This is a genomic window from Streptomyces sp. NPDC001744 (genome assembly GCF_042892575.1).
Lineage (GTDB): Bacteria > Actinomycetota > Actinomycetes > Streptomycetales > Streptomycetaceae > Streptomyces.
On record NZ_JBIAUG010000007.1, the window covers coordinates 1 to 56,073 of the forward strand.

The 56,073-nt window shown below is 74.3% G+C and carries 51 protein-coding genes (1 of these 51 only partly in view); 25 read left to right on the forward strand and 26 right to left on the reverse strand.

Annotated features, from left to right (window positions below; genetic code table 11):
- The 3 genes from ACFYZY_RS10615 to ACFYZY_RS10625 form a co-directional block, all read left to right on the forward strand.
- Positions 1-4,571 (forward strand): RHS repeat-associated core domain-containing protein (locus tag ACFYZY_RS10615; protein ID WP_388691975.1); only part of this gene is annotated, 4,571 nt, incomplete at its 5' end.
- A 129-nt stretch (positions 4,572-4,700) separates the two neighbouring features.
- Entirely contained in the window at positions 4,701-4,985 is a 285-nt protein-coding gene (locus ACFYZY_RS10620) for a hypothetical protein (RefSeq protein WP_388691978.1), read from the forward strand.
- A 325-nt stretch (positions 4,986-5,310) separates the two neighbouring features.
- The gene (locus tag ACFYZY_RS10625; protein WP_388691981.1) at positions 5,311-6,066 is read left to right on the forward strand and encodes a maleylpyruvate isomerase family mycothiol-dependent enzyme; all 756 of its coding nucleotides are present in this window, start codon (positions 5,311-5,313) and stop codon (positions 6,064-6,066) included.
- A gap of 70 nt (positions 6,067-6,136) precedes the next feature.
- On the opposite strand, the gene ACFYZY_RS10630 is transcribed toward ACFYZY_RS10625, so the two are convergent.
- From ACFYZY_RS10630 to ACFYZY_RS10640, 3 genes are all read right to left on the reverse strand, one after another.
- Positions 6,137-6,799 carry a response regulator gene (locus ACFYZY_RS10630; protein WP_388692457.1) on the reverse strand — a complete coding sequence of 221 codons (663 nt, stop codon included), beginning with the start codon at positions 6,797-6,799 and terminating at the stop codon, positions 6,137-6,139.
- Between the two features lie 59 nt (positions 6,800-6,858).
- Positions 6,859-8,154, reverse strand: coding sequence for a sensor histidine kinase (locus ACFYZY_RS10635; protein WP_388691983.1), 1,296 nt, complete (start codon positions 8,152-8,154; stop codon positions 6,859-6,861).
- 95 nt (positions 8,155-8,249) lie between these two features.
- On the reverse strand, positions 8,250-8,945 hold the full coding sequence (locus tag ACFYZY_RS10640; protein WP_388691986.1) for a TetR/AcrR family transcriptional regulator: 696 nt from the start codon (positions 8,943-8,945) through the stop codon (positions 8,250-8,252).
- Between the two features lie 241 nt (positions 8,946-9,186).
- Between ACFYZY_RS10640 and ACFYZY_RS10645 the strand changes: the two genes are divergently transcribed.
- On the forward strand, positions 9,187-9,702 hold the full coding sequence (locus ACFYZY_RS10645) for a nitroreductase family deazaflavin-dependent oxidoreductase (RefSeq protein WP_388692458.1): 516 nt from the start codon (positions 9,187-9,189) through the stop codon (positions 9,700-9,702).
- 52 nt (positions 9,703-9,754) lie between these two features.
- Here the strand turns inward: ACFYZY_RS10645 and ACFYZY_RS10650 are convergent, their stop codons facing one another.
- Complete coding sequence (locus ACFYZY_RS10650; protein ID WP_388692459.1) at positions 9,755-11,056, reverse strand: geranylgeranyl reductase family protein; 1,302 nt, start codon at positions 11,054-11,056, stop codon at positions 9,755-9,757.
- 433 nt (positions 11,057-11,489) lie between these two features.
- Between ACFYZY_RS10650 and ACFYZY_RS10655 the strand changes: the two genes are divergently transcribed.
- Positions 11,490-12,854, forward strand: a complete 1,365-nt coding sequence (locus ACFYZY_RS10655; protein WP_388691988.1) for a dipeptidase — start codon at positions 11,490-11,492, stop codon at positions 12,852-12,854.
- A 131-nt stretch (positions 12,855-12,985) separates the two neighbouring features.
- Positions 12,986-13,666 (forward strand): MBL fold metallo-hydrolase, encoded by a 681-nt coding sequence (locus tag ACFYZY_RS10660; protein WP_388691991.1) that lies wholly within the window; start codon positions 12,986-12,988, stop codon positions 13,664-13,666.
- 14 nt (positions 13,667-13,680) lie between these two features.
- On the opposite strand, the gene ACFYZY_RS10665 is transcribed toward ACFYZY_RS10660, so the two are convergent.
- Positions 13,681-14,715, reverse strand: a complete 1,035-nt coding sequence (locus ACFYZY_RS10665) for an NUDIX domain-containing protein (protein ID WP_388691993.1) — start codon at positions 14,713-14,715, stop codon at positions 13,681-13,683.
- A gap of 147 nt (positions 14,716-14,862) precedes the next feature.
- Between ACFYZY_RS10665 and ACFYZY_RS10670 the strand changes: the two genes are divergently transcribed.
- Together ACFYZY_RS10670 and ACFYZY_RS10675 are read left to right on the forward strand one after the other, a co-directional pair.
- Entirely contained in the window at positions 14,863-15,135 is a 273-nt protein-coding gene (locus ACFYZY_RS10670; RefSeq protein WP_388692482.1) for a hypothetical protein, read from the forward strand.
- Positions 15,136-15,271: 136 nt separating this feature from the next.
- On the forward strand, positions 15,272-16,306 hold the full coding sequence (locus ACFYZY_RS10675; protein ID WP_388691996.1) for a LacI family DNA-binding transcriptional regulator: 1,035 nt from the start codon (positions 15,272-15,274) through the stop codon (positions 16,304-16,306).
- A gap of 86 nt (positions 16,307-16,392) precedes the next feature.
- Here the strand turns inward: ACFYZY_RS10675 and ACFYZY_RS10680 are convergent, their stop codons facing one another.
- The 5 genes from ACFYZY_RS10680 to ACFYZY_RS10700 form a co-directional block, all read right to left on the reverse strand.
- The gene (locus ACFYZY_RS10680) at positions 16,393-17,682 is read right to left on the reverse strand and encodes a DUF6986 family protein (protein ID WP_388691998.1); all 1,290 of its coding nucleotides are present in this window, start codon (positions 17,680-17,682) and stop codon (positions 16,393-16,395) included.
- Positions 17,683-17,833: 151 nt separating this feature from the next.
- Positions 17,834-18,796: an electron transfer flavoprotein subunit alpha/FixB family protein gene (locus tag ACFYZY_RS10685; protein ID WP_388692000.1), complete on the reverse strand. Its 963-nt coding sequence runs from the start codon at positions 18,794-18,796 to the stop codon at positions 17,834-17,836.
- Between the two features lie 98 nt (positions 18,797-18,894).
- Positions 18,895-19,680 (reverse strand): electron transfer flavoprotein subunit beta/FixA family protein, encoded by a 786-nt coding sequence (locus ACFYZY_RS10690; RefSeq protein WP_388692002.1) that lies wholly within the window; start codon positions 19,678-19,680, stop codon positions 18,895-18,897.
- Positions 19,681-19,880: 200 nt separating this feature from the next.
- On the reverse strand, positions 19,881-20,405 hold the full coding sequence (locus ACFYZY_RS10695; RefSeq protein ID WP_388692004.1) for a flavin reductase family protein: 525 nt from the start codon (positions 20,403-20,405) through the stop codon (positions 19,881-19,883).
- 198 nt (positions 20,406-20,603) lie between these two features.
- Complete coding sequence (locus tag ACFYZY_RS10700; RefSeq protein ID WP_388692006.1) at positions 20,604-20,915, reverse strand: TlpA family protein disulfide reductase; 312 nt, start codon at positions 20,913-20,915, stop codon at positions 20,604-20,606.
- 247 nt (positions 20,916-21,162) lie between these two features.
- Here ACFYZY_RS10700 and ACFYZY_RS10705 point away from each other — a divergent pair, with 247 nt between their 5' ends.
- The gene (locus ACFYZY_RS10705) at positions 21,163-21,882 is read left to right on the forward strand and encodes a lysophospholipid acyltransferase family protein (RefSeq protein ID WP_388692007.1); all 720 of its coding nucleotides are present in this window, start codon (positions 21,163-21,165) and stop codon (positions 21,880-21,882) included.
- A 161-nt stretch (positions 21,883-22,043) separates the two neighbouring features.
- Here the strand turns inward: ACFYZY_RS10705 and ACFYZY_RS10710 are convergent, their stop codons facing one another.
- The 5 genes from ACFYZY_RS10710 to ACFYZY_RS10730 form a co-directional block, all read right to left on the reverse strand.
- Positions 22,044-22,523 carry a hypothetical protein gene (locus ACFYZY_RS10710; RefSeq protein ID WP_388692009.1) on the reverse strand — a complete coding sequence of 160 codons (480 nt, stop codon included), beginning with the start codon at positions 22,521-22,523 and terminating at the stop codon, positions 22,044-22,046.
- Positions 22,524-22,558: 35 nt separating this feature from the next.
- Positions 22,559-23,647, reverse strand: coding sequence for a threonine aldolase family protein (locus tag ACFYZY_RS10715; RefSeq protein WP_388692011.1), 1,089 nt, complete (start codon positions 23,645-23,647; stop codon positions 22,559-22,561).
- Positions 23,644-24,405 (reverse strand): SDR family NAD(P)-dependent oxidoreductase, encoded by a 762-nt coding sequence (locus ACFYZY_RS10720; RefSeq protein ID WP_388692013.1) that lies wholly within the window; start codon positions 24,403-24,405, stop codon positions 23,644-23,646. Before ACFYZY_RS10720 ends, ACFYZY_RS10715 begins: the two co-directional genes overlap by 4 nt.
- Before the next feature lie 53 nt (positions 24,406-24,458).
- Positions 24,459-25,865, reverse strand: a complete 1,407-nt coding sequence (locus tag ACFYZY_RS10725; protein ID WP_388692016.1) for a DUF6421 family protein — start codon at positions 25,863-25,865, stop codon at positions 24,459-24,461.
- A gap of 168 nt (positions 25,866-26,033) precedes the next feature.
- Positions 26,034-26,585 carry a GNAT family N-acetyltransferase gene (locus ACFYZY_RS10730; protein WP_388692019.1) on the reverse strand — a complete coding sequence of 184 codons (552 nt, stop codon included), beginning with the start codon at positions 26,583-26,585 and terminating at the stop codon, positions 26,034-26,036.
- A 166-nt stretch (positions 26,586-26,751) separates the two neighbouring features.
- Between ACFYZY_RS10730 and ACFYZY_RS10735 the strand changes: the two genes are divergently transcribed.
- The 4 genes from ACFYZY_RS10735 to ACFYZY_RS10750 all read left to right on the forward strand — a co-directional run bounded on the left by ACFYZY_RS10735 (position 26,752) and on the right by ACFYZY_RS10750 (position 30,077).
- Complete coding sequence (locus tag ACFYZY_RS10735; protein ID WP_388692022.1) at positions 26,752-27,315, forward strand: DUF5134 domain-containing protein; 564 nt, start codon at positions 26,752-26,754, stop codon at positions 27,313-27,315.
- A gap of 206 nt (positions 27,316-27,521) precedes the next feature.
- Positions 27,522-28,457, forward strand: a complete 936-nt coding sequence (locus tag ACFYZY_RS10740) for a M56 family metallopeptidase (RefSeq protein ID WP_388692024.1) — start codon at positions 27,522-27,524, stop codon at positions 28,455-28,457.
- A 129-nt stretch (positions 28,458-28,586) separates the two neighbouring features.
- Entirely contained in the window at positions 28,587-29,270 is a 684-nt protein-coding gene (locus ACFYZY_RS10745; protein ID WP_388692027.1) for a phosphatase PAP2 family protein, read from the forward strand.
- 129 nt (positions 29,271-29,399) lie between these two features.
- Positions 29,400-30,077: a TetR/AcrR family transcriptional regulator gene (locus ACFYZY_RS10750; protein ID WP_388692030.1), complete on the forward strand. Its 678-nt coding sequence runs from the start codon at positions 29,400-29,402 to the stop codon at positions 30,075-30,077.
- On the opposite strand, the gene ACFYZY_RS10755 is transcribed toward ACFYZY_RS10750, so the two are convergent.
- Positions 30,043-31,569, reverse strand: coding sequence for an LVIVD repeat-containing protein (locus ACFYZY_RS10755; RefSeq protein WP_388692031.1), 1,527 nt, complete (start codon positions 31,567-31,569; stop codon positions 30,043-30,045). The two genes, ACFYZY_RS10750 and ACFYZY_RS10755, sit on opposite strands and share 35 nt — an antisense overlap.
- Positions 31,570-31,741: 172 nt before the next feature.
- Between ACFYZY_RS10755 and ACFYZY_RS10760 the strand changes: the two genes are divergently transcribed.
- Complete coding sequence (locus ACFYZY_RS10760) at positions 31,742-32,395, forward strand: DUF305 domain-containing protein (RefSeq protein ID WP_388692460.1); 654 nt, start codon at positions 31,742-31,744, stop codon at positions 32,393-32,395.
- A 63-nt stretch (positions 32,396-32,458) separates the two neighbouring features.
- Here ACFYZY_RS10760 and ACFYZY_RS10765 read toward each other — a convergent pair whose 3' ends face one another.
- Entirely contained in the window at positions 32,459-32,812 is a 354-nt protein-coding gene (locus ACFYZY_RS10765) for an ArsR/SmtB family transcription factor (protein WP_388692033.1), read from the reverse strand.
- A gap of 120 nt (positions 32,813-32,932) precedes the next feature.
- On the opposite strand from ACFYZY_RS10765, the gene ACFYZY_RS10770 reads away from it, so the two are divergent.
- Positions 32,933-34,015, forward strand: a complete 1,083-nt coding sequence (locus tag ACFYZY_RS10770) for an NADH:flavin oxidoreductase/NADH oxidase (RefSeq protein ID WP_388692034.1) — start codon at positions 32,933-32,935, stop codon at positions 34,013-34,015.
- A gap of 109 nt (positions 34,016-34,124) precedes the next feature.
- Positions 34,125-35,207 (forward strand): WD40/YVTN/BNR-like repeat-containing protein, encoded by a 1,083-nt coding sequence (locus tag ACFYZY_RS10775; protein WP_388692037.1) that lies wholly within the window; start codon positions 34,125-34,127, stop codon positions 35,205-35,207.
- 25 nt (positions 35,208-35,232) lie between these two features.
- Here the strand turns inward: ACFYZY_RS10775 and ACFYZY_RS10780 are convergent, their stop codons facing one another.
- Positions 35,233-35,910 (reverse strand): uracil-DNA glycosylase, encoded by a 678-nt coding sequence (locus ACFYZY_RS10780; protein WP_388692040.1) that lies wholly within the window; start codon positions 35,908-35,910, stop codon positions 35,233-35,235.
- 165 nt (positions 35,911-36,075) lie between these two features.
- Between ACFYZY_RS10780 and ACFYZY_RS10785 the strand changes: the two genes are divergently transcribed.
- Positions 36,076-37,110, forward strand: a complete 1,035-nt coding sequence (locus tag ACFYZY_RS10785) for an N-acetylglucosamine kinase (RefSeq protein ID WP_388692462.1) — start codon at positions 36,076-36,078, stop codon at positions 37,108-37,110.
- Positions 37,111-37,252: 142 nt separating this feature from the next.
- On the forward strand, positions 37,253-38,176 hold the full coding sequence (locus ACFYZY_RS10790) for a sirohydrochlorin chelatase (RefSeq protein WP_388692042.1): 924 nt from the start codon (positions 37,253-37,255) through the stop codon (positions 38,174-38,176).
- Positions 38,177-38,255: 79 nt separating this feature from the next.
- On the opposite strand, the gene ACFYZY_RS10795 is transcribed toward ACFYZY_RS10790, so the two are convergent.
- Positions 38,256-39,263 carry a lactonase family protein gene (locus tag ACFYZY_RS10795; RefSeq protein WP_388692463.1) on the reverse strand — a complete coding sequence of 336 codons (1,008 nt, stop codon included), beginning with the start codon at positions 39,261-39,263 and terminating at the stop codon, positions 38,256-38,258.
- A gap of 231 nt (positions 39,264-39,494) precedes the next feature.
- Complete coding sequence (locus ACFYZY_RS10800) at positions 39,495-40,994, reverse strand: FUSC family protein (RefSeq protein ID WP_388692465.1); 1,500 nt, start codon at positions 40,992-40,994, stop codon at positions 39,495-39,497.
- A gap of 450 nt (positions 40,995-41,444) precedes the next feature.
- On the opposite strand from ACFYZY_RS10800, the gene ACFYZY_RS10805 reads away from it, so the two are divergent.
- The 3 genes from ACFYZY_RS10805 (at position 41,445) to ACFYZY_RS10815 (ending at position 42,857) form a co-directional block, all read left to right on the forward strand.
- A complete protein-coding gene (locus tag ACFYZY_RS10805) occupies positions 41,445-41,846 on the forward strand; it encodes a hypothetical protein (protein ID WP_388692044.1) in 402 nt (133 codons plus the stop codon).
- Between the two features lie 51 nt (positions 41,847-41,897).
- On the forward strand, positions 41,898-42,377 hold the full coding sequence (locus ACFYZY_RS10810) for an Lrp/AsnC family transcriptional regulator (RefSeq protein ID WP_388692047.1): 480 nt from the start codon (positions 41,898-41,900) through the stop codon (positions 42,375-42,377).
- Between the two features lie 84 nt (positions 42,378-42,461).
- Positions 42,462-42,857, forward strand: a complete 396-nt coding sequence (locus ACFYZY_RS10815; protein WP_388692050.1) for a molybdopterin-binding protein — start codon at positions 42,462-42,464, stop codon at positions 42,855-42,857.
- A 185-nt stretch (positions 42,858-43,042) separates the two neighbouring features.
- Here ACFYZY_RS10815 and ACFYZY_RS10820 read toward each other — a convergent pair whose 3' ends face one another.
- Positions 43,043-45,052, reverse strand: a complete 2,010-nt coding sequence (locus ACFYZY_RS10820) for a SpoIIE family protein phosphatase (protein WP_388692052.1) — start codon at positions 45,050-45,052, stop codon at positions 43,043-43,045.
- Between the two features lie 364 nt (positions 45,053-45,416).
- On the opposite strand from ACFYZY_RS10820, the gene ACFYZY_RS10825 reads away from it, so the two are divergent.
- Positions 45,417-47,123, forward strand: a complete 1,707-nt coding sequence (locus tag ACFYZY_RS10825; protein ID WP_388692055.1) for a protein kinase — start codon at positions 45,417-45,419, stop codon at positions 47,121-47,123.
- 89 nt (positions 47,124-47,212) lie between these two features.
- Here ACFYZY_RS10825 and ACFYZY_RS10830 read toward each other — a convergent pair whose 3' ends face one another.
- The 3 genes from ACFYZY_RS10830 to ACFYZY_RS10840 all read right to left on the reverse strand — a co-directional run bounded on the left by ACFYZY_RS10830 (position 47,213) and on the right by ACFYZY_RS10840 (position 49,901).
- On the reverse strand, positions 47,213-47,770 hold the full coding sequence (locus tag ACFYZY_RS10830) for an isochorismatase family protein (RefSeq protein WP_388692056.1): 558 nt from the start codon (positions 47,768-47,770) through the stop codon (positions 47,213-47,215).
- Positions 47,771-47,889: 119 nt separating this feature from the next.
- Positions 47,890-48,300: a nuclear transport factor 2 family protein gene (locus ACFYZY_RS10835; RefSeq protein WP_388692058.1), complete on the reverse strand. Its 411-nt coding sequence runs from the start codon at positions 48,298-48,300 to the stop codon at positions 47,890-47,892.
- 188 nt (positions 48,301-48,488) lie between these two features.
- Complete coding sequence (locus ACFYZY_RS10840; protein ID WP_388692060.1) at positions 48,489-49,901, reverse strand: aminopeptidase P family protein; 1,413 nt, start codon at positions 49,899-49,901, stop codon at positions 48,489-48,491.
- 166 nt (positions 49,902-50,067) lie between these two features.
- Between ACFYZY_RS10840 and ACFYZY_RS10845 the strand changes: the two genes are divergently transcribed.
- On the forward strand, positions 50,068-51,051 hold the full coding sequence (locus ACFYZY_RS10845) for a LuxR family transcriptional regulator (RefSeq protein WP_388692063.1): 984 nt from the start codon (positions 50,068-50,070) through the stop codon (positions 51,049-51,051).
- Here the strand turns inward: ACFYZY_RS10845 and ACFYZY_RS10850 are convergent.
- Entirely contained in the window at positions 50,945-53,077 is a 2,133-nt protein-coding gene (locus ACFYZY_RS10850; RefSeq protein WP_388692066.1) for a prolyl oligopeptidase family protein, read from the reverse strand. The genes ACFYZY_RS10845 and ACFYZY_RS10850 overlap by 107 nt on opposite strands.
- A gap of 185 nt (positions 53,078-53,262) precedes the next feature.
- On the opposite strand from ACFYZY_RS10850, the gene ACFYZY_RS10855 reads away from it, so the two are divergent.
- Together ACFYZY_RS10855 and ACFYZY_RS10860 are read left to right on the forward strand one after the other, a co-directional pair.
- The gene (locus ACFYZY_RS10855; RefSeq protein WP_388692069.1) at positions 53,263-54,231 is read left to right on the forward strand and encodes a dimethylarginine dimethylaminohydrolase family protein; all 969 of its coding nucleotides are present in this window, start codon (positions 53,263-53,265) and stop codon (positions 54,229-54,231) included.
- Between the two features lie 78 nt (positions 54,232-54,309).
- A complete protein-coding gene (locus ACFYZY_RS10860) occupies positions 54,310-55,437 on the forward strand; it encodes an NAD(P)-binding domain-containing protein (RefSeq protein ID WP_388692072.1) in 1,128 nt (375 codons plus the stop codon).
- Positions 55,438-55,576: 139 nt separating this feature from the next.
- Here ACFYZY_RS10860 and mltG read toward each other — a convergent pair whose 3' ends face one another.
- Positions 55,577-56,073 carry the 3' portion of an endolytic transglycosylase MltG gene (gene mltG, locus ACFYZY_RS10865; RefSeq protein ID WP_388692074.1) on the reverse strand. Its footprint extends 385 nt past the window's final position, so the window shows 497 of its 882 coding nt (coding positions 386-882); its start codon lies off the right edge, out of view — the gene reads right to left on this strand; it ends in the stop codon at positions 55,577-55,579.

Below are 56,073 nucleotides of genomic sequence, written 5' to 3' on the forward strand. Positions count from 1 at the left end.
GCGGCAAGACCTACAAGTTCCGCACCAGCCCCTACGACGGCACCCACTACAACCTGGGCTGGTCGGCGTGGAAGACCTTCACCGTCGACACCACCAACCCCTCCGCGCCGACGAGCATCGCCTCGACCGACTACCCGGCGAACACGTGGGTCAAGGGCGCGGGCCAGACCGGCACCTTCACCGTCACCCCCAACGGCACCGACCACAACTGGCTGGAGTGGTCCCTCGACGGCGTGACCTGGACCAAGGCCGCCACCGGCGGCTCCACCGCCGCCAAGGCCCTCCCCGTCGCCCCGCCCAAGGACGGCACCCACACCCTCCAGGTCCGGCAGGTCGACAAGGCCGACAACAAGTCCGAGCCGGTCTCCTACACCTTCCACGCCGGCCCCGGCGGCTTCGTCCAGCCCGCCGACGGTGAGCGCACCGCGCGCCGTCTGCCCCTCGTCGCCGAGGCCGACGCGGGTAAGTACAACCAGGTGTCCTTCTCCTGGCGGCGTTCCGAGGCCGACCCCTGGGTGCAGATTCCCGCCGGGCAAGTGACGTCCGGTGGTACTCCGCTGACCGCCTGGCCGGTGCCGCTGGTGAACGGCAGGAACGCGCCGCTGGTCTGGAACGCCACCGACACCGTCGACCCCGACGGCACGGTTCAGATCAAGGCCGACTTCACCGGTGCGAACAGCGCCACCGGTGCCACGCAGCCGCTGACCGTCGTGGTGGACCACAACGCTGACAGCGCCGCGACCTCCGAGGTCGGGCCCGGTTCGGTCAACCTGCTGACCGGTGACTACACGCTGTCCGGCACCGATGTCTCCGTGTTCGACATGAACGTGACGCGCAGTGCTTCCTCGCGCACGCCCACTGCGGGCGCGGGCCGGGAGGGCCAGGCGGCGATCTTCGGCAAGGAGTGGGTGGCGGGCACGGCCGCTCAGGCCGTGCAGTCCGACTACTCCGAGATCCGCAAGACCTCGGCCACGTCACTGGACGCCGTCACCGCCGAGGGAGGCACGATCTCCTTCACGTCCAACGCGACCAAGACGGCTTGGATCCCCGAACCCGGCGCGGAGAACCTGACGCTCAAGGGCAGCCTCACCAGCGGTGACCTCACGCTGTCGGACACCGACGGCACCATCACCACGTTCAGCCGGGTCGGCACCGCCGGCACCGCCTGGACCGTCAGCCGCTCCTTGCTGGACGGCCACGCCAACTCCACCACCGATGTCGTCTCCGAGTCTGTGACCGTGAACGGCAAAGTGCTTGCCCGCCCCAAGCGGATCATCGCGGCCACCAGTGCCGTGACCGTGGGCACGTGCGAGGCCAGCCCGTCCACCAGGGGATGCCGGGTCCTGGAGTTCGTCTACGCACCTTCGACCACCGCGACCTCCTCGGTCTTCGGGGACGTCAAGGACCAGGTCTCCGAGATCCGCGTCTGGGCGACCTCGCCCGGCGCGGCGTCCTCGACCTCGACCACCGTCGCCACGTACACCTACGACGAATCCGGACGGCTCAGGGAGACCTGGGACCCGCGGATCTCCCCGGCGCTGAAGACCACCTACGCGTACGACTCGGCGGGCCGCGTCACTCGGATGACCCCGCCCGGCCAGCTGCCGTGGACCTTCTCCTACGGCAAGGTGGGCAGCGATCCGGTGACGGGTGACGGCATGCTCCTCAACGTCAGCCGGCCCACGCTGAAGCCGGGCTCCGCCGCCGAGACCGACGGCAACACCGCCCAGACGACCGTGGTCTACGGCGTGCCCCTGACGGGCGGTGGCGCTCCTCAGGCCATGGGTGCCGCCGACGTCAAGGCATGGGGCCAACTCGACGCGCCCACCGACGCCACCGCGGTCTTCCCCACGGACGCACGCCCGTCGTCCAGCGACGGCAGCGCGCTGACGGCCGCCGACTACCGGCGTGCCATGGTGCACTACCTCAACGCGTCCGGCCGCGAGGTCAACACCCTCGACCCGGCGAAGAACGTCACCACGACCGAGTACGACCAGTTCGGCAACAGCGTCCGCGAGCTTTCCGCGGCCAATCGCGCCCTCGCCCTCGGCACCACCGCCGCGGAGAGGGCCACGCTCGCGGATCTCGGCATCGCCACGTTGCCGGCCGCCGAGCGCGCGGAGCTCCTGTCGAACCGCGGCATCTACAACGCCGACGGCTCGCGCGAGCTGGAGACTCTGGGGCCCCTGCACCGAGCGGTGCTCGAAGCGGACCTGAAGGACGGTACGACCACCGTGGCCGCGGCCGGCGAACAGCTGGTGGTCCGGCACCGCACGGTCAAGGAATACGACGGTGGCCGTCCCACCGACGGAAGCGCCACCGTGTCCGACAAGGTCACCAAGTCCACCGAAGGCGGCCAGCCGCGCAACTGGCCGACGCTGACCGCGGACCCCCGGGTGACCCAGACCGTGTTCGACTGGGGCAACGGACAGCCCACCAGCACCATCCAGGACCCGGGCGGCCTCGCCCTCACCGAGAAGGCGACGTACGACGCGACTGGCCGGCAGATCAGCCGCAGCCTGCCGGCCTCCACGGGTTCGGACGCCGGAACCCTGATCACCGAGTACTACACCGGTGACGGAACCGGCGTGTGCGGAGGACGTCCCGAGTGGGCCGACGAGGTGTGCCGTACCCGGCCCGCCGCGGCCGTCACCGGCGGCGGCGGCAACCCGGCCGAACTGGTCACCACGCTCGCCGAGTACGACCGCTGGGGCGAGACCGCCAAGCTGACGGAGACCGCCAACGGCGGCACGCGCGTCAAGACGACGGCGTACGACCCCGCCGGCCGGGCCTCCACGGTGACCGTCACCGGTGGTCTCGGCACGGCCGTCCCCGCGGTCACGACGGCGTACGACCCGGCCAGCGGCAAGGTGGCCACGATCACTTCCACCGACGGCGGCACGATCAGGAAGTCCTACGACAAGCTGGGCCGCCTGATCTCCTACACCGACGCCGACGGAGGTGTGACCACCAGCACGTACGACGCCGAGGGCCAGCCGGTCCAGGTCAGCGACAGCGTGCCGTCGAGCACCACGTACGGGTACGACACCACGAACGACCCGCGCGGCCTGGTGTCCTCCCTCACCGACTCGGTGGCCGGCACCTTCACCGTCAGCTACGACGCCGACGGCCAGGTGCTGAGCAGGAAGCTGCCCGGCGGCTTCACCATGCGTCAGAGCACCAACCCCGCCGGACAGCCGACGGAACGCACGTACACTCGCGACAGCGACGGCGCGATCCTCTTCTCCGAGAACCTGCTGCCCACCGTCCACGGTCAGCGGGCCACCTACACCGGTTCCGCCGGGCAGACCTCCAACCAGACCTACAGCTACGACAAGGCAGGACGACTCACCAAGGCCCAGGACGACACGGTCGACGCCGTCTGCGTCACCCGTAGCTACACCTTCGACAAGAACTCCAACCGGAAGACGCGCTCCGTCGCGGCCGCGGCCCCGGGCCTGGACTGCACCACCAGTGGCGCGACCACCACCACGCACGCCCACGACAGCGGCGACCGCCTCGTCGACACCGGCTACGCCTACGACGCGTTCGGACGCACCACCGCGGTCCCGGGCACCACGCTCGCGTACTACGCCAACGACCTGGTACGCCAGCAGACGGCCGGTTCCCAGCGGCAGACCTGGTCCCTCGACTCCCAGCTCCGCTTCCGCGGCTGGACGATCGAGTCGAACGCTTCCGGCACCTGGACGCAGACCCAGTCCAAGCTGAACCATTACGGCTCCGACGCGGACTCTCCGCGTTGGATTGTCGAAGACACCGCCACCGGGGCGCTGACCCGCAACGTCAACGGGTTCGACGGCGGGCTGGCGGCCACGACCGGCAAGACCGGTGACACGGTGCTCCAGCTGGTCAACCTGCACGGCGACGTCGTGATGCAGCTGCCCACCGCGACCGGCCAGTCCGCCACGGTCCTCGGCACGGACGAGTTCGGCAACCGCACCGACGACGCCGGTACCGTCCGCTACGGCTGGCACGGTGGTCAGCACCGCTCCTCCGAGACGCGGACGAACCTCCTGCTCATGGGTGTACGCCTGTACAACCCGGCCACCGGCCGGTTCCTGTCGGCCGACCCCGTGCCGGGGGGCAGCTGCAACGCGTACGACTACGCGTGCGCCGACCCGGTGAACAGCGAAGACGTCACCGGGTGCGCCACCTGCCGGGTGCCGAAGCACGCGTGGACCGGCCGCACCTTCACCACGGTCCTGCGTACGACCGCGTGGAGCTACGGCAGCTGGCAGAACTACAACTACCACTGGTTCTGGGACGTCGTCAGCGGTGACTGGGGCCCCCTGCCGATCACCTCGTGGAAGCGCCAGTACCGCTACCGCAAGCAGTACGTCTTCAAGTGCCGTGTCGCAGCCTGGTACGGATGGGGCCGACAGAAGATCGTGGCTTCGTACGAGACCCGCTACCAGTACTCCTACCGTGACCGGACCACCTACCGGATAGCCTGGTCGGGCATCAAGTGGACCCGGACCGGCGGTTGGAGCTGGGCCCGAACATCACGGACGTACGTGTCCAGCTATCGGATCGTCTACACCAACGGCTGATGCCGGTGCGCTGATCCGATGAGGGGTGGGTGTGCCCACGTGTGAGCGTGGGACACACCCACCCCGCCTATGATCGATCACCTGCGGTCCCCGTCCTCCCGCGACCGCCCGGAACGAAAGTCCGTCCCCATGCTGTTTGCCGTCGCCGCCATCGGCATCGCCGTCTTCGCCTTCACCCTGTGGTGTTCCGTCACCGTGGCCCGGATCAAGGATCTGCCCCGGTGGCGCCGGTACCTCCCGCTCGCCCTCTTCCTCGCCTCCGCCCTCACCAGCGCGCTTCGCGCCTTCGACATACCTGACGTGGCCAACGCCGTGGCCTTCCCGTTGAACGCCGGGGCCGTTGCCGTGGCTCTTGCGGAGATGCGTGCCGCCCGGCAGCGCCACAAGACGTCCGAACCCCGATCCGCCGCGTGAATCCCGGTCACGGGTGATCGAGGCCGAGCGGGCGGTGGACCTGAAGCCGGCGGGTACCGACCCGCTGACCGCCGAGGAGCGCACCTGCGTGGCCGAACGGTTCGTGGGACGTACCCTCGCCTGTCGCGTCCCGGACGTACCCGACGCCGGTGCACGGCTTCCCCTTCGGGCAAGGCCACCCCACCGTCGAGAATGATCGCGTGAGACGGCCCCGGAGGTTATTGCGGCCTCGCCCGCGCGTTCCGTTCCGGCGCGACCTCGGGCCCGTACCGGGGCCCCCGCCTCTGCCAGAATCCGTCGCACGGACACGACCGACGGGGGAACGATGGAGATCGCGGAGTACGTCGAGGCACTGGACGAGGCCGGCCGGGGCCTCGCGGAGGCGGCGGCCGGGGCCGGACCGGACGCGGAGGTGCCGACCTGTCCGGGGTGGCGAGTCCGCGACCTCCTCCGGCACGTGACGACGGTGCACCGCTGGGCCACCGCGTTCGTGGCCGAGGGGCACACCGCGTACCGTCCGGGCGGCGGCGAACCGGCGCTCGACGGCGACGAGTTGCTCGCCCACTACCGCGAGGGCCACGCGGGCCTGGTGGCCGCCCTGCGCGCCGCGCCGGAGACGCTGGAGTGCTGGACGTTCCTCCCGGCGCCCTCGCCCCTCGCCTTCTGGGCCCGGCGGCAGGCGCACGAGACGGCCGTCCACCGCGCGGACGCGGAGTCGGCGCTCGCGGCCGGTCCCGGACCGGTGGACCCCGGGGTGGCCGCCGACGGGATCGACGAGCTGCTGAGCCTCTTCCACACCCGGGACCGCAGCCGGGTGCGCACGCCCGCGCCCCGGACCCTGCGGGTGCGGACGACGGACACCGGGGACGTCTGGACCGTACGGCTCTCGGCGGACGCCCCGCGCACGGAGCGCGCGACCGGCTCCCCCGGCTCCGGCCCCGTGGACACGGAGCTGAGCGGACCCGCCGGGCGGCTGTACCTGGCGTTGTGGAACCGGCTGCCCGAGGAGGCGGTCACCGTCACCGGGGACGCCTCGCTCGTACGCCTGTGGCGGGAGGGTTCGGCGATCACCTGGGACTGAGGCCCTCCGCGCCGGGCCTCCCGTACGTCACCGCCCCGTCGCGCGGCGCGCGGTGCCGCGCCCCCGGGGATCAGCCCAGCCAGCCCGGCCGCACGAGGCCCGACTCGTACGCGAGCACCACGAGTTGGGCGCGGTCGCGGACGCCGAGCTTCACCATGGCACGGCTCACGTGGGTCTTGGCGGTGAGCGGGCTGACGACCAGCCGGCGGGCGATCTCCGCGTTCGACAGACCGATGCCCACGAGGGCCATCACCTCCCGCTCCCGTTCGGTGAGGGCGCCGAGCGCGGCCGTGGCCGCCGGTGCCCTGGAGCGGGCCGCGAACTCCTCGATCAGGCGGCGGGTGACGCCCGGGGAGAGCAGGGCGTCCCCGTGGACGACGGCACGCACCGCCCGCAGCAGTTCGTCCGGCTCGGTGTCCTTGACGAGGAACCCGGAGGCGCCGGCACGGATCGCCTCGAAGACGTATTCGTCGAGCTCGAAGGTGGTCAGCATGACGACCCGCACCCCGGCGAGTCCCGGGTCGGCCGTGACGCGCCGGGTCGCCTCCAGGCCGTCGAGGCGGGGCATCCGGATGTCCATGAGGACGACGTCGGGGCGCAGGGCGCGCACCCGTTCCACGGCCTCGTCGCCGTCGGCGGCCTCCCCCACGACCTCGATGTCCGTCTGGGCGTCGAGCAGGGCGCGGAAACCGGCCCGTACCAGCGCCTGGTCGTCGGCGAGCAGGACGCGGATCGCGGAGGCTCCACCGGGAACGGGGGCGTCTCCGGGGCCCGGGGCGGGGGCGTCTTCGGTCACGGGGTCTCCTCGGGGGCGAGCGGGAGTACGGCGTGGACGCGGAAGCCGCCGTCCGGGCGGGTGCCCGCGTCGATGGTGCCGCCGAGGGCCGCGGCGCGTTCCCGCATGCCGGCGAGGCCGTTGCCGCTGCCGCCCGCCTCGGTGCCGGTGGCGGGGCCGTCGTCGTCGACCGTCAGGTCCAGGCGTCCGGGACCGCGTGCGATCCGCACCCGGGCGGTGCGGGAACCGGAGTGGCGCACCACGTTGGTGAGCGCCTCCTGCACGATCCGGAAGGCGGCGAGGCCGGCTCCGGGCGGCAGGCCCCCGGACGGGCCGCTCGTCGTGACGGTGACGGTCAGGCCCGCGGCCCCCGCCTGTTCGACGAGTTCGGGGAGCCGGTCGAGCCCGGGGGCCGGTGCCCGGGGGGCGTCGCCGGGGGTACGGAGGGAGCCGAGGACCTGGCGCACCTCGCCGAGCGCCTCCTTGCTGGCCGCCTTGATGGTGGTCAGGGCGGTGCGGGCCTGTTCGGGGTCGGAGTCCAGGAGGGCCAGGCCGACGCCCGCCTGCACGTTGATCACGGAGATCGAGTGGGCGAGCACGTCGTGGAGTTCACGGGCGATGCGGAGCCGCTCCGCGTCGGCGCGGCGCCGTTCGGCGGCGGCCCGGTCCGCCCTGCGCCGGGCCCGCTGTTCGCGTTTCTCCCGGATCGCCTCGGAGGCGGCGAGCACGGCGACGGCGAAGGCGGCCGCGGTGAGTTCCTGGCCCCAGGGGGCGGGCCCGTCGCCCGCCGGGGGCAGGTGACCGTAGAACAGGTGCGCGAGGAGCAGATGTCCCGTCCAGAGCAGGCCGAGGGCCCCTCCGGCGGCGGCGCGGTGGCCGTGCACGACGGCCGCGAAACAGGCGACGGCGATCAGGACGAAGACCGGGCCGTACGGGTAACCGGCCGCGAGGTAGCCGAGGGTGACGGCCGCGACGGCGAACACCACGGGCACGGGCCGGCGGTGGCGGAACACCAGCGGGGCCGCCCCGAACAGCAGCAGGACCCTCCCGAGGGCGTCGAGCGCCTCCCGGCCCTCCTGGTTGCGCGCGGCGAACCCGCTCCCCGCCACCGCCACCAGGGCGATCAGCAGCGTCGAGCGCCAGGGCAGCCGGCCGTCATCCCGGTCCCGCCCCTCCCCTTCCTCCCCTTCCTCCCCTTCCTCCCGTTCTCCCCGTTCTCGCCGTTCTCCCCGCTTCCCTCCGTCCCACAGCTCCCGTCCCTCCCGCCGCTTCCGGCGGTCGCGCGGGGGCCGGTCCGCCCTCTCCTCGTCCATGTCCGCCACGCTAGTCGCACCCGTCGGCGGGAGCATCGGCCCGGCGGGGTGGCCGCCCGTACTCCCCGGGGAGTACGGGCTCCGCCCGGGGCGCCTCAGCCGCGCGGCAGCAGGCCGGCCTCCCGGCCCAGCCGGCGGGCGGCCTCGGCGAAGAAGGCGTCCCGGTCCTCGACGACGCGGTGGAACTGGCCGAAGACCTCGAAGGAGACCAGGCCGAAGAGCTGCGCCCAGGCGGCGACGAGCGCGACGGCGAGGGCCGGGGGGAGGTCCGGGGCGATGTCGGCGGCGATGCGGGCGGCCTCGGGGCGCAGGGACTCCGAGAGCGGGGGGAGCGCGACGCCCTCGCCGGCGTGGGCCCGGCGGACGATGCCGACGAGGACGAGGCCGACGCGGGCGGCGGGGACGACGGTGTCCTGGGGAGCGGCGTAGCCGGGGACCGGGGAGCCGTAGATCAGGGCGTACTCGTGGGGGTGGGCGAGCGCCCAGGCGCGGACCGCCCGGCAGACGGCGGTCCAGCGGTCCAGCGGGCGCCGGTCGGCGGAACCGGCGGCGGCCTCTTCGGCGGCGGCTCCGACCGCGTCGTAGGCGTCGACGATCAGGGCGGTGAGCAGGTCGTCGCGGCTGGGGAAGTAGCGGTAGAGCGCGGAGGACACCATGCCCAGCTCACGGGCGACGGCCCGCAGGGACAGCTTGGCGGCCCCCTCGGCCGCGAGCTGTCGGCGGGCCTCGTCCTTGATGGCGGCGGTGATCTCGATGCGGGCGCGGGCGCGGGCCCCTCGAACGGTCGTCATGGAGAGCAGTGTGCCATTTCCGGAGCACCGCAACGTTTCGAGAGCACTGCTCTTGATTGTGAACACCGAACTGTGCACACTGATCTCAAGCGAGAGCACTGCTCACTATCTGCTCGCCGCCGGAAGAGTCGTAGCCCCGCTCCGCAACCCGCAGGAGGCAGCCATGTCCGCCCGCCCCGCTCAGCCTGCCGGCCCCACCAGCTCTACCAGCTCTACCAGCTCTACCAGCTCTACCAGCCCTATTGACCCCAACGGCCCTGCCAGCCCCACCGGCCCCGCCGGCCCCTCCCCCGCCGCCCACGTCATCAAGCCCGGCTGGTTCACCGTGAACGTCCTCAACCGCCTGGTCGCCTGGGCCACTCGCCGCGGCATCAGCGTCCTGGGGTCCCGCGTGCTCGCCGTCCGCGGTCGCAAGAGCGGCGCATGGCGCCGCACCCCCGTCAACCTCCTGACGGTGGACGGCGCCCAGTACCTCGTGGCTCCGCGCGGACACGTCCAGTGGACCCACAACATGCGGGCCGCCGGCGGGGGACGGCTGCACCTCGGCAGGCACATGTGGGAGTTCACCGCCGTCGAGGTGGCCGACGACGACAAGCCCGTCCTGCTCCGCGCCTACCTCAAGCGCTGGAAGGCCGAGGTCGGCGTCTTCTTCGGCGGGGTCGGCCCCGGCTCCTCCGACGCCGAGCTGCGCGCCGTCGCGCCGAAGCACCCCGTCTTCCGCATCACGACGACGGGCCCCGCCGCCCCGGCCGCGTGAGCGGGCCGGGGCGGCGAAGCCCGTGCGCGTCGAACCTTCCGGGTCCCCCGGATCAGGACCGCTCCGGCTCCCCCCGGTCCCCGTCCGTCCCCGTGACCTCGGCGCTCTCCGTACTCTCCGCACCTTCGGGTCCCGGCGCGTTCCGCTCCTTCGCGGTGACGCCCCGGCCCGCCGGGCCGACCCCGGACGCGGTGTCCATCCTCCGGTCCAGGACTTCGAGGGCCCGCCGGGCCACGCCGTTCGAACGGACCATGCCGCCGAGCGTGGCCGCGCCCCGGGTGATGTCGGCGAACGCGTTCCAGGCCGGCCGCAGTCCCGTGAGGGTGGCGTGCAGCAGTCCCGGACGCCGCTCGAAGACGGCGAGCATCCGCCGGCCGACGGCCATCTCCACACCGAGGCCCGCCTTGATGGCGAAGGCGTAGTTCAGGGCCTGGCGGCGGGCGTCGACCGCGTCGTTCGCCTCGGCGACCCGTACGGCCCACTCGCCCGCGAGCCGGCCCGAGCGCAGCGCGTACGAGATCCCCTCGCGCGTCCACGGCTCCAGGAGACCGGCCGCGTCGCCGCAGACCAGGACCCGGCCCCGGGAGAGCGGCGAGTCGTCGGTGCGGCAGCGGGTGAGGTGGCCGGAGGAGAGCGCGGGCTCGAAGCCGGCCAGACCGAGCCGGGCGACGAAGTCCTCCATGTACCGCTTGGTGGCCGCCCCCTCGCCGCGGGCCGAGATGACGCCGACGGTCAGTGTGTCGCCCTTGGGGAACACCCAGCCGTAACTGCCGGGCATCGGACCCCAGTCGATGAGGACCCGCCCCTTCCAGTCCTCGGCCACGGACGGCGGCACGGGGATCTCCGCCTCCAGGCCCAGGTCGACCTGGCCCATCCTCACCCCGACGTGAGCGCCTATCCGGCTGGCGCTGCCGTCGGCGCCGACGACCGCGCGCGCCAGGATCGTTTCGCCGTCCGCCAGGACGACGGCGGCGGTCCGCCGGTCCGGCACCGCCGGACCGTGCTGCTCCACCCGGGACACCGTGGCCCCGGTCCGCAGCTCGGCACCGGCCTTCTGCGCGTGCTCGACGAGCCGCGCGTCGAACTCGGGGCGGTTGATGAGACCGAAGAGCATCCTGCGCGAGCGGCGGGTGCGGGCGAAGCGCCCGTCGAGGGAGAAGGTGACGGCGTGCACCCGGTCCCGGAGGGGCAGTTCGAAGCCCGGCGGGAGCGAGTCGCGGGAGGGGCCGATGATGCCGCCGCCGCAGGTCTTGTACCGGGGCAGCTCGGACTTCTCCAGGAGGAGCACCCGGCGCCCGGCCACCGCCGCCGCGTAGGCGGCGGACGCGCCGGCCGGTCCGGCGCCGACGACCACGACGTCCCAGACGTCGGCCGAACCGTCCGCGTCCGGCGCTCCGTCCGCGTCCGCCGCCTCGCCCGCGTCCGCCGCCCCGGTCTCCTCCGGGAGCGCCACCGCGTCCGTGCTCGTGCCCGCGTCCGTGCCCGCGTCCCCGTCGCCCTCCGCGCCCCCGGCCGCCGCCGGGTCCGGACGGTGGTCCCTCGTCGCCTCCGCACCGTTGCCCTCAGGAGCCGCGCCTTCGGGCTCGGTGTTCTCCGGACCGGCGTTCCCTGCGTGCTCGCTGCTCACGATGTGCTTCTGCTCCTGATCCGACCGGGGTCTGCTCCTGACGCATCCTACGGCTCGGTAGCCGGAGCCCCGCCCGTAGGATCGACGGTGCGTCCGCCGCGCCACGACCCTCGGCGGAAGCCGTCCTCCCCGTAACGTCGCACCCATCAGGAGCGTGCCCATGACCCCGAACCCGATCGCCGAGACCGTACGGTCCCTGATGCCCCGCGCCAAGGCCGAGCTCGCGGAGCTGGTGGCCTTCGAGTCGGTGGCGGACGAGAACGTGGCGCCGCGCAGCGAGTGCGAGGCGGCGGCGAACTGGGTCGCGGACGCGCTGCGCGCCGAGGACTTCCGGGACGTGGCGCTGCTCGACACCCCGGACGGTTCGCAGGCGGTGTACGGCGTGCTGCCCGGCCCGGCCGGCGCGCCGACCGTCCTCCTCTACGCGCACTACGACGTGCAGCCGAAGCTGGACGAGTCCGCGTGGCTCTCCCCGCCGTTCGAGCTGACCGAGCGCGACGGGCGCTGGTACGGGCGCGGCGCGGCCGACTGCAAGGGCGGCGTCGTCCTGCACCTCCTCGCGCTGCGCGCCCTGAAGGCGAACGGCGGCGTCCCGGTGACGGTCAAGGTGATCGTCGAGGGCTCCGAGGAGCAGGGCACCGGCGGCCTGGAGCGGTACGCGGAGGAGCACCCCGAGCTGCTGGCCGCCGACGCGATCGTGATCGGTGACGCGGGCAACTTCCGGGTGGGCCTGCCGACCGTGACCGCGACCCTGCGCGGCATGACGATGGTCCGGGTGCGGATCGACACCCTGGAGGGCAACCTGCACTCCGGCCAGTTCGGCGGCGCCGCCCCGGACGCGCTGGCCGCGCTGATCCGCGTCCTGGACTCGCTGCGCGGCCCGGACGGCTCGACCGTCATCGACGGCCTGCCGGGCGGTGAGGTCTGGGAGGGCCTCCAGTACCCGGAGGCGGACTTCCGCAAGGACGCCAAGGTGCTTCCGGGCGTGGACCTCCCGGGCTCCGGCACGGTCGCGGACCGCATCTGGGCGCGTCCCGCCGTCACCGTCATGGGCATCGACTGCCACCCGGTGGCCGGCGCCACCCCGTCCATCCCGAAGACGGCCCGCGCGCAGATCAGCCTGCGGGTGCCGCCGGGCCAGGACGCGGCCGAGGCGACGAAGCTGCTCTTCGCGCACATCGAGAACCACACGCCGTGGAACGCCCGGGTGACCCTGGAGCAGGTCGGTCAGGGCCAGGCGTTCCAGGCGGACACGTCGAGCCCGGCGTACGCCTCGATGGCCGAGGCGATGGCCGTCGCGTACCCCGGCCAGGAGATGCAGACGGCCGGCATGGGCGGCTCGATCCCGCTGTGCAACACGCTGGCCTCGCTGTACCCGGAGGCGGAGATCCTGCTGATCGGCCTGAGCGAGCCGGAGGCGCAGATCCACGCGCCCAACGAGTCGGTGTCCCCCGAGGAGCTGGAGCGCCTGTCGGTGGCCGAGGCGCACTTCCTCGTCGGCTACGCCCGCTCGAAGCGGGCCTGACGGCCGGCGGCCCCCGACCCGGATCCGGCGTTCGGCGTTAGGCGTTAGGCGTTAGGCGTTAGGCGTTAGGCGAAACTCGCCGAGAGCGTAGAGCCGTGCGGCGGACGGACGCGTGTGCGTAGGTTCGCCGCATGGAACTCATCGGGATCGCTCCGCGGCTGCATCTGCTCGACTTCTCCGTGGGTCAGGCGTACCTCTGGCAGGACGAGGGGGAGCTGACCCTGATCGACGCCGGCTGGGCGGGGACGGCGGACACGACGGCGGCGGCCGTACGGGCGGCCGGCCTGGACCCGGACCGGCTGCGCCGCGTCGTGCTGACCCACTGCCACCGGGACCACGTGGGCGCGGCGCAGGAACTGGCGGACCGTCACGGGGCCGAGATCATCGCCCACCACCTGGACGCGCCGGTGGTCCGGGGCGCGGCCCCGGTCCCCGAACCGGACCTCCTGGACTGGGAGATCCCGCTGTACGAGCACGGCCTGACCGTGCCGGAGGCGCCGCCGACCCGGGTGGACCGCGAGGTCGGGGACGGCGAGGACCTCGGTTTCGGCGACGGGGCGGTGGTGGTCCACACCCCCGGCCACACCCCGGGTTCGATGGCGGTGCACCTCCCCCGCCACGGCGTGCTGTTCACCGGGGACACGGTGGCCTCGGTCGGTGACGTGACCTTCGGCGTGTTCCACGTGGACCGCGCCCTCGCGAGGGAGTCGATGCGGGCGCTGGCGGAGCTGGCCCCCTCGGTCCTGTGCTGCGGTCACGGCGCGCCGGTGGTCACGGACGCGGCGGCCCGGCTGGCCGCCGCGGCCGCCTGACCCGCCCGGCCCGTTCACCCCACCGGGGCCCCGGCCTCCAGGTTGAGCACCGTGCCGCGCTCGCGGGCGCGCAGGGCCCAGTGGAGGCGGTGGTAGCGGACAGGGGGCAGGAGGTCCGCGGCCTCCTCCTCGGTGACGAAGCGCCAGCCGCGCAGTTCGGAACCGGGGAGGCGGAGGCGTGCGGCGTCGGCGGTGCGGAGGGTCCCGCCGTCGAAGAGGAGGCGCAGTCCGCCGTAGCCGGGGGGCTGCGGGCGCTCCCAGTCGACGAGCAGCAGCCGGGGCACGGCGTCGAGTTCGATGCCTATCTCCTCGGCGACCTCGCGCATCCCGGCGCGGGCCGGGGGTTCGCCCGGTTCGACCACTCCGCCGGGGAACTCCCAGCCGGGTTTGTAGGTGGGGTCCACGAGCAGGAAGCGGTCCTGCTCGTCGAAGAGGAGCACACCGGCGGCGAGGGTCTCACCGGTCGGCTCGGGCGTCTGGACGATCCCGCAGGGGGCGGCGAGGCCGGAGCGGACCGCGTCGGCGACGGCACGGGCGGCCCCGGCCGCGGTGAGCGCCGAGGTGTCGACGGCGTACGCGTCGCCGGCCAGCCAGCCGAGGGCCGCGCGGTACGGGGCGACGTGGGCGTGGCACCACTCCCGGACGCGGGCGTCGGCCTCGGGGTCGCCGTACTCCGTCCGGGCGTCGATCCGCTGACGCAGGATCGTTTCCTCCGGTGCGAGCAGGATGTGGCGCACTTCGATGCGGCGGGCGGCGAGGCCACCGAAGATCTCGTCCCGGTACTCCTGGCGGAGCAGGGTCATGGGGACGACCAGGACACCGCCCACCTCGGCGAGCAGGGCGGCGGCGGTGTCGACGACGAGGCGCCGCCATATGGGCAGGTCCTGGTAGTCCCCGACCTCGGCGAGCCGCTCGGCCGGGAGGAGCCGGCTCATCGCCCCGCCGGTCAGCTCGGGGTCGTACAACGTGCTGTGCGGAATCAGATCGACCAGTTCGCGCGCGGTGCTGGACTTTCCCGCGCCGTACGCACCGTTGATCCAGACGATCACGATTCCCCCTCTTCGGTAGCCCCCTGTGCCTTGCCCGCAACACCCTGCCACGGAAACCACGAACGTATGGATCGACGTCGTTATCGGCATGTGCGTGCGACTTGCGGGAATTCGTCGTGGAGAACGGCGAGCACAAGGGGTGTGGAGATGACGCGTACAGTTCTCGAACGTTTTCCGGCCGGTGGCCCCCGGGGCAGCTGGCCCGCGGAGGAGTTCGCAGGAGCGCGGCGCGACGAGGGCGTGCCGGCCAGGGTCGTGATGGATCTGGAGTCCGACGCGTTCCTGGTGGTCGTGGAGCAGAGGCCGCCGGAGCAGAGGACGGCTTCCGGGCAGAGGGCGCCGTCCCCGAGGGCGGCCGGGCCCAGGCCGCCGGAGCAGAGGGCCGCCGATCGGGAACCGGTCGGGGCCGTACGGGAGTGAGGGCGGTCCGCGCGACCGGTGGGGCCCCGGTTTCCGGGGCCCGGAGCGTCGCCGCGGCCCGGGTCTTATGCTCGACCCGGGCCCGCGCCGCGTCCCGCCCCCGGCGGGCCCCGACACGACGGAGGAACCGGACACCGTGGCCGATCTCGCCCGCCACCCCGCTCACCGCTACGGCAATCGGCCCACGATGAAGGACGTCGCGGCCCTGGCGGGTGTCGGCCTGAAGACGGTGTCCCGGGTCGTGAACGGCGAGCCGGGCGTCACCCCCGACACCGAGCGGCGCGTGCGGGAGGCCGTCGACGTCCTCGGCTTCCGCCGCAACGACAGCGCGCGGGTTCTGCGCAAGGGCCGGACCGCGACCGTCGGCCTGGTCCTCGAGGACCTCGCCGACCCCTTCTACGGGCCGCTGAGCCGGGCGGTCGAAGAGGTCGCCCGGGCGCACGGCGCCCTTCTGATCAACGGATCGAGCGCGGAGGACCCGGGCCGGGAGCAGGAGCTGGCGCTCGCGCTGTGCGCGCGCCGGGTCGACGGCCTCGTCATCGTCCCGGCGGGCGACGACCACCGGTACCTGGAGCCCGAGATGCGGGCGGGCGTCGCCACGGTGTTCGTCGATCGTCCCGCCGGGCGGATCGACGCCGACGCGGTCCTCTCCGACAGCTTCGGCGGGGCGCGCGACGGCGTGGCGCACCTGATCGCGCACGGCCACCGCGGGATCGGTTTCATCGGCGACCGCCCGCACGTCCACACGGCGGCCGAGCGGCTGCGCGGCTACCGCGCGGCCATGGAGGACGCCGGCCTCGCGGTACGGGACGAGTGGGTCTCGCTGGGGCCGACCGACCCGGAGCGGGTGGGCTCGGCGGTACGGGGGATGCTGACCGCGCCGGAACCGGTGACGGCCCTGTTCGCGGGGAACAACCGGATCACCGTCACGGCCGTCCGGGCACTCGCCGGGCACCCCCGGCCGGTGGCCCTGGTCGGCTTCGACGACATCGAACTGGCCGACCTGCTCGGCATCACGGTCGTCGCCCAGGACGCCGCCGCGCTCGGCCGGACGGCGGCGGAGCGGTTGTTCCGGCGCCTGGACGGAGCGGAGGGACCGCCGGAGCGGGTGGTGCTCGGTACGACGCTCCTCGCGCGCGGGACGGGCGAGGTCCCGCCACCGGCCGGCTGACGCCGGCACCGGGGACGAGGTTCCGGCGGGAGCGGACCCCGGGGCGGCCCGGCCGTTCCCCGCACCGGCCGCCCCGCCCCGTACGCCTACTCGGCGGAGGCGGTGAGGTCTCCTCGGCGCGGGGCGGCGAAGCGGTCGAGGTCGGCGCGGGTCATGCCGGTGAGGGCACCGACCTCGGCGGCGTCGAGGGCGCCGCAGTCGATGCCGCGCAGCAGGTAGGAGCTGAGGGCCTTGGCGGTGGCGGGCTCGTCCATGACGTCGCCGCCCAGGTGACCGGCGTAGGCCGAGAGGCGCTTGGCGGCGGCCTCGAAGCCCTCGCGGTAGAAGGCGAAGACGGCGGCGTACCGGGTGGGGATGTGACCGGGGTGCATGTCCCAGCCCTGGTAGTAGGCGCGGGCGAGGGCGCGGCGGGTGAGGCCGAAGTGCAGGCGCCACGCCTCGTGGACCTGCCGGGTCGTGCCGACCGGCAGGACGTTGGTGGAGCCGTCGGAGACGCGGACCCCGGTGCCCGCGGCGGCGACCTGCATGACCGCCTTGGCGTGGTCGGCGGCCGGGTGGTCGCTGGCCTGGTGGGCGGCGGAGACGCCGAGGCAGGCGCTGTAGTCGAAGGTGCCGTAGTGCAGCCCGGTGGCGCGCCCCTCGGCGGCGCCGATCATGCGGGCGACGGTGGCGGTGCCGTCGGCGGCCAGGATGGCCTGGCTGGTCTCGATCTGGATCTCGAAGCCGAGGCGGCCGGCGTCGAGGCCGTGGGTCTTCTCGAACGCCTCCAGGAGGCGGACGAAGGCGGAGACCTGCTCGGGGTAGGTGACCTTGGGGAGGGTGAGGACGAGGCCGTCGGGAAGGCCGCCGTTCTCCAGGAGGCCGGTGAGGAAGACGTCGGTGGTACGGATGCCCCGGTCGCGCACGGCGGCCTCCATGCACTTCATCCGGATGCCCGCGTACGGGGTGGCGGTGCCGTTCCGGTGGGCCTCGGAGACCAGCCGGGCGGCGCGGGCCGCGTCGGCGTCCTCGTCCTCGCCCCCGTACCCGTCCTCGAAGTCGATCCGCAGGTCCTCGACCGGTTCGCGCTCCAGCTTCGCCCGTACGCGTCCGTACACGTCCTCGGCGAGGTCGTCCCCGAGGCCGAGCACGGCGGCGAAGGAGGCGGCGTCGGGCGCGTGTTCGTCGAGGGCGGCGAGGGCCCGGTCGCCCCAGGAGCGGACGGTTCCGGCGTCGAAGAGGTTGCCGGGTACGTAGACGGTGTGGACGGGCTGGCGGGTGCCGGGGTCTCCCGGGTAGCGGCGGTCCAGTTCGGCGTCCACCGCGGCGAGGGAGGCGCTGATGCCCTCGCTGACCGCGCCCGCGAGGCTCGTCGACACCTTCTCCTGCTGACCCATCCCACATCCTCCTGTTTTCCGCTGCACGGAATCAACAATCCGTATGGCGAAGTTAATGGGCGGTGTCGGCCTGAGTCAATGGGTGTCCGAAACGGCCGGGGGCCGCACGGTGAGAGGTCACCGTGCGGCCCCCGGCCGACAGAAGCGCAGGTCAGCCCTTGCGGGTCTTGACCTCGTCGGTCAGCTGCGGGACGACGTCGAAGAGGTCGCCCACCACGCCGTAGTCCACGAGCTCGAAGATCGGCGCCTCGGCGTCCTTGTTGATCGCGACGATCGTCTTCGAGGTCTGCATGCCCGCGCGGTGCTGGATCGCGCCGGAGATGCCGGACGCGATGTACAGCTGCGGCGAGACCGACTTGCCGGTCTGGCCGACCTGGTTGGCGTGCGGGTACCAGCCGGCGTCCACCGCGGCGCGCGAGGCGCCCACGGCCGCGCCGAGCGAGTCGGCGAGGGCCTCGATGACCGCGAAGTTCTCGGCGCCGTTGACGCCGCGGCCGCCGGAGACCACGATCGCGGCCTCGGTCAGCTCCGGGCGGCCGGTCGACTCGCGCGGGGTGCGCGAGGTGACCTTGGTGCCGGTGGCCAGCGGGCCGAAGGAGACCGTGAGGGCCTCGACGGTGCCGGCGGCCGGGGCGGCCTCGACGGGGGCCGAGTTCGGCTTGACCGTGATGACCGGCGTGCCCCTGGAGACGCGGGACTTGGTGGTGAAGGAGGCGGCGAACACGGACTGCGTCGCGACCGGGCCCTCGTCACCGGCCTCCACGTCCACGGCGTCGGTGATGACGCCGGAGCCGATGCGGACCGCGAGACGGGCCGCGATCTCCTTGGCCTCGGCGGAGGAGGGGACGAGGACGGCGGCCGGGGACACGGCGTCGTGGGCGGCCTGGAGGGCGTCGACCTTGGGGACGACGAGGTACTCGGCGAACTCGGGCGCGTCGGCCGTCAGAACGCGGGTGGCACCGTGCTCGCCGAGGACGGCGGCGGTGTCGGCGGCGCCGTTGCCGAGCGCGACGGCGACCGGGTCGCCGAGGCGGCGGGCGAGCGTCAGCAGCTCCAGGGTGGGCTTGCGTACGGCACCGTCGACGTGGTCGACGTAGACGAGGATCTCAGCCATGGGGATTCCATCTCCTGCGAACGAAAAGGGGCTGGTCAAGGGGCTCGCGCGAGCCTCGGTCGCCGGTCCGGTCCGGGGGCTCCCCGGACCGCCGCCGACTAGATGAACTTCTGGCTCGCGAGGAACTCGGCCAGCTGCTTGCCGCCCTCGCCCTCGTCCTTGACGATCGTGCCGGCGGTGCGGGCCGGACGCTCGGTGGCGGAGTCGACCGCGGTCCACGCGCCCTCCAGGCCCACCTCCTCGGCCTCCAGGCCGAGGTCGGAGAGGTCCAGGGACTCCACCGGCTTCTTCTTGGCGGCCATGATGCCCTTGAAGGACGGGTAGCGCGCCTCGCCCGACTGGTCCGTCACGGAGACGACGGCCGGCAGGGACGCCTCCAGCTGCTCGGAGGCGGCGTCGCCGTCGCGGCGGCCGGTGACCTTGCCGTCCTCGATCTTCACCTCGGAGAGCAGGGTGACCTGCGGGACGCCCAGGCGCTCGGCGAGGATCGCGGGCAGGACGCCCATGACGCCGTCGGTGGAGGCCATACCGGTGATGACGACGTCGTAGCCGGTCTTCTCGACGGCCTTGGCGAGCACCAGCGAGGTGCCCATGACGTCGCTGCCGTGCAGGTCGTCGTCCTCGACGTGGACCGCCTTGTCGGCGCCCATGGACAGGGCCTTGCGGAGCGCGTCCTTGGCGTCCTCGGGACCGACCGTGAGCACGGTGACCTCGGCGTCGTCGGCCTCTTCGGCGATCTGCAGGGCCTGCTCGACCGCGTACTCGTCGAGTTCCGACAGCAGGCCGTCGACGTCGTCGCGGTCCACCGTCAGGTCATCGGCGAAGTGCCGGTCGCCGGTGGCGTCGGGCACGTACTTCACACAGACAACGATCCTCAAGCTCACGCCGGCTCTCCTACTGCATCGTCATAACTGGGCTGCCTTGTTGCTCGCAGCATAGGCGCCTGAAGGGCGGGTTTCCGGTCGGGGCACCGGAGGCTCCCACCAGAAATATTACTCGTCAGTACACCCAGCCGGGCACCACTGAGCAAGCGCTCAGCCGTGTGACCTTCCCAACGCGCGGAGAGCGGCGCGCAAGGGAACTCTCAGTCGCGCAGGGCGTTGAAGCCGCCGTGGTGGTAGAGGAGCGGCCGGCCCGCCCCGTCCGGGTCGCCGGCGACCGCCTGCGCGATCACGATCCGGTGGTCCCCGGCGGGCACCCGGGCCACGACGCGGCACACCAGCCAGGCCAGGACCCCGTCGAGCACGGGCACGCCCTCGGGACCGCGGCTCCAGCGGGTCGCCCCGCCGAACCGGTCGGCGCCGCTGCGGGCGAAGGTGGCGGCCAGCTCCTCCTGGTGCTCGCCGAGTATGTGCACACCGACGAACTCGGCCTCGGAGAGCACCGGCCAGGAGGAGGACGCGGTGCCCACGCCGAAGGAGACCAGCGGCGGGTCGGCGGCGACGGAACTGAGCGAGGTCGCGGTGAACCCGACGGGGCGCTCGCCGTGGGCGGTGACCACCGCGACGCCGGCCGCGTGCCGGCGGAAGACGGAGCGGAGCAGATCGGGAGAGGCGTTCCGGGGCGCGCCGACCGTGGGAACGGTGCGGAGCTCGGGCGAAACCGTCATGGAGTGGTCCTTCTGCGGGAACGGCACGAGAGGGGTCCCGGGGCGGTCGGAGACCCGGACGGCGCGCACCCGTGGCGCGGGGCCGGCTCCCGGCGCGTCCGGCCGTGGAGAAGGAGTTCTCCGGGCATTCCGCCAGCGTGACGATCGATGGCGGGTGCAGTCAAGTACGCCCCGCGATGTGGGAGGAGCGTCACCGCGTCAGACCGCCCGCCCCAGGGCGGCGATGACGTCCGCCCTGCGGGGCTGTCCGGAGGCCCGCCGGACGACGCGGCCGGCCCGGTCGAGGACGAGCACGGTGGGGGTGCGTTCGACGCCGAGCGCGCGGACGAGATCGAGCCGCTCCTCGGCGTCGATCTCGACGTGGCCCACGCCGGGGACCATCGCGGCGACCTCGGCGAGGGTGCGGCGGGTGGCCCGGCAGGGCTGGCAGAAGGCGGTCGAGAACTGCACGAGGGTGGCCCGCTCCCCCAGTTCGGCGCCCAGCGCCTCCGGCCCGAGGACGTCGTCCATCCCGTTTCCGTCTCCTTCTCCCGCGCCCAGGTCTGTTCCGCGTTTTACCGGGTACAGCATCGGAGAAGGGTGTTCGATTCCCGTTCCGGCCACCGCGAGTGACGAGAATCTCCCCGTACGGAGACGCTCGGGCTGGTCACGGCGCTCCGCATGGGGCACGATCTGCCCGAAGCCGAAAACCTACGGCTCCGTAACTTCGCCGGGAGAACCCTCCCCGGACACAGCAGGAAGAAGGGGTTCCTCTCCGATGGCAGAACTCGTCTATCGGCCGGTCATCGGCGCCGCACTGACCATGTTCAAGGCGCTGGACCTCAAGATCGACACACAGGGTTCGGAGCACATCCCTCGGACCGGTGGGGCCGTCCTCGTCAGCAACCACATCAGCTACCTGGACTTCATCTTCACCGGTCTCGCCGCGCTGCCGCAGAAGCGGCTGGTCCGCTTCATGGCGAAGGACTCGGTCTTCCGGCACAAGGTCTCGGGGCCGCTCATGCGCGGCATGAAGCACATCCCGGTGGACCGGTCGCAGGGAGAGCACGCCTACAAGCACGCGCTGGAGTCGCTGCGGTCCGGGGAGATCGTCGGCGTCTTCCCCGAGGCGACCATCTCCCAGTCCTTCACGCTCAAGGGCTTCAAGACGGGTGCGGCGCGCCTCGCCCAGGAGGCCGGCGTCCCGCTGATCCCGATGGCGCTGTGGGGCACCCAGCGGGTGTGGACGAAGGGGCGTCCGCGCAACTTCAAACGGAGCCACATCCCGGTGACGATCCGCGTCGGCGAGGCGGTCGAGGCCCCCGCCGACCAGTACGCGGGCGCCATCACCCGGCGGCTGCGCGAACGGGTGCAGGAGCTCCTGGAAGCCGCGCAGCGCGCCTACCCGGTCCGCCCCAGGGACGCGGGCGACACCTGGTGGGTGCCCGCGCACCTCGGCGGCACGGCCCCGACCCCGGCCCAGGTCAAGGAAGCCTGACGCGGACGCCCGCGGCCGACGGCCCCGCTCGCGGCCGGACGGGGCCGATGACCTTCCGTCCGGCCGTGCGCCTGTTCACCGTCGCCCGGGCCGTTCCTTCCGGATCGGGCCGGACCCCGCGAGCCCGGCGAGATCCGGAAGGGACGGGCTCCGGGGGTACGTCAGCGCTCCGGGCGGCGTGCCACGCCGTCGATCTCGTCGGCGCCCAGCGGGAACGGGTCGTGGCCGACGCAGCGGCCGGCCACGGGCCCGGCGACCGGCCGGAAGCCGTACGCGGCCATGAGACGGCTCGCGGCCGGGTCGGGGCTCCCGGCGCCCGTCGCGCCGTGCCAAAGGGTCAGGTCCGTGCCGAGCCTCACCATCGTGAGGTCCTCGGCCCGGAGCAGGCGGCCGATCTCCCGCATCAGGTCCATGCCGCCGCGCGCCCAGGGAACGCGTTCGACGCGGCCGTCCCCCACCAGCAGCAGTCCGCTCGTGTCCGTGCGGCCGGGTGCCGTCCGGGTCGCGGGGGCGGAGCCGGGCGCCCGGAGCGGAGCCGGTGTGCCGCCCGTCTCCCCGGCCGGTCGTGACGGTGGGACAACGAAGACCTCCGGTGCGGTGGGTTGCCGGACGGCTCCCACCACACCGGAGGTCTTCGCCATGATCAGGAGCAGGCCGGTGTCGACGACGCTCGTGGTCAGTACACCTGGCGGGCCAGCTCTTCCTTCAGGGCCTGGAGGAAGGCGTCCACGTCGTCCTCCGTGGTGTCGAAGGCGCACATCCAGCGCACGTCGCCGGCGGCCTCGTCCCAGAAGTAGAAGCGGAAGCGCTTCTGGAGACGGCGGCTCACCTCGTGCGGGAGGCGGGCGAAGACCGCGTTGGCCTGGACCGGGTGGAGGATCTCCACCCCGTCGAGCGCGCGCACCCCGGCCGCGAGGCGCTGGGCCATCGCGTTGGAGTGGCGGGCGTTGCGCAGCCAGAGGTCCTTCGCGAGCAGCGCCTCCAGCTGCACGGACACGAACCGCATCTTCGACGCGAGCTGCATGGACAGCTTGCGCAGGTGCTTCATGTGGCTGACCGCGTCCGGGTTCAGCACGATCACGGCCTCGCCGAAGACCATGCCGTTCTTGGTGCCGCCGTACGAGAGCACGTCCACGCCCACCGCGTTGGTGAAGGCGCGCATGGGCACGTCGAGCGAGGCGGCAGCGTTGGCTATCCGGGCCCCGTCGAGGTGGACCTTCATGCCCTTGGAATGGGCGTGCTCGACGATCGCGCGGATCTCGTCCACCGTGTAGACGGTGCCCAGTTCGGTGTTCTGGGTGATCGAGACGACCTGGGGCATGGCCCGGTGCTCGTCCTCCCAGCCCCACGCCTGCCGGTCGATCAGTTCGGGGGTGAGCTTGCCGTCCGGGGTCGGCACGGTGAGCAGCTTGAGACCGCCCATCCGCTCCGGCGCGCCGCCCTCGTCCACGTTGATGTGGGCGGACTCGGCGCAGATGACGGCGCCCCAGCGGTCGGTGAGCGCCTGGAGGGCGGTCACGTTGGCGCCGGTCCCGTTGAAGACCGGGAACGCCTCGGCCCGGGAGCCGAAGTGGCTGTGCACGATCCGCTGGAGGTGGTCGGTGTACTCGTCCTCGCCGTAGGCCACCTGGTGGCCCTCGTTGGCGAGGGCCAGGGCGGCGAGGACCTCGGGGTGGGCGCCGGCGTAGTTGTCGCTGGCGAAGCCCCGGACCGACGGGTCGTGGCGACGGCGCGCGTCGGTCCGGAGGGGGGGAACCGCGGTCACGGCTCGGGGGTCAGCCACAGGCGCTGTCCATTCACTTCCTGGGCGGACTTGCCCCACAGGCCGACGATCTCTCCGGCCAGGTCGTCGACGTCGGTGAAGCCCGCGAACTTCGCATGGGGGCGCTCGGCGCGCATCGCCTCGTGCACCAATGCCTTGATCACCAGGATCGCAGCCGCCGCCTGCGGGCCGTCGTCGCCCCCGAGCTTGCGGAAGGAGTCCGCCATGGCCAGGGTCCACGCCTCGGCGGCGGCCTTGCCCGCGTTGTACGCGGCGTTCCCGGCGACCGGCCGGTGGGCGCCGACCTGGCTGATCAGGGCGTAGCGGCCGCGGCCGCCCGCCCGGAGCAGGGGGTCGTGGAAGGCGAGCGAGGTGTGCTGGACCGTGCGGATCAGGAGCTTCTCCAGGAAGTCCCAGTCCTTGAGGTCGGTCTCCGTGAAGGAGGCGCTGCCGCGCCAGCCGCCGACGAGGTGGACCAGGCCGTCGATCCGGCCGAACTCCTTCTCGGTCTTGGCGGCCCAGTCGCGGGTGGCGGCGAGGTCGAGCAGGTCGACGGTGTCACCGACGACCGTGGCGCCGCCGTGCGCGTAGCGGGCGGCGTCGACGGCCTCCGCGAGGCGGGCCGGGTCGGCGTCGGACGCGACCACGGTCGCGCCCGCCTCGGCGAGCCGCAGCAGGGCGGCGCGGCCCGCGGGACCGGCCGCGCCGGCGACCGCGACGACGGCGCCGTCGAGCGGGCCGCCGTTTCCTTCGGCGTTCATGGGCACCGTCTCCTCCGTGTGTTCGGCGTTCCCGGGTTCTCCGGCGGGAGCGCTCACGCGGCGGCCCGACCGGTGGACGGGACGTCGGCGGCGGTGATCCCCTTGGTGTCGGCGATCACGCCCTTCAGCTTCTTGGCGAGGGCCTCGAAGAACATGCTGAGCGGAAACTCGTCCGGAAGCACGTCGTCGACGAGCTTGCGCGGCGGCAGGGACAGGTCGAGGGCGTCGGGACCCTTGGCCCACTTCGACCCCGGGTGGGGGGCGAGGTAGGCGGAGACCAGCTCGTACGCCTTGAACCAGTGGACGAGCTTGGGACGGTCGATGCCGTCGCGGTAGAGCTTCTCGATCTCGGCGCAGAGCTGGTTGGTGACCTCGGGGGCCCGCTGCCAGTCGATCCTGAGCGTGTTGTCCGTCCAGCGCACCACGTCGTGCTTGTGGAGGTACGCGAAGAGGAGCTGGCCGCCGAGGCCGTCGTAGTTGCGGTTCCGGTCGCCGGTGAGCGGGAAGCGGAACATGCGGTCGAAGAGGACGGCGTACTGCACGTCACGGCCGTGCGTGTTGCCCTCGGCCTCCAGCTTCACGGCCTCCTTGAAGGCGGTGAGGTCGCAGCGCAGCTCCTCCAGGCCGTACATCCAGAACGGCTGGCGCTGCTTGATCATGAAGGGGTCGAAGGGCAGGTCGCCGTGGCTGTGGGTGCGGTCGTGGACCATGTCCCAGAGCACGAACGCCTTCTCGCAGCGCTCCTGGTCGCCGATCATCGCGGCGATGTCGGCGGGCAGCTCGATGCCGAGGGTGTCGACGGCGGCCTCGGTGACCTTGCGGAAGCGGGCGGCCTCGCGGTCGCAGAAGATGCCGCCCCAGGTGAAGCGCTCGGGGGCCTCGCGGACGGCGATGGTCTCGGGGAAGAGGACGGCCGAGTTGGTGTCGTACCCGGCGGTGAAGTCCTCGAAGGTGATGCCGCAGAAGAGCGGGTTGTCGTAGCGGGTGCGCTCCAGCTCGGCGAGCCACTCGGGCCAGACCATGCGGAGGACGACGGCCTCCAGGTTGCGGTCCGGATTGCCGTTCTGCGTGTACATGGGGAAGAGGACGAGGTGCTGGAGCCCGTCGACGCGGTCGGCGGCCGGCTGGAAGGCGAGCAGCGCGTCCAGGAAGTCCGGGACCGCGAAGCCGCTCTCGGCCCACTTGCGCAGGTCGGAGACGAGGGCGCGGTGGTAGGCGGCGTCGTGCGGCAGGAGCGGGGAGAGCTGCTCGACGGCGGAGACGACACGGTCGACGGTCAGCTCGACGAGGGAGCGGGAGGGCGCGCCCTCGGCCTCGAAGTCGATGGAGCCGTCCGCGCCCTGCCAGGCGCGGATCTCCTCCACGGCCCCCTTGAGCTCGGGCCAGGCCGGGTGGTCGATCACCCGGGCGTCGGTGGACATGCCCCTGCCGGTCGCGTCCTGCACAAGAACTTCCGTCATGCCTCTTCCTCCACAGGAGAACCTTGCGTCAGGACACGGTAACCACCGACGCTCCTTCCCCACAAGAGGATCAAGGGAAATCATCCTGCGCGACCCCCCTGGTGACAGAAGTTTTTCCTGCCGTTCAGGGTGGAGGCCACGCTTCCGCCCTCCGGGTTCCCTCTGGGGTCACACCAGCGGCTTGACCAGGAGCTCGAACTCCAGGTCGTCGCGCTGGGGCACCCCGAAACGCTCGTCGCCATAGGGGAAGGGAGTCGTCCGGCCCGTGCGCCGGTAACCGCGCCGCTCGTACCAGGCGATCAGCTCCTCGCGCACGGAGATCACCGTCATGTGCATCTCGCGCACGTCCCACAGCTCGCGCACCCGGCGTTCGGCCTCGGCGATGATCCGCTTGCCGAGGCCCGCGCCCTGGAGTTCCGGGCGGACGGCGAACATGCCGAAGTAGGCGGCCTCGCCCCGGTGCTCCAGCTGGCAGCAGGCGACGACCTCCCCGTCCCGCTCGACCACCAGGAGCCGGCTGCCGGGAGCGGCGATGACGGCGGTCACGCCCTCGGCGTCGACGCGCTGCCCCCGGAGGATGTCCGCCTCCGTGGTCCAGCCCGCCCGGCTGGCGTCGCCCCGGTAGGCCGACTCGACCAGCGGGACGAGGACGGGGACGTCCTCCGGGACCGCCTCGCGGTAGTGGATCCGTCCGGTCTCCCGGGACGTGGTGGCGTCCATCTGCGGCCCCCCTCGGGCGTCGGTGATCGGGTGCGCAAGCGCACCGAGCCTAACGCGCGCCCTTCGCTCCCCCTCGTACGCCTCCGCGCAACCGTGCGCCCGCGTGACCTCCCCGGGGGCCGGGCATCCCTCCCCGGGGATCACGACCGCGTCGAGGGGGTGTGCCGTGCACGGACCGGCTCTGTCCGGATGGCTGCTGGTCGCGCTGTGCGGGGCGACCGGCGCGTACTGCCTGCTGCGGGCGCGGAGGTGCGCCGGGGAGGAGCGACGGGCCGCGGGCGGCGAGGCGCTGATGGGGTTCGGGATGGCGTTCATGGCGCTGCCCGCCGGCGCCCTCGCGCCGCCGGGGTGGAGCTGGGGGGTGTACGCGGCGGTGTTCGGCGCGGCGGCGCTGCACGGGCTGTCCACCGTCCGGCACGGCGGTCACCACCCGCACCACCTGGTGGGTTCGCTCGCCATGGTCTACATGGCGGTGACGATGGCGGCCCCCGGCACCCCGGGGGCGCACGCGGGGCACACGACGTCCGGCGCGGGCGGCGTGCCCGTACTCACGGGCCTCCTCCTCCTCTACTACGCGGTGTACGTCCTGCGCGCGGGGGCGCGGCTCGTCCCGGTGGCGGCGCCCGCGGGCCGTCCGGCACCGGCGCCCCGGACCCCCGGACCGGAGCTGACGCTCGCGTGCCGGGTCTCGATGGCGCTGGCCATGGTGGCGATGCTGGTGACGCTGTGAGGCGCGCGGGCCCCTCGCGGGGCGCGTCGCACGGGACCGGCCGCGCGGGTCCGGTCCGCGCGGTTCCGGCGTCCGGCGGTCCGGCGCGCCCCGGGCCCGCTCTCCCGGCCCGCCGGGGAGACGGCCCGGCCAACCCGGCCGTGGCGTACGTCACTTGCCGTTCGCGCCCGTACCCCCGGCCGGTACCGCGCTCATAGGCTGCCGCCATGTGGGTCTCCCTCGCGCTGTTCCTGCTCGGCCTCCTGACCGCCCTCGCGGCCCCCCGGCCGCTGTCCCGCGCCGACTGGGTGGAGCGAGAACCCGTGGTGGCCCTGTGGGTGTGGCAGTGCGTGGTGGCCGCCGTCCTGCTGAGCTTCGCGCTCTCCATGACGTTCAGCGCCTCGGCCGCCTGGCAGGCCGTACGGGGCCGGCTCTTCGCGCCCGCGCCGCGCGCCGTGGTCGACGCGTACGAACTCGGCACGACCGGGCCCTGGTCGGCGGTGCTCGCCGTGGCCCTCGCGGCCGGCGGGGTGTGGTCCGGGGCGATGCTGGGCCGGGAGATCGGCCTGGCCCGCGCCCGGCTCCGGCGGCGCCGCCACGACCTGCTCGCCCGCGTGCCCCTGCTGCCCGGGGAGGAGCCGGACGGCGAGCGCCTGGTGGTCCTGGAGGGCGAACGGGCGGGCGCCTGGTGGATGCCGGGGCCCACGCCCCGGCTGGTCGTCACCACGGCGGCGCTGCGCCGCCTGAAGGGGCGACAGCTGGACGCGGTCCTGGCGCACGAACAGGGCCACGCCCGTGCCCGGCACGACTGGCTGCTGCACTGCTCGGCGGCGCTGGCCGCCGGGTTCCCGGGCGTCCCCGTCTTCGCGGCCTTCCGCGAGGAGATGCACCGGCTGGTGGAGCTGGCCGCCGACGACGTGGCCTCGCGCCGGTTCGGCCGTCTGACGGTGGCCCTCGCCCTGGTCGGACTGAACGAGGAGCGCGGGGTGTTCGGCCCCGGCCCGGGGCCGGACGCGGGCCTGCCGCAGCGGGTGGACCGCCTCCTGGCCGCGGCGCCCCGGCTCACGGCCGGCCGCCGGCTGCGCCTGACGGCGACCGCCTCCCTGGTCCCCGTGGTCCCGGTGCTCGTGGCCTTCCTCCCCGCCTTCGGCGCGCTGGGCTGACGGCCGTCGCGGCGCCGGACCGCGCCCGGGGTGCGGCAGACGGCGCGCGGGAGGCGTACGAACCCGGGAGAAGGCCGCGCGAGGCGTGGGGAGGGCGGCGCGGGGCCGTCCGTGCGGCAGGATCGGCCCATGCGCTCCTCCGCCGTGGTCACCGGTGTCCTGGCCGTCCTCCTGCTCGTCTGCGTCGCCGCGGGCTGGTCCCCGCTGCTCTCCTTCGACCGGTCGGTCGCCGGGGAGCTGCACCGCAGTGCCGTCGCCCATCCCGGGTTCACCCGGGCGAACCGCGTCCTGAGCGACTGGGTGTGGGACCCCGTGACGATGCGGCTGCTGGCCGCCGTCGCCGTGGGGCTGCTGTGGTGGCGGGGAGAACGGTGGCTCGCCGTGTGGGTGGCGGGGACGAGCCTGCTGACCGTGGGACTCCAGCAGGGCCTCAAGGCACTGGTCGGACGGGACCGGCCCCACTGGCCCGATCCGGTCGACTCGGCGCGGTACGCGGCCTTCCCGTCCGGGCACGCGATGACGGCGACGGTCACCTGCGGACTGCTGCTGTGGGTCCTGGCCCTGCACTGGCGGGACGGGTGGCGGGGCTGGGGCGCGCTCACGGGCGCCGCCGTCGTGTCGGTGCTCGGAGTGGGGTGGACGCGGGTCTACCTGGGCGTCCACTGGCCCTCGGACGTCCTCGGGGGGTGGCTCCTGGGGTGGTGCTGCGTGGCCGTGGCCGTGCTCACGTACCGGAGGAGGGAGGCGCGGGCCGCGTCGCCGGGCGGGAACGGCGCGGAGGGCGGCGCGGGCCGGGCCGGAGGGGCGCGATGAAGCCGTCTGTTCTGGACGATCCCCCGTGTCGCCCAGAACAGACGGCGTCCCCGGCGGTCCGCCACGAGGGCGTACCGACAGGACGCGCCGAGTATACTGGCCGTCAGCCAGTCAACGCAGGAGTCCAGCATGTCCCCGCGTAGCGCATCGGTCAATGAAGAGCTCCGGCGCCGGTCGCGGGAGCGCATCCTGCGGGCCGCCGTGGAGCTGGTCGACACCAGGGGCTACGAGGCGACCACGCTCGGCGACATCGCGGAGCGGGCCGGTACGGCGCGGGGGCTGATCTCGTACTACTTCCCGGGCAAGCGGCAACTGCTCCAGTCGGCGGTGCACCGGCTGATGCACCTCACCCTGGAGGCCGCCCTGGAGCGCGAGCCGCGCACGGAGGACGGCCGGGAGCGGCTGGCCCGCGCGATCGACGCGATCCTGGGGCTGGCGGTGGAGCACCCCACCCTGATGCGGACCCACATGGCGGGCATCCTGCAGGCCGAGGGCTTCGTGCGGTGCGAGGAGCAGCAGCGCCTCGCCTTCCTGCTGCGCGACACGCTCGCGCGGTACGGCTCCGAGGACGTGGACACGGACTACCCGCTGCTGCGGGCGCTGCTGATGGGCGCGGTGGTGGCGGTGCTGCTGCCGGGTGCGCCGATGCCGTGGACGCGGCTGCGTTCGGAGCTGTTCCACCGGTACGGCCTGGACCGGGAGGCGGGCGTGCCGCCGGACGGGAGCCCGTCCGGCGGCACGCCGTCGCCCGGGACGCCGGGCGGCCCGGGGATCAGTCGAAGTAGTCCGGCTGGGTCTGGGCGTTGAACTCGTCGAGCCGGACCCGCTTCGCGGGATCGGTGCGGCGGTCGGAGATCTTGAGGACGTCGAAGCCCTTGGCGATGTCGTTCGAGTAGATGTGGCCGTTGTAGTAGTACGCGGACCAGGAGCCGCCGACCGAGAGGGTGGTGTCGGAGAGCGGACCCCGGTCGAAGTGGGCGATCTCCTTCGGCCGGGCGGAGTCGGTGAAGTCCCAGACGGAGACGCCGCCCTGGTACCAGGCCTGGACCATGATGTCCCTGCCCTCGACCGGGATCAGCGAGCCGTTGTGGGCGACGCAGTTCTCGGTGGCGGCCTGGTGGCGCGGGATCTTGAAGTAGCTGCGGAAGACGAGCTTGCGCTTCTTCCCCTTGCCGACGATGTCGTAGACGCCGTCCGCGCCCCGGTTCGGGCCGACCTCGGCGTTGCAGGTGGCCGCGCCGCCGCCGCCCAGCTCGTCGGTGAAGACGACTTTGTCCGCCTTCTGGTTGAAGGTCGCGGAGTGCCAGAACGAGAAGTTGACGTTGTCCTGGACGCGGTCGATCACCCGGGGCCGCTCGGGGTCCGAGATGTCGAAGAGGATGCCGTCGCCCATGCAGGCGCCGGCCGCGAGGTCCTTGCCCGGCAGCACGGTGATGTCGTGGCAGCCGGTGGTCTTGGAGACGCCCGGGTTGGTGGGGGCGCCGGGGTTGCCGCCGCCGTCCGGGCCCTCGCCCGGGAAGAGCACCGGGAAGGCGACGACCTCGGCCTTCTGGGGCGCCTTGCGCGGCACCTTGATGACCGAGATGCCGTCGTGCGGGGGCCGGCAGTCCGGGAAGGCGGCGCTGGGGCTGTACGACGAGACGTAGACGTACACGTCCTTGCGCTTCGGCACCAGCGTGTGGGTGTGGGAGCCGCACGCGGTCTCGACGGAGGCGACGTACTTCGGGTTGCGGATGTCGCTGATGTCGAAGATCTTCATGCCCTCCCAGGATTCCTTGACCGTGGCGGGCTGCGTGGTGCTCGCGCAGGAGTCGTCGCTGCGGGAGGAGTCGGTGGAGAGGAAGAGCAGGTTCCCGGAGACCGAGATGTCGTTCTGGGAACCGGGGCAGAGGACCTGGGCGACGGTCTCGGGCGCGCTCGGCCTGCTGATGTCGAAGATCCGGAAGCCGTCGTAGTTCCCCGCGAAGGCGTACTTGCCCTGGAAGGCGAGGTCGGTGTTGAGGCCCGGAAGGGCGTCCTTGGGGATGTTCGCGAGGTGCTCGATGTTCGGGGTGTGGACGATCTGGTCCACCCCGGGTATCTCGCCGCTCCGGAGGGCGGCGCGCGTGTCGGCCGCCTGCTCCCGGGAGATTCCGCTCCGCGCGGGGGCGTCTCCGGGGTCCGGCGTGGCGGCGGCGGGTCCGGCGGCGAGCAGTGTGGCCAGCAGGCCGGCCGCGGCGGATGCCACGCCCAGCCGTCTGGCCCGTCCGCGCGGAACTCGCGCGGTGGACGTGGTAAGCGGGGTACGCAACGAAGTCACTCCGTCCTCCCTGGGGTCCGTTCGGTCGTGAACGGGTGTGGGACCCCGGCAGTATGTTCCTTGCCGTGCACATCTCAACAGATGGCAACACGGACGTCATGAAGGATTCCGGCCGGTGCCCCGCGGAAAGTGTGAGGACGATCCCGTCCCGCAAGAACACCTGGAGGTCACGTTGTTGATCCGCCGCCAGCGCGCCGTCGTGGCCGCGCTCCTGTCCGCCGTCGCCGTACTCGCCCTGGGCGCCTGCGACTCGGAGCCGGACGGGAGAGGGGCGGAGGCCGTCGCGTCCCCGACGGGGGTCACCGTGGTGGCGCCGGGGCGGCCGGGCGAGCCGGCCAGGCGGGTGTCCCCCGAGGAGGCCGCCCGGCTGCTCCCCGACGAGAGCCCGAACGGCGCGGACTTCCGGTACGTGCAGATGATGATCGCGCACCACCGCCAGGCCCTGACGATGACGGAGCTGGTGCCGCAGCGGGCGGAGTCCCCGGCGGTCAAGAAGGTCGCCGAGCGGATCGCGGCCGCGCAGAAGCCGGAGATCGCGGCGATGGAGGGCTGGCTGAAGAGCAACGGCGGACCGCGCGAGCAGAGCGGCCACGACCACCACGCGATGCCCGGCATGGCGACCGGGGCCCAGCTGGCGGAGCTGGGGAAGGCCGGGGGCCGGGCCTTCGACGAGCTCTTCCTGAAGCTCATGATCGCCCATCACCAGGGCGCCGTGACGATGGCGGCCGAGCTGTTGAGCGAGGGCAACAACGTGCTGGTGGAGGAGATGGCGAACGACGTGATCGCCCAGCAGACCTCGGAGATCAACCGGATGCGCTCGCTGTAGGGCGCGCGCTCCCGCCGCGAGGGGCGGCCGTCAGACGGTCGCGCTCCGCCACGGGCGCGGCCGTCAGACGGCCGCGCCCCCGCGGCCGTCCTGGGCCGCCGACGCGGCGAGCACGGCGTCGAGGAGGCCGGGGAAGAGCGCGTCGAGGTCGTCCCTGCGCAGGGTGTTGAGCTTGGCCGTCCCCCGGTACGCCTGCCGGACGACGCCGCTCTCGCGCAGCACCCGGAAGTGGTGCGTCGTGGTGGACTTGGTCACCGGCAGGTCGAAGTCCGAGCAGCTCAGCTCGGCGCCCTCGCCCGCCAGGTCCCGCACGATCCGCAGGCGCACGGCGTCCGCGAGCGCGTGCAGCACGTCTTCGAGGCGGATCCGGTCGCGCGCGGGGTGTTCGAGCGCGCGCGGGTCGGCGGTGGTCGTCATGGCGGCTCCACTTCATCCGGGACGGCCTCATTGTACGAGACCTCTCGTAGTTTGACATGCGTCGTACTACGATGCCTATCGTATGAGCGTCCTTCCCGGCATCCCGAAACGGAGTCCGTCATGAGCGTCGCCCTCTTCGAGCCCCTCACCCTGCGGTCCCTGACCATTCCCAACCGGGTCTGGATGGCTCCCATGTGCCAGTACTCCGCCGAGGCGACCGGCCCGGACGCGGGCGTCGCCCGCGACTGGCACTTCGCCCACTACGCCGCCCGCGCCACCGGCGGCGCCGGGCTGATCCTGGTCGAGGCGACCGCCGTCGCCCCCGAGGGCCGCATCAGCCCGGCGGACCTCGGCCTCTGGAACGACGCCCAGACCGAGGGGCTGCGCCGGATCGCCGGCTTCCTGGAGGAGCACGGCACCGTGCCCGGGATCCAGATCGGACACGCGGGGCGCAAGGCGTCGACCAACCGCCCCTGGGAGGGCCGCGGCCCCGTCACCCCGGGCGGGAACGGCTGGCAGCCCGTCGGCCCCAGCCCGGTCGCCTTCGCCGAGGACCACCCGGTCCCGGACGAGCTGACCCCGGAGCGCATCCGGGAGATCACCGGACAGTTCGCGGACGCGGCCCGTCGCGCCCTGGAGGCCGGGTTCCGGGTCGTCGAGGTGCACGGCGCCCACGGCTACCTCGTCGGAGAGTTCCTGTCCCCGCACAGCAACCACCGCACGGACGCGTACGGCGGCTCCTTCGAGAACCGGACCCGTTTCGCCCTGGAGGTCGTGGACGCGGTGCGGGCCGTGTGGCCCGAGGAGCTGCCCGTCTTCTTCCGGATCTCCGCCACCGACTGGCTGGAGGAGGGGGGCTGGACGGCGGACGAGACCGTACGGCTCGCCGCGCTGCTGCGCGAGCACGGCGTGGACCTGCTCGACGTCTCCAGCGGCGGGAACGGCGGACCGGCCCGCATCCCGGTGGGCCCCGGCTACCAGGTGCCCTTCGCCGCCCGCGTCAAGGCGGAGACCGGGCTGCCCGTGGCCGCCGTCGGCCTCATCACCGAGAGCGGGCAGGCCGAGAAGATCCTCGCCAACGGCGAGGCCGACGCGGTCCTCCTCGGCCGCGAGCTGCTGCGGGACGCCTCCTGGCCCCGCCGCGCCGCCCGCGAACTCGGCGCCGAACTCCCCGCGCCGGCCCCGTACGCCTGGGCGATCTGAACCGGGCCGCACATCCCGGGAGGACTCCGGGGCGCGTCCGGGGAGCACGGTCGGCGGGCGGGTGCAGACTGGCCGTATCCGTGACAAGGACGTCCTGGAGGTGGCAGCCATGCCCGACGTACTCCTGACCGTGGGCACCCGCAAGGGGCTCTTCATCGGCCGCAGGCACGGGGGGCGGTGGGAGTTCGGCGATCCGGTGTTCCCCGCCCAGGCGGTGTACTCGGTCGCCGTCGACACCCGGGGGGCGACCCCGCGCCTGCTCGCCGGCGGGGACAGCGCCCACTGGGGGCCGTCCGTCTTCCACTCCGACGACCTCGGCCGGAGCTGGACCGAGCCGGCCCGGCCGGCGGTGCGGTTCCCCGAGGACACCGGGGCCTCCCTGGAGCGCGTCTGGCAGCTGCACCCGGCACCGGAGCACTCCCCCGGCGTGGTGTACGCGGGGACGGAACCGGCCGCCCTCTTCCGGTCGGCGGACGGCGGCGAGTCCTTCGAGCTGGTACGGCCGCTGTGGGAGCACCCGACCCGTTCGCGGTGGGTGCCCGGCGGGGGCGGCGAGGCCGTGCACACCGTGGTCACCGACCCCCGCGACCCGGACGCGCTCACGGTCGCGGTCTCGACCGCCGGGGTGTTCCGGTCGCGGGACGGCGGGGCCGCGTGGGAACCCTCCAACGCGGGCGTGTCCGCGGTGTTCCTGCCGGACCCGTACCCCGAGTTCGGGCAGTGCGTCCACAAGATCGCCCAGGACGCGGGCGATCCCGACCGGCTCTACCTCCAGAACCACTGGGGCGTCTTCCGCAGCGACGACGCGGGGGCCGTCTGGTCCGACATCGGCGCGGGCCTCCCCTCCGACTTCGGGTTCGCGGTCGCGGCCCACCCCCACCGCCCGGACACCGCCTACCTCTTCCCCATCACGGCGGACTCCGACCGGGTCCCGGCGGGCCGGCGGTGCCGGGTCTACCGCACGACCGACGCCGGGAGCACCTGGGAGCCGCTGACCGCCGGGCTCCCCGGGGGCGACCACTACGGCACGGTGCTCCGGGACGCGCTGTGCACGGACGACGCGGACCCGGCGGGCGTCTACTTCGGCAACCGGAACGGCGAGGTGTACGCGAGCGCCGACGACGGGGACACCTGGCACCTCCTCGCCGAGCACCTGCCGGACGTGCTGTGCGTGCGGGCGGCGGTGGTCTGAGGCGCGCCGCGGCCCGCGCGCCGGGTCAGGGCAGGCGCCAGTCCACCGGCTGGGCGCCCAGGCCGAGCAGGAGCTCGTTGGCGCGGCTGAAGGGCCGGGAGCCGAAGAAGCCCCGGTCCGCCGACATCGGGGAGGGGTGCGCGGACTCGATCGCGGGCAGGTCGCCCAGGAGCGGGCGGGCGTTGCGGGCGTCGCGGCCCCACAGGATCGACACCAGGGGCTTGCCCCGGGCGGCCAGGGCGCGGATCGCCTGCTCGGTGACCTCCTCCCAGCCCTTGCCCCGGTGGGCGGCCGGCTTGCGCGGGGCGGTGGTGAGCGCCCTGTTGAGGAGCAGGACGCCCTGGCGGGTCCAGGGGGTCAGGTCGCCGTTCGACGGGCGGGGCAGGCCCAGGTCGGTGTGCAGCTCCCGGAAGATGTTCTCCAGGCTCCCGGGCAGCGAACGGACCTCGGGCGCGACCGCGAAGCTCAGCCCGATCGCCATCCCCGGCGTCGGGTAGGGGTCCTGACCCACGATCAGGACCCGCACGTCGTCGAAGGGCTGCTGGAAGGCCCTCAGCACGTTCTGCCCGGACGGCAGATAGGTCCGGCCCGCGGCGATCTCGGCGCGCAGGAAGTCGCCCATCGCCGCCACCCGTCCCGCGACGGGGCTCAGGGCCTCCGCCCAGCCGGGCTCCACCAGTTCGTTCAAAGGTCGCGCTGTCACGGTCCGTCACTCTACCGGCCTACAGTGACAACCGGCCCCGACCGCCCGGCGGGGCGCCTCCCCCGCAGGATCCGCCCACTCCCCCGAGGACGGTGCACCGTGGTTTCCGTGAACGCCCCTTCCCCCGAACCCGGCGATCCCGGCGATCCCGGCGGATCGGACGGCATGGACGGCCCGGACAGCCCGGACGCCCCGGACGGCCTGGTCGTCGGGGTCGACTCCGGCGGTTCGGGCCTCCGGATCGCCCTGGCGGATGCCGCGACCGGCACGGTCCTCGGCAGCCGCACGTCGCGCGAACCCGTACGGACCGGTCCCGGCGGGATCTCCGCCGCCCACTTCCTGGAGCAGGTCCTGCCGGCGGTCCGCGCCCTGAGGGAGCCGTTCGGCGCGCGGCCGGTGCTCGCCGCGGCCGTGGGTGCCGCCGGGATGGCGACCCTCGGGGACGAGCTGCGGGCCGGGCTGCCGGGCGCGCTCGCGGAGGCGTGGGGGGTGCGGCGGCTCGCGCTCGCGGCCGACGCGGTCACCGCGTACGCGGGAGCGCTCGGCCAGCGGCCGGGCGCGGTCGTCGCGGGCGGGACGGGGATGGTCGCGCTCGGCACGGACCTGGTGACCTGGCGGCGGGCCGACGGCTGGGGGCACCTCCTGGGCGACTGCGGCGGCGGCGCCTGGATCGGCCGGGCCGGCCTGGAGGCGGCGATGCGGGCGCACGACGGGCGGCGGGGAGGCTCGGCGGCGCTCCTGGACCGGGCGGAGAAGCGGTTCGGGCCGGTGGCGGGCCTGCCCGGCCTGCTCTACCCGCGCACGGACCGGCCCGCGGTGCTCGCCTCCTTCGCGCCGGAGGTGGGGCACTGCGCCCCGGAGGACCCGGTGGCGGCGGACATCCTCGTCCGGGCCGGCGCGCACGTCGCGGAGGCCGCGGAGGCGGTGTACCCGGCCGGGCCCGGGGCCGCGGTGGCCCTGACCGGGGGCCTGTTCGGAATGGGCGAGCCCCTGCTCGCGCCCCTGCGGGCCGCGCTGGAGGAGCTGCTTCCGCACGCCCGTACGACGGCTCCGGAGGGAGACCCGCTGGCGGGAGCGGTCGCCCTCGCCTCGGCGCTCGCCACCGGCACGCTGCGGCTGCCGGTGGACGCGACGCTGCTGCGGCTCTTCGGCGAGGCGGCGCCACCGGAGCGTCCGTCCGGGCGGAAGCCGGTGTCCTGAAACGAAAAGAACACAGGAAAAGGGCAGAGGCGGGCGGAAACGGAACGGAAGCGGAGTTTCGGGCCGGACATAGAGGGACAGAAGACGCGTGGTCGCACCTCAGCGAACGGCGCCGGGGGCGAAACCAGTAGCATGCGGCGCCATGAGCTCCCCCACTGGGCCTGCTTCCGGCCTGCCTGTACGAATGCCTCGACCCCGCCAGTCCGGGCGGCACCGTCGCCCCGAACCCGCGGCGGCGCCCGAGGGCGCTCCCGCGCTGGTTCTCGCCGTACCCGGCGTGCCTTCCGCCGCCATACGCTCGCTGGCCGAAGAGGTCGTGAGCATCGCCCGTTCCGAGCTGCCCGGCCTGGAGGCCGTGATCGGCTTCCTGGAGGGCGACGACGCCGAGTACCCCTCCCTGGCGAGCGTCCTGACGGCCGCCGCCGCGCTGCGCAACGACCGCTACGAGCTGGCCCTCGCCGCCGGCCGCGAGGTCCCCGCCCCGACGGGCCCGGCCGCGGTCGTCGTCCCGCTGCTCGCCAGCCCGGACAGCGCCCAGATGCGCCAGGTCCGCCAGGCCCTGATGGACGGCGGCAACAACGCCGAGCTGACCGACGTCCTCGGACCGCACCCGCTCCTCGCCGAGGCGCTGCACGTGCGCCTGTCGGAGGTGGGCCTGGCCCGCGCCGACCGCGCCCGGCTGTTCACGGTCACCACGGCCGCCGACGGCATCATCCTGGCGACGGTCGGCGGCGAGGAGGCCGTGCGGGCCGCCGGGATCACCGGCATGCTGCTCGCCGCGCGCCTCGCCGTGCCGGTGATCGCCGCCGCGCTCGACCAGGAGGGCTCGATCGCCTCCGTCGCCGAGCAGCTGCGCGCCGCCGGCTCGGAGCAGCTGGCCCTCGCCCCGTACCTGATCGGTCCCGAGCTGGCCGACGGCCTCCTCGACGAGGCCGCGAAGGAGGCGGGGTGCGCCGCCGCCGAGCCGCTGGGCGCCTACCCGGCGATCGGCAAGCTGGTGCTCTCGCAGTACACGGCCGCGCTGGGCATCTCGCCGCAGCAGCCGCAGGGCGTGCCCTCGCTCTGAGGGTCACGGTCGCCGTCCGTGGAAGGGCCCGCACCGGGCGGTGCGGGCCCTTCGGCGTGTCCGCCGGGGCCGGCGCGGCTCAGCCGAAGACGACGCAGGAGGCCGCCGGGACCTCGATCGCGCCCGCGCGGGCGGGTACGCCGGTCTCGGGGTCGAGGGTGAACCAGGTGACGTCGCCGGAGCGCTCGTTCGCCGCGTACAGGTGCCGCCCGGAGGGGGCGAGGGTCAGGTCGCGCGGCCAGGTGCCTCCGCAGGGCACGGTGGCGGTCAGGGCGGCCCCGGCGCCGTCCGGGTCGAGCGCGAGGACGGCGAGGGTGTCGTCGCCCCGGACGGCGGCCCAGAGGAAGCGCCCGTCGGGGGCGACGACCACCTCGGAGGGGTAGCTGGGGCCGGGGGTGCCCGCGGGGACGACGGGGGTCTCGCCGAGCGGTTCGAGGGTGCCCGTCGCGGCGTCCCACCGGCAGACGGTGAGGACGGGTTCCAGCTCGTGCAGGACGTACGCGTGGGTGCCGGACGGGTGGAAGGCGAGGTGGCGCGGGCCGGTGCCGGGACGCAGCGCGGCCTCGCCGTGGAGGGCGGGCACCCCGGTCGCGGGGTCGAGGGCGTAGACCCATACGGAGTCGGTGCCGAGGTCCACGCTGACGGCCCACCGGCCGCTGGGGTCGGGGAGCACCTGGTGGGCGTGCGGACCGCTCTGGCGGTCGGCGACGGGGCCGCTCCCCTCGTGGCGCAGGACCGCCGCGACGGGGCGGGCGGTGCCGTCCCCGGCCAGGGGCAGGACGCTGACGCTGCCGGAGGTGTAGTTGGCGGTGAGGACGTGCCCGGCGGCCAGGGAGAGGTGCGTGGGGCCCGCGCCGTCGACGGGTACGGGCGCGCCGAGCGGCCGGGGCACGGGTCCGGTGACGTCGAAGGCGGCCACGGCGCCGGCGTCGGTCTCGGACACGGTGTGGAGCACGGGACCGGCGAGGGCCAGGAAGGAGGGGTCGGCGACGGCGTCGCTGGAGCCGGTGACCGTGAGGGCGCCCGTCTCCCCGTCCACCTCGGCGGCGAGGACCCCGCGCCCACCCTCCGAGGTGAAGGAGCCGATGTACGCCCGTACGGCGCCGGCACCCCCTCCGCCGTTCTCGCCGTTCCCGCCGTTTCCGCCGCTCCCGGCGCCCCCGCCGTTCCGGCCGCCCGCGTCCCGAGCCGTCCCTGTGCCGCCCACGTCGTCTCTCCTTCCCGGCGCCGGCCGTGTTCGGCCGGCCGTTCCGCGCCGACGGTAGCAGGGGTCTAGACCAGAGGAGGGGAAGACGGGTGCGACCGGCCGGGCGCGTTCTCAGGCGGCCGGAACCAGGGGCGCTCGGGGGGAGGTGCGCAGGGGCGCCGCGAGTTCCACGAGGGCCTGCTCCAGGCCGTGCAGATGGCCGAGGGCCGCCTCGGCGCCGGGGTGGTGCGGGGCTCCGGCCGCTTCGGCGGCCGGGGACCGTACGGGCTCCGCCGGGGGGACGAGGGCGTGGACGGCGGCCTCGACGCGCCAGGCGGCGGCGGCGAGCCGGGCGTCGTGCGAGGCGGCCGGGTCGGCGGCGACGGCGGCGAGGCCCCTGATCTCGCGGGCGCAGTCGTCCAGGAGCGCGAGCACCCGGCGGGCGCGGGCCTTGCGGGCGCGCAGCGGGCTGAGCGGGTGCACGAGCGGCGCGAGGGAGAGCCGGACCCGGCCGAGCAGGAGTTCCAGTTCGGCGGCGTGCGGCGCCGGGTCGGCGTCCGGGTCGCCGGCGAGCCGGCGGGCGGCGGCCGTGGTGCAGGTGTGCACGCAGGTCACGGCCCGTTCGATCCAGGCGTTGGTGGCCGCGTGCGTGGTCACGGGCAGCAGCAGCACGCCGATCGCGGCACCGGCCGCGCCGACGGCGGTCTCCTGGAGGCGCAGGAGCAGCAGTCCGGGGTGCAGGACGCCGAGGAGGCCGTACAGCAGTCCGGCCATGACGGTCACGAAGAACATCATCCAGCTGTACGAGAGGGGGGCGGTGTAGAAGATCCCGAAGACGCACACGGCGACGAGGAGGGCGGTCGGGGCGGGCGCGCCGCCCACGGGGACGGCGATCAGGAGCCCGGCGGCGATGCCGGTGACGGTGCCGAGGACCCGGCGGAAGCCCCGGACGAGGGTCTCGCCGCGCGAGGCGGTGTTGACGAAGATCCACCAGGCGGTGCCGACGGCCCAGTACCAGCGCTCGTGGGAGATCAGCTGGCCCGCCGCGAGGGCGACGGCGCAGGCGGCGGTGGCCTGGAACGCCTGGCGGGTGGTGGGGCGGGCCAGACCGGTGCCGGGCGGCGGGGCGGGCGCGGCGGGCGGCGGGACGCGCCGTTCGACGCACCAGACGCCGAAGCGGACGGTCCCCGCCGCGAGCAGGGCGAGGGCGACGGCCGCGTACAGCTCGGGCAGTTGCGCGGGGAGCGCGTGCAGGAACTGGGTCACGAAGAACTGCATGAAGGCGAAGATGCCGAGGGCGTGCCCGCGCGGCCCCCAGCGGCGGGCGTACACGCCGGCGAAGACGACGAGGAGCCAGACGGCGTCGCGGAGCGGGGGGACGCCGTGGAGGGCGGTCGCCAGGGCGAGGACGGGAAAGCCGGCGGCCGGGAGCAGGGCGGTGGTGACGGCCTGGCGGCGCACGGTCGGATCGCCCACGGTGAAGAGGGCGAGCAGCGCGGCCAGACCGGCGGTGACGGAGGCGGTGAGCGAGAGCCCGGCGAGTTCGGCCAGCGCGACGGCGAGGCCGATGCCGAGGACCGCCCGCAGGGAGACGCGCAGTCGGACGAGCCCCGGATCCGGGGCCACGAACATCTTCTTCACGGCTTCGGCCGCCCCCTTGTCTTGCCTCTCGCCGGCCGCGCGGCGCCCGGGGGTGGTGGGGCCGTGCGGACACGACGAAGGCGCCGCGGTCCGGACCGGCCTCGTCGCCGCCCCGGCGCTGCGCGGCGCCGAAAGTACGTGGATGTGACACAGGAAAGCATCCGTACTCCATTGGCTCAACTCATCGCCGATCGACTGGGCCATTGGCCCACCTCCCGGCGGCGGAGTCGCTCCGGCCGTGGGCCAACGGACCACCACGGGCGGGACCGGCGGGCCGCGTTCCCCGCCGGGACGGCGGGGAACCCGGTCCGGCCTCCCCGAAACGGCCGCGGGTCTCGACGGCCCGCCCCCGCGCGTGCCACCCTCACTCCGTACTTACCGGCCGGTAACAGTGCTCACCGGCCGGCACCGGTCCCGTACCGCCACCCACGGAGGAGCGCCATGCCACGGTCCGCACGTTCCGCCCTCGCCCTCGCCGGCCTGATGGCCGCCGCGGGCACAGCCCACTTCCTCGCCCCGAAGCCGTTCGACGCGCTCGTACCGCGCGTCCTGCCGGGGCGCCCGAGGACGTGGACCCGGCTCAGCGGGGCCGCCGAACTGGCGCTCGCGGCCGGCCTCGCGGTGCCGGGGACGCGCCGGGCGGCCGCCCGCGCGACCGCCGTCTTCCTGACCGCCGTCCTCCCCGCCAACGTGCAGATGGCACACGACTGGCGCCACCGCTCCCCGGTCGCCAGGGCCGCCGCCCGCGCCCGCGTCCCCCTCCAGCTCCCCCTGATCCTCTGGGCCGGGCACGCGGCCCGCGGCGCGGAGGGCCCGCGGGACCGGTCCCCGGCGCGCGGATAGAGTCGGCACCGGGAACGCGCACGGCACGGAAGCGGAGAAGGCGGGCGGGTCATGGCGGTGGACGGGCTCGACACCCGGATCCTGCGGCTGCTGATCGAGCGGCCGAGGACGAGCGTGCGCGAGTACGCGCGCCTCCTGGGGGTCGCGCGGGGCACCGTGCAGGCCCGGATCGACCGGATGGAGCGGGACCGGGTGATCACGGCGACCGGACCGGTCCTCTCCCCCGCCGCCCTGGGCCATCCGGTGCTCGCCTTCGTGCACGTCGAGGTGACGCAGGGCCATTTGGACGAGGTCGGGGACGCGCTCGCGGCCGTCCCGGAGATCGTGGAGGCGTTCTCCATCACCGGCGGCGGCGATCTGCTGACCCGGGTGGTGGCGCGGGACGCCGGTCACCTGGAGGACGTCATCCAGCGCCTGATCCGGCTGCCCGGAGTGGTCCGCACCCGGACCGAGATCGCCCTGCGCGAGCGGGTGCCCCACCGGCTGCTGCCGCTGGTCGAGGCGGTCGGGCGGGGAGAGGAAGCCACGTGACCCCTTCCGTCCGGCCCCGCGAACGCGGCCGAAAAAGCGCATAAGCTTTGCATGTGCGAGACCATGGCCCTTAATCTTGCGCACATGCAGTCCTACACCATCGGGCAGGCGGCGCGCCTCCTGGGCGTGAGCCCCGACACCGCACGCCGCTGGGCCGATGCGGGCCGGATCACCACCCACCGCGACGAGAACGGCCGGCGGCTCATCGACGGGCGCGATCTGGCCGCCTTCTCCGTCGAGGCCGGGCAGGGCGCCACCGGTGACGAGGACCAGCCGTACGCCTCGGCGCGCAACGCGTTCCCGGGGATCGTGACGGCGGTCAAGCTCGGTGACGTCGCGGCCCAGGTCGAGATCCAGGCGGGACCCCACCGCCTCGTCTCGCTCCTCACCCGGGAGGCCGTGGAGGAACTGGGGATCGAGGTCGGCATGCGGGCCACCGCCCGCGTGAAGTCGACCAGCGTCCACATCGACGTGGCCTGACGCGGCGGGCGCGCCCCGCGACCGCCGGGCGCCCGTCGCGGTACGGGGACGCGGACCCGGGCGGTCGGGCGTACGCGGGACGTCGAACCCGTCGCCCTCGGACCGTCCATGACCACCCGGCTCCGGCCGCCACGGCCGCGGAGCCGTCCCGGCCACCGGGCGGGAGCCGGGGCCGTACGGGGGTGTCAGCGGGTGCTGCGGGCGACGAGCATCGCCACGTCGTCCTGGGCGGAGTCCGCGAGGAGCCCGGCGAGGACCTCGTCGCACAGCCGGTCCAGGGGCCGGTCGAGAGGGACGAGCGCCCGCGCGAGCCGGCCCAGCCCCTCGTCGAGGTCCCGGTCGCGGGCTTCGACGAGGCCGTCGGTGTAGAGGACGAGGAGTCCGCCGCCGGGCAGGACGACCTCCTCCGTGCCGAAGTCGTGGGCCCCCGTGCCCAGCGGGGTCCCCGGCGGGCCGTCGAGGAAGGTGACGGTCCCGTCCGGGGCGGCGACGGCCGGCGGCGGGTGTCCCGCGCGGGCGATCACCCAGCGGCCGGTGGCGGGGTCGTGGACCGCGTAGACGCAGGTCGCCATCTCGTCCTCGCCCAGGTCGGCCACGACGGCGTCGAGGGAGCTGAGCATCCGGGCCGGCGGGATGTCGTGGCGGGCCAGGGTCCTCACGGCGGTGCGCAACTGGCCCATGACGGCCGCCGCGTGGATGCCGTGGCCCATGACGTCGCCGATGACGAGACCGGTCCGGCCGCCCGGCAGGGCGATGGCGTCGAACCAGTCCCCGCCGACGTCGTGGGCGCTGGCGGGCAGGTAGCGGCCGGTGAGTTCGAGACCGGTGACGACGGGGAGCGCGCTGTTGGTGAGGGAGCGCTGGAGGGTGAGGGCGGCCTCCCGCTGGGTGGTGTAGAGACGGGCGTTGTCGATGTTGAGGGCGGCGCGGGCGACGACCTCGTCGACGAGGACCCGGTCCTGGGCGTCGAAGGGCTCGCGGGTCCGCAGCCGGGTCACCATGACGGCGCCGAGGACCTTCCCCCGCGCCACCAGGGGGACGAGCCGCACCGAGCCGACGCGGCCGGTGAAGTAGGCGCGGAGCGTCTCCGCGTGCGGGTCGCCGAGGAGGACCGGGAGATCGGACGCGCGCAGGTCCACGGGCCGGCCCTGGACGACGACCCGCTCGTACACGGAGTCGAAGGGGACCTGGAAGGTCCGGCCCGGGAGGAGCAGGGACGGCGGGGCGGCCGGGTCGGGGAGCCGGGCCGCGAGCCTCCGCAGTACGCCCCGGGTGGAGGCTGCCGGGTCGTCCGGCGCGAAGACCGTCTCCAGCATCTGCACGTCGGCCGAGTCGGCGAGCTGCGGCACGAGGAAGCGGACGGTCTCCTCGGCGGTCCGTCCCAGGTCCAGGGTGGTGCCGATCCGGGCGCCGGCCTCCGCGAGCAGGGCGAAGCGCCGGCGGGCCCGTTCGACCTCGGCGTGCGCCTCGTGGCTCTCGGTGATGTCGACCAGGGAGGCGATGATCCCCAGGGGCCGCTGTTCGGCGCGGTCGACGAGCGGGGCGTACGAGCAGGACCAGACGTGGTCGCGGTCCGGGTCGGCGGGGGTGCGGCCGATCCGGTGCGCGTCGACGACGGCGGTGCCGTCGCGGAGGACCCGGCGCATGAGGGATTCGAGCGATTCGGCGTTGACGCCGGGCGCGACCTCGGTGAGGCGGCGGCCCACGTGTCCGGCCGCCGGGACGCCGTTCATCCGGGCCAGGGCGTCGTTGACGCGCAGGAAGCGCAGGTCGGGCCCGAGCAGGGCGAGGCCGATGGGCGACTGGGTGAAGAGGCTCTCCATCGCCGCCAGGCTCTCCCGCATGCGCAGGACCTCGGAGGTCTCCACGGCGATGAGCATCGCCCCCGGCCGCCCCTCGGGATCGGTGGCCGGCACGATCCACATCTCCATGACGACCGTGTGGCCGTCGCGGTGGCGGACGGGCAGCGTGCCGACCATGGTCTCGCCCGCCTGGACGCGGCGGGTGAGCCGGTCGGCGAGTCCGCGGTTGGCGTCGGGGACGAGGAGCGGCCCGGCGAACCGCCCCAGCACGTGCTCGGGCCGGTGGCCGAGGAGGTCCTGGGCGGCGAGGGACCACTCGACGACGCGGCCCTCGGCGTCCTCGCGCCACAGGGCGATCGGCAGCAGCTCGCGGAGCACCCCGGCGTCGCCCATGGCCGCCCTGGGCGGTGGGGGAACCCTGTTCGACGACCGGTGTGTCTCCAACGCATCGCCCTACGCCTCGACCCCGCCCCGGGGGGCGCGATACCTACCGAATCACCCTATCCGAGACATCGGTGGCGGGCGCTGCGCGATACGGCCGATCGATGGCCCCGGCCGGTCGGGAACGGGGCGTGACAGTACGGCCGGGAGCGGCGAAGATCTGGACGCGGACGGACGCGGGGCCGCTCCGGGGGGACCTCCGGGCCCCGGCCCGTCCGGGGGCGGCCGCGAACGGGCGCGCACGGCGGCGGGCGACCGTCCGGGCGGGCGGTACCGGCTCGGGGACCGGGAGAGATCCGACTACAGGGGTGTGCGCGTGAGCAGAGTGATCGACGGCCGTTTCGAACTGCTGGAGCGGCTGGGCGGCGGCGGCATGGGGACGGTGTGGCGCGCCCGCGACCTGTCCCTCCACCGCGACGTGGCGCTCAAGGAGGTGCGCCCGCCGGACCCCGCGATGGCCGAGTACGACCCCGAGGGCGCCCGGACCCTGCGCGCCAGGGTGCTGCGGGAGGCCCGCGCCCTGGCCCGGATCGACCACCCCAACGTGGTGACGATCCACCACATCGTGGACGCGGGCGAGGGGACCTACCCGTGGCTCGTGATGGAGCTGGTCACCGGCGGCACCCTCCAGGGGCGGCTCGACCGGGGCACGATGACCCCCGCCGAGGCCGCCGGGCTCGGCCTCGGGCTGCTCTCGGCCCTGCGCGCCGCTCACGAACGGGGCATCGAACACCGTGACGTGAAGCCCGCCAACGTCCTGCTGCGGCCCGACGGGCGGCCGGTCCTCACCGACTTCGGCATCGCGGCGATCCGGGAGTCCACGGCCCTGACGGCCTCGGGCTCGATCATCGGCTCGCCCGACTACATGGCGCCCGAGCGCGTCCGGGGCGGCGCGAGCGGCCCGGCGGCCGACCTGTGGTCGCTGGCCATGCTGCTGTACGTGGCGGTGGAGGGCCACCACCCGCTGCGCCGGGAGAACACCCTCGCGACCCTCGCGGCGGTCCTCTCCGACGACGTGCCCCCTCCGGTCCGGGCGGGCGCGCTGACCGGCGTGCTGACGCGCCTCCTCGTGCGGGACCCGGCCGCGCGCCCGGACGCGGAGGAGCTGGACCGCGTACTGGCCGCCGTCGCGGCGGGGACCCCCGGGGCCGGCGACGCCGTACGGGACCGGGTGCCGGACGCCGGGGACGGGCGGGCCGGGGGCAGGGACGCGGGGACGATGCCGCTCAGGTCGGTGCCGGCGGTACCGGCGGGAGCGCCGGGACCGACAGAGACGCCGACAGGTCCGCCCGGGGCCCCGGCGGGCCCTCCGCCCCCCTCTCCCCCGGCCGCCCCGGCGGCGGGCGCCCCCGGGCGGCGCGGGCGCCGGGTCCTCGGGGCGGCGGCCGTGGTGGCGGTCCTCGCGGTGGGCGTGCCCGTCGCCGTGAACCGGGACTGGGGGACGGCCGGGCCGAACGATGGGCCGACCGCCGCCGCTCCCTCGCGGCAGGGTCCCGCGGCCCGGCGTCCCACGGCGTCGGGGGCACCCGCCGGGGAGACGGGCTCCGGGAAGGAGACGGGCTCCGGGAAGACCGACCTGCTGACGCCCGCCGGGGCGCGGACCGCCGTCGCGGCCGTCAAGGCGGCCTCGGGGGGCGCCAAGGTCACCAACTTCGTCGTGTACCCGGAGTACGCCGTGGCCCAGGTGATGGTCAAGGGCAGCACGAAGCGGTACGACCGCTACATGTACCGGGGCGGGGACGTGGCCGTCCGGGAGGGTCCCGGGGGCACCGTCTTCCCCGGCTCGGTCCCGGCCGACCTGGACTCCTTCTCGTGGGACGCCCTGCCGGCGCTCATGAAGCGCGCCGACGCGGAGCTGGGGATCGCCAGTCCGACCAGCCGCTATCTGGTCGTCACCCCGGCCTCGACGCTCACGGGCGGCGACGCCGGTCTGAGCGTCTACCTGTCCGACGCGTACGGCTCCGCCCACCTGACGGCCGACGCCCGGGGCCGGGTGATCACCGTCAACCCCCGCGAGGACTGATCCGCGCGGACCGCCGGGCCGCCCGGCCGCCCGGCACGGGTCCGGCGCGGCCGGGTGAACGGGCACAAAGGCCGGCGCCGGGGCCGGACTCAGCCCCTGCCGGGGGCCGTGAAGGCGACCTCGGCGGCCGGTACGGTGACCTCCGCGTCGCTCCCGAGGGCGTACGCGGCCACCCGCGAGACCGTCGCGGCCGGGATCACCCCGCTGACGCCCGGCACGGCCGGGACGTCCTGGGTGGCGTGGGCGTCGTGCGGCACGACGACCCGGTGACCGCGCTCCAGGGCCGTGCGGGCCGTCGCCTGGACGCACATCTCCGACATCACGCCGCAGACGGCGACCGCCCGCACCCCCGCTTCGGCGAGCACACCGCCCAGCGGTGTGTCCCGGAAGCCGTCGTCGTGGGACTTGCGGACCACCAGCTCCGCGGGGCCCGGCTCCACGGGGTGGTGCAACTCCCAGCCGGGGGTGTGGGGTTCGTCCTCCGCTCCGGGCGGCCCGTCGTTCTGGAGGTGGACGACGAGCGCCCCGCTCCTGCGGGCCCGGGCGATCAGGTCCGCCGTACGGTCGACGAGGCGTGCCGCCGCGGGTACGGCCCCGTCCCCGGTGACGAACGCCGACTGCACGTCCACGACGATCAGTGCTTCCACGGGGCGCGCGCTGGGTCATCCCGCCATCCTCGCCCGGCGGACCCGCGTCCACCACGGGTTTTCGGCCGCCCCGCCGGGCGCGGGCCCCGGGGCGGCGACGGCCCCGGAGCCGGGCGTGCTCACCGTCCGCCCTCCGCGGGGGCCGCGGCGGCCTCCTCCCGGATGCGGTCGAACTGGGCGCCCATGGCGGCGGAGAGCGCCTGGGCGGCGGAGAGGGGGCGGACCATGACGGTGAACTCGTCGATCCTCCCCTCCTCGTCGAAGTGGAGGAAGTCGCAGCCCTGGATCTCCTTGTCCCCGACCTTCGCGGTGAAGACGAAGGCGTGGTCGCGGCCGTCCGCGCTCCCGATCTCGCGGACGTAGCGGAAGTCGGAGAAGACGCGGAGGGCCGCGCGCAGGATCGCGGCGGTGACGGCCCTGCCGGAGTAGGGCCGGAAGACGACCGGGCTGGTGAAGACGACGTCCTCGGCGAGCAGGGCCTCGACGGCCGCGGAGTCGCGGTTCTCCACGGCGGTGCGGAACGGGTGCACGGGGCGGCTCCATGGGCAACTAGTTGAATAGGTGCGCCCTTACCCAACCGCATGACGCGGGGCCCGTCCAGTGGCCGGCCGCCGCGCGTCGTACCGCGCCGCCCTCCCTCCGGGGGCACGGTGGCCGCCCGCGCGGGCGGCGGTGCGGGCGCGCGGGCGGCGGTGCGGCGGTGCGGGCGGCGGTGCGGTCAGCCCCCCACCCTCGCCATCCACGCCTCGACCTCGTCCGGGGAACGCGGCAGCCCCGCCGACAGGTTCTCGTGGCCGTCGTCGGTGACGAGCAGGTCGTCCTCGATCCGCACGCCGATGCCGCGCCACTCCTCGGGCACGGTCAGGTCGTCGGGCTGGAAGTACAGGCCCGGCTCGACGGTCAGGACCATGCCCGGGACGAGGACGCCGTCGACGTACTCCCCGGTGCGCGCGGCCGCGCAGTCGTGGACGTCCAGGCCGAGCATGTGGCCGGTCCCGGCCATGGTGAAGCGGCGCTGGAGACCGAGGGCGTACGCGCGGTCCGCCGGGCCCTCGACGAACCCCCACTCCACCAGGCGGGCCGCCAGGTGGCGCTGCGCCGCCTCGTGGAAGGCGCGGTACGGGGCGCCCGGCCGCACCGCCGCCATCCCGGCCTCCTGGGCCTCGTACACGGCTTCGTACACCCGGCGCTGGACGGGGGTGAAGGTCCCGCTCACCGGAAGGGTGCGGGTCACGTCGGCGGTGTAGAGGGAACGGGTCTCCACGCCCGCGTCGAGGAGGAGCAGGTCCCCGGGCCGCACCGGCCCGTCGTTCTCCGTCCAGTGCATGATCGTAGCGTGTTCGCCCGCGGCGCAGATCGAGCCGTAGCCGACGGAGTTGCCCTCCAGGCGGGCCCGGCGGAAGAAGGTGCCCTCGATCCAGCGCTCGGACGAGGCGACCGCCCGCGAGAGCTCCCCGACGCAGTCGGTGAAGCCGCGCACGGTGGAGTCGACCGCCTTGCGCATCTCCCCGATCTCCCAGGCGTCCTTCACGAGCCGGAGTTCGCTCAGCGCCTCCTCCAGTTCCCCGTCGCGCTCCTCGTCGGTGGTGACGGCGGCTTCGAGGGCCGGGTCGATCCCCCGGACGATCCGGGTCGGCGCACCGGAGCCGGCGGCCAGGTCCCCGGCGGCGGTGCGGACGTCGCGGCAGGGCAGGCCGAGGACGGCCTCGGCCTCCGCGAGGGACCGGCGCCGCCCCGTCCACAGCTCGGCCGTGTAGCCGGTCCAGAACTCGTCGTCCTTCCGGCTGTCGCGGGGCAGCTGGTAGCAGTGGGCGTCGTGGCCGCCGTCCGCGCGGGGTTCGAGGACGAGGGCGCTGTCGCGGGCCCGGTCGCCGGTCATGTGCACGTAGCCCGAGTACGGGCGGAACGGGTAAGTGGCGTCGTTGGAGCGGGTCTTGAGGTTCCCCGAGGGGATCACCAGGCGCTCGCCGGGGAAGCGGGCGGAGAGCGCGGCACGGCGGCGGGCCGCGTACGGGGCCTGCTCGTCGGGTTCGAGCCCGTGCTGCTCCGTGTCCGCCCACCCCGTCCTCATCAGGGCGGAAAGCTCCTCGGAGACGCCATCGTAGAGACCGTTCTTGCGGCCCTTCGCCATGTCCCGCACCCTCTTCCGTTTCCTCTGGGACGTCGTCCCCCGGCCGCCGGTCGTCGGTCGTCGGCGGTTCCCGGACGGTACTGCGTCCGGTGCCCGCCGGTGGCCGGGGAGTGCCACTGGCACGGATCGGCCGTCCGGGCCGGCGCGTGGGCCGATAATGCGGTCCATGGCGAACGCGAAGCTCGGTGAGGCCCTGCGGCTCCTGGGGATCGGTGAACGGGCCCGGCGGATCTATCCGTACCTCCTGGAGCTCGGCCCCGCGCCGCTGTCCGCGATCGGCGCGGCGGTCGGCCTGGAGGGCGCCGAGCTGGCGGCGGCCTACGGCGAGCTGGCCGACGCGGGGCTCGCGAGCCCCGGCGGGGACGACGGGGAGCCGGTGGCGCCCGTGCCGCCGGCGGCGGGGCTGGAGATCCTGGGGCGGCACCGGACGGCCGAACTGGACGAGTCCCGGATCACGGTCGGCGGAGCGTTCGAGTCCTTCCGGCGGCAGCGGCTGACCGCGTACCACGACGGTCTGGTCGAGGTGGTGACCGGCGAGGCGGTCGGCCCCCGCATGCGGCACGCCTGGGCCGGGGCGCGCGAGCAGATCCGGCAGCTGGACTCGCCGCCGTACTTCCCGCTGCCGGGCGCCACCGACGACGCCCTGGCGACCCTGGCGCGCGGGGTGACGCAGCGCGTCGTCTACTCGCGGGCGTCCCTGGAGTACCCGGGGCAGCTGGAGGAGTCGATCGAGCCGTGCGTGGAGGCGGGCGAGCAGGCGCGGGTGCTGCCCTCGGTGCCGGTGAAGCTGGTGATCATCGACGATTCGTACGCGCTGGTCTCGCTCTCCATCAAGGAGGCCGACGTCCACAACAGCATGCTCGTCGTGCAGCCCTGCGGCCTGCTCTCGGCGCTCGTGGCGCTCTTCGAGCAGGCGTGGCGGAGCGCGCTGCCCCTGCACGGCCGTTCGGTGCGGCCGGCCGGGCTGGCGCCCGCCGACCGCAGGCTGTTGCGGCTGCTCGCGGCCGGGGCGAGCGACGACGTCATCGCCCGGGAGATCGGGGTCAGCCGCCGTACGCTCTTCCGCCGGATCCAGGTCCTGATGGCCCGGCTCGGTGCCGGGAGCCGCTTCCAGATGGCGCTCCAGGCGCAGCGCGCGGGGTGGCTGTGACCCCGGTGACCTCCGCTCGGGCGAGGTGCCGCCACAGGAAGGTGTGGACGAGGGCGCTGTTGTGGGCGGCCTGTTCGTTGTCCCCGGCGCCCGCGTGGCCCCCGCCGGTGTTCTCGTGGAACAGGACGGGGTGACCCAGTTCCCGGAGCCGCGCGGCCGTCTTGCGGGCGTGGCCGGGGTGGACGCGGTCGTCGCGGGTCGAGGTCGTCAGGAGGACGGGCGGGTAGGTCCGGTCCGCCTCGATCCGGTGGTACGGGGAGAGGTCGCGCAGGTGCGGCAGGTCGGCCCCGTCGTCCGGGTCGCCGTACTCGGCGATCCAGGACGCGCCCGCGAGGAGCTTGTGGAAGCGGGTCATGTCGAGGAGCGGCACCTGCGCGACGATCGCGCCGAACAGCTCCGGGGACCGGGTGAGCGTCGCGCCCATGAGCAGGCCGCCGTTGCTGCCGCCCGTCGCGCCCAGCATGGCGGGGGTGGTGACGCCCCGGGCGACGAGGTCCCGGGCGACGGCCGCGAAGTCCTCGAAGGCGCGCGGTCGCGCGTCCCGCAGCGCGGCCCGGTGCCAGTCCGGGCCGTACTCGCCGCCGCCCCGGATGTTGGCGACGACGTACGTCCCGCCGCGCTCCAGCCAGGCCCGGCCCCGTACCGCGCCGTAGGAGGGGGTGAGGGAGATCTCGAAGCCGCCGTAGCCGTGGAGCAGGGTGGGGCCGGGCCCGGTGACGGCGTGGTCGGGGCCGACGACGAAGTACGGCACGCGGGTGCCGTCCGGGGAGGTCGCGAAGTGCTGCCCGACCGTCAGGCCGGTCGTGTCGAAGCGGTCCGGGGCCTGCTTGAGGACCTCCGTGTCGCCGCCGACGTCCCCCCGGTGGAGGGTGGAGGGCTGGAGGAAGCCGGACACGTCGAGGAAGTACTCGTCGGAGACGTCCGGGTCCGTGCCGACGACGTCGGCCTCGGAGAACGGCGGGACGCCGGCGAGGGGCGCGCGCTCCCAGGGGCCTTCGGCGGTCGGGGTGAGGACCTCGACGCGGGTGCTGACGTCGCGCATCGTCCGCAGGATCAGGTGGTGGCGGGTCCAGGAGCATCCGGCGAGGGCGGTCCGCGCGTCGGGGACGAACAGGACCTCGTGGGCGCGGTCGCCCGCCAGGAAGGCGTCGAAACCGAACGCGAGGAGGGAGCCGGCGGGACGGCCGAGCCACTCGGACCTGAGTTCGACGACCAGGTGCCGGCGGTGCGCGTGGACGGAGGCGTCGTCGGGCACGTCGATCCGTACGGGCGTCCCGCCGGGCTCCAGGAGGTACGTCTCGCTCCGGAAGAAGTCCGGCGAGCGGCCGACGAACTCCCGCTCGAAGCCGGGCGTGGTCTCGCGGTACCCCCAGACCGCCACGTCCCCGCTCTCGCCCTCGAAGACCTGCTCGGACTCCTCCAGCGGGGTGCCGCGCCGCCACCGGCGGACCGTGCGGGGGTAGCCGGAGTCGGTCAGCGAACCGGGTCCGGTGTCCGTGCCGACGAAGACGGTGTCGGCGTCGATCCAGCCGATGCTCGTCTTGGCCTCCGGCACGTGGAAGCCGTCCCGGACGAACCGGCGGCCGGCGAGGTCGAACTCGCGGACCACCACGGCGTCGCCGCCGTCCCGCGAGAGGCGCACCAGGGCCCGGTCGCGGTCGGGCCGGCGCACGACCGCCCCGTCCCACACCCACTTCTCGCCCTCCTCGGCGGCGAGCGCGTCGAGGTCGAGGAGGACCTCCCACGCGGGCGCGTCCTTGCGGTACTCCTCCGGGGTGGTGCGCCGCCACACCCCGCGGACGTGCCCGGCGTCCCGCCAGAAGTTGTAGAGGTGCGGGCCCCGGCGGGTCACGTACGGGATGCGGTCCGGGGCGTCGAGGACCTCCCGCAGGCGCTCCTTCAGCGGGGCGAAGCCCGGATCGGCGGCCAGGGCCTCCGCCGTCTCGGCGTTCCGCTCGGCCACCCACGCGAGGGCGGCGTCGCCGGAGACCTCTTCCAGCCACAGGTACGGGTCGTCGTCGCTCATCCCCGTATTGTGCGGGACCGGCGCGCGGGGGCGGAGGGGGCCGGGGCGGGCGGGACCGGCGCCCCCGGCCGGCGGGGCGGCGGACCGGCTCGCCGGGCGGACCGCCGGGGCGCGCGTTACCGTCACGGGAGACCCGCGGGCCGGCCGGGCCCGACGCCGGGTCGGCCGACGCCGGGAGGAGCGCCGTGGACGAGGTGTACGTGGAGAGCGAGTTCGCTCCGCTGCGGACGGTGGTGCTGGCCCGGAGCGAGGTGTCGATCCCCTCGTCGGCGGTGTCGTCGGACGGTCTCCGTTTCCTGCCCCCGGAGGCACGGGACAGCATCTCCGCCGGGGGCGACATGAGGGACTTCGCCCCGGAGCGGCAGGCCCGCTGGGAGAAGGAGCGGGAGGCGTTCCGCGCGGTTCTCGAACGGTACGGGGCCCGGGTCCTGCGGCCCCGTCCGCTGACCCCGGCGGAGAAGGCGGCCGACGGCGACGGTTACGCCAACTTCTTCGTCCGCGACCCGTTCTTCACCGTCGGCGACCAGGTCGTCGAGGGGTCCATGCGCCTCCTGCACCGGCGCCGCGAGGTGCTGCCGCTGCGGGAGGTGATGCGCGACCACGTGTATCCGGCCGACTGCGCGTACGTCGCGGTGCCCGTGCCGGAGGTCGCCGCCCCCGGCGACCCCACCCTCGGCCCGGGACCGTTCCTGGAGGGCGGGGACGTCCTGGTCCTCGGCAGGAAGGTCTTCGTCGGGGTCTCGGGACTCGCCTCGAACGCGCTGGGCGTCCGGTGGCTGGCCAAGTTCCTGGCGCCCCACGGCTACACGGTCGAGACGGTGCGCCTGCACGAACGCGTCCTGCACCTGGACTGCGCCCTCGGGTTGGTGCGGGAAGGGCTTCTGGTGGCCTGCGAGGAGGCGCTGCCGGACGGGGTCCCCGACGCGCTCGCGGGGTGGGAGAGGATCACCGTCGACCTCGACCGTGCCTCCTCCCTGGCCGTCAACGGCCTTCCCCTGGGACCGGACGCGTACGTCACCGATCCCGAGTTCTCGTTCCTCGGGCGGGAGATCGAGAAGCACGGCGTCCACGTCGAGTACGTGGACTTCTCCGTCACCCGTTCCCTGGGCGGGTCCTTCCGTTGCAGCACCCAGCCCCTCCTGAGGACGTACTGAGCCCCGGCCCCTCCGGCCCGGGTCCCCCGGCGGGGCGGGCGCGGGAAGATCCACGCCTTCGCCACAGTTGGTAGAAGCGTGAACGTTTTCGAGGCCGAAAAGACGGGCGGGACGGCGGCGCCGGCGGACGTCCGCGCGGTGGACGTCGTCGTGGTCGGCGCCGGGCAGGCGGGGCTCTCCGCCGCCTTCCACCTGCGGCGTGCCGGCCTGGAGCCGGACCGGGACTTCGTCGTCCTCGACCACGCGCCGCGCCCGGGCGGCGCGTGGCAGTTCCGGTGGCCGTCCCTGACGTACGGGAAGGTCCACGGGATGTACGCGCTGCCGGGGATGGAGCTGACCGGCGCGGACCCCGGGCGCCCCTCCTCGGAGGTGATCGGCGCCTACTTCGACGCGTACGAGCGGAACTTCGGCCTGCGGGTCCACCGGCCCGTGGACGTCACCGCCGTCCGGGAGGGCGAAGGCGGCAGGCTCCGGGTCGAGAGCTCGGAAGGCGTGTACGGGGCCCGCGCCCTGATCAACGCCACCGGCACCTGGGACCGGCCCTTCTGGCCGCGCTACCCGGGCCAGGAGACCTTCCGGGGCCGTCAGCTGCACACCGCCGGTTACCCGGGCCCCCGGGAGTTCGCCGGGCGGCGGGTGCTCGTGGTGGGCGGCGGGGCCTCCGGGACCCAGCACCTGATGGAGATCGCGGAGGTCGCGGCGGAGACGTTCTGGGTGACCCGGCGCGAACCCGTCTTCCGGGAGGGCCCGTTCGGGGAGGCGGAGGGGCGGGCGGCCGTCGCGCTCGTGGAGGAGCGGGTGCGGCGCGGGCTGCCCCCGCGGAGCGTCGTCTCGGTCACCGGCCTGCCCCTGAACGACGCGGTCCGGGCGGCGCGCGAGCGCGGGGTCCTGGACCGGCTCCCGATGTTCGACCGGATCACCCCGACCGGGGTGGCCTGGGACGACGGCCGGACGGCCGACGTGGACGTGATCCTGTGGGCGACCGGTTTCCGGCCCGCGATCGACCACCTGGCGCCGCTGCGGCTGCGGGAACCGGGCGGCGGCGTCCGGCTGGAGGGGACGCGCGCGGTCCGGGACGAACGCGTCCACCTCGTGGGGTACGGCCCCTCGGCCTCGACGATCGGCGCCAACCGGGCCGGGCGGGCGGCCGTCTCCGGTGTCCGCCGCCTCCTGGAGCGCGAACCGGCCGCCGCCCCGGCGGGCTGACGGGCCGCGCCGGTTCCTTCCGGGGCCCCGGCGGGGCGGTCCGATCCTGGGCGGTCCGATCCGGTTCGGTTCGATCCGGTTCGGTTCGGTTCGGTTCGGTTGGGCGGAGCGAACCGGCCCGCGGGGGCGGCCCGTCGCCTCAGCCCTTCTCCGCGCTCCGGTTGGCGTTGAACTCGGCCACGTTCGCCCGGTGGGACGCGTAGTCGGCGGTGAAGCGGGTGTCGCCCGGCGCCACGGTGACGAAGTAGAGCCAGTCCCCGTCCGCCGGGCGGATCACCGCGTCCAGGGCCTGGTCCCCCGGGTTGCCGATGGGGGCCGGCGGCAGGCCCTTGTGCGCGTAGGTGTTGTACGGGTCGGCCGACCGGGTCTCCCGGTACGTGGTGTCCACGGTGCTGCGGCCCAGCGCGTAGTTCAGGGTCGAGTCCATCTGGAGGGCCATGCCCCGGGCGAGGCGGTTGTGGACGACCCGGGCGACCTTGGCCATGTCGTCCGGGTTGTCGGCCTCGGCCTGGACGATGCTGGCCGCGATCACCGTCTCGTACACGCTCAGTCCGTGGGCCCGCGCGCCCTCGGCGACCTTCGCGGTGCCGAACCGTCCGCCCGCCGTGGCCACCATGGAGCGCAGCAGGTCCCGGG

Excerpts from the sequence above, each read along its gene's own strand:
- ACFYZY_RS10750 (WP_388692030.1), top strand. The coding sequence starts at position 29,400 with ATGTCCCCGCGTAGCGCATCGGTCAATGAAGAGCTCCGGCGCCGGTCG.
- ACFYZY_RS10740 (WP_388692024.1), top strand. The coding sequence starts at position 27,522 with ATGTGGGTCTCCCTCGCGCTGTTCCTGCTCGGCCTCCTGACCGCCCTC.
- ACFYZY_RS10655 (WP_388691988.1), top strand. The coding sequence starts at position 11,490 with ATGACCCCGAACCCGATCGCCGAGACCGTACGGTCCCTGATGCCCCGC.
- ACFYZY_RS10845 (WP_388692063.1), top strand. The coding sequence starts at position 50,068 with ATGGCGAACGCGAAGCTCGGTGAGGCCCTGCGGCTCCTGGGGATCGGT.
- ACFYZY_RS10820 (WP_388692052.1), bottom strand. The coding sequence starts at position 45,052 with ATGGGCGACGCCGGGGTGCTCCGCGAGCTGCTGCCGATCGCCCTGTGG.
- ACFYZY_RS10785 (WP_388692462.1), top strand. The coding sequence starts at position 36,076 with ATGGACGGCCCGGACAGCCCGGACGCCCCGGACGGCCTGGTCGTCGGG.
- ACFYZY_RS10815 (WP_388692050.1), top strand. The coding sequence starts at position 42,462 with ATGCAGTCCTACACCATCGGGCAGGCGGCGCGCCTCCTGGGCGTGAGC.
- ACFYZY_RS10725 (WP_388692016.1), bottom strand. The coding sequence starts at position 25,865 with ATGACGGAAGTTCTTGTGCAGGACGCGACCGGCAGGGGCATGTCCACC.
- ACFYZY_RS10810 (WP_388692047.1), top strand. The coding sequence starts at position 41,898 with ATGGCGGTGGACGGGCTCGACACCCGGATCCTGCGGCTGCTGATCGAG.
- ACFYZY_RS10680 (WP_388691998.1), bottom strand. The coding sequence starts at position 17,682 with ATGGGTCAGCAGGAGAAGGTGTCGACGAGCCTCGCGGGCGCGGTCAGC.
- ACFYZY_RS10710 (WP_388692009.1), bottom strand. The coding sequence starts at position 22,523 with ATGGCGAAGACCTCCGGTGTGGTGGGAGCCGTCCGGCAACCCACCGCA.
- ACFYZY_RS10850 (WP_388692066.1), bottom strand. The coding sequence starts at position 53,077 with ATGAGCGACGACGACCCGTACCTGTGGCTGGAAGAGGTCTCCGGCGAC.
- ACFYZY_RS10695 (WP_388692004.1), bottom strand. The coding sequence starts at position 20,405 with ATGACGGTTTCGCCCGAGCTCCGCACCGTTCCCACGGTCGGCGCGCCC.
- ACFYZY_RS10745 (WP_388692027.1), top strand. The coding sequence starts at position 28,587 with ATGCGCTCCTCCGCCGTGGTCACCGGTGTCCTGGCCGTCCTCCTGCTC.
- ACFYZY_RS10790 (WP_388692042.1), top strand. The coding sequence starts at position 37,253 with ATGAGCTCCCCCACTGGGCCTGCTTCCGGCCTGCCTGTACGAATGCCT.
- ACFYZY_RS10670 (WP_388692482.1), top strand. The coding sequence starts at position 14,863 with ATGACGCGTACAGTTCTCGAACGTTTTCCGGCCGGTGGCCCCCGGGGC.
- ACFYZY_RS10640 (WP_388691986.1), bottom strand. The coding sequence starts at position 8,945 with ATGACGACCGTTCGAGGGGCCCGCGCCCGCGCCCGCATCGAGATCACC.
- ACFYZY_RS10770 (WP_388692034.1), top strand. The coding sequence starts at position 32,933 with ATGAGCGTCGCCCTCTTCGAGCCCCTCACCCTGCGGTCCCTGACCATT.
- ACFYZY_RS10840 (WP_388692060.1), bottom strand. The coding sequence starts at position 49,901 with ATGGCGAAGGGCCGCAAGAACGGTCTCTACGATGGCGTCTCCGAGGAG.
- ACFYZY_RS10800 (WP_388692465.1), bottom strand. The coding sequence starts at position 40,994 with ATGTTCGTGGCCCCGGATCCGGGGCTCGTCCGACTGCGCGTCTCCCTG.
- ACFYZY_RS10775 (WP_388692037.1), top strand. The coding sequence starts at position 34,125 with ATGCCCGACGTACTCCTGACCGTGGGCACCCGCAAGGGGCTCTTCATC.
- ACFYZY_RS10720 (WP_388692013.1), bottom strand. The coding sequence starts at position 24,405 with ATGAACGCCGAAGGAAACGGCGGCCCGCTCGACGGCGCCGTCGTCGCG.
- ACFYZY_RS10730 (WP_388692019.1), bottom strand. The coding sequence starts at position 26,585 with ATGGACGCCACCACGTCCCGGGAGACCGGACGGATCCACTACCGCGAG.
- ACFYZY_RS10685 (WP_388692000.1), bottom strand. The coding sequence starts at position 18,796 with ATGGCTGAGATCCTCGTCTACGTCGACCACGTCGACGGTGCCGTACGC.
- ACFYZY_RS10700 (WP_388692006.1), bottom strand. The coding sequence starts at position 20,915 with ATGGACGACGTCCTCGGGCCGGAGGCGCTGGGCGCCGAACTGGGGGAG.
- ACFYZY_RS10765 (WP_388692033.1), bottom strand. The coding sequence starts at position 32,812 with ATGACGACCACCGCCGACCCGCGCGCGCTCGAACACCCCGCGCGCGAC.
- ACFYZY_RS10635 (WP_388691983.1), bottom strand. The coding sequence starts at position 8,154 with ATGGACGAGGAGAGGGCGGACCGGCCCCCGCGCGACCGCCGGAAGCGG.
- ACFYZY_RS10660 (WP_388691991.1), top strand. The coding sequence starts at position 12,986 with ATGGAACTCATCGGGATCGCTCCGCGGCTGCATCTGCTCGACTTCTCC.
- ACFYZY_RS10620 (WP_388691978.1), top strand. The coding sequence starts at position 4,701 with ATGCTGTTTGCCGTCGCCGCCATCGGCATCGCCGTCTTCGCCTTCACC.
- ACFYZY_RS10805 (WP_388692044.1), top strand. The coding sequence starts at position 41,445 with ATGCCACGGTCCGCACGTTCCGCCCTCGCCCTCGCCGGCCTGATGGCC.
- ACFYZY_RS10705 (WP_388692007.1), top strand. The coding sequence starts at position 21,163 with ATGGCAGAACTCGTCTATCGGCCGGTCATCGGCGCCGCACTGACCATG.
- ACFYZY_RS10625 (WP_388691981.1), top strand. The coding sequence starts at position 5,311 with ATGGAGATCGCGGAGTACGTCGAGGCACTGGACGAGGCCGGCCGGGGC.